Genomic DNA, 56,753 nt, shown 5'->3' on the forward strand with positions numbered 1-56,753 from the left:
CGAGCATGACCACGGCAACGGCCACGGTCATCAGCAGCACGAGCCAGCGCAGGGGGTGGCGCCCTCGCCGGCCTCGTTCGGCGGGGCGGGCGTCGGGCCGGGGCCGGGTCTCAACGGCCGCGGGTGCCGGTGGGGTCTGGGCCTTCATGTCAGCCCTCCTGGCGTTCGGAGCGGCGCTGCCACACGATGAGCAGGGCGGCGATGAGGAAGATGACCAGCGACATGAAGGTGGCGATCGCGGCGCCGTAGCCGACGCGGGACAGTTCGAAGAAGGCGCGGTACGCGTAATAGGACGGCACCACCGTCGAGTTCTCCGGGCCGCCTCCGGTGAGGATGAGGATGGGGGCGAACACCTTCAGCGCGCCCACGGTCGCGGTGAGCACCACGAAGAACACCTCGGGCCGGATCTGCGGCACCGTGATCGCGCGGAACCGCCGCAGCCAGCCGGCTCCGTCCAGTTCGGCCGCCTCGTAGAGTTCGGGGTCCACCCGCTGCAACGCGGCCATGAACACCACCACGGGGTAGCCGATCTGGAGCCAGACGAGCATGAGCATCACGGAGTACAGCGCCAGATGGGGATCACCGAGCCAGTCGGGTCCGGAGGTGATGCCGATCGAGCGGAGATAGGTGTTGATCGAGCCCTGTCGCGGGTCGAGGATGGTGCTCCAGATGAAGCCGGCGACCGCGATCGGCAGGATCTGCGGCAGGTAGTACGTCGCGCGCAGGAAGCTCGCGGCCCGGGCGCCGAAGGTCTTGCCGATGTAGTCGAAGAGCACCGCCGCGAGGACGACGCCGATCAGGGTCGGGACCACGACGATGGCGACGATCATGAACAGCGAGTTCCGGAACGAGTGCCAGAAGTCCGCGTCGTGCATCAGGTCCAGGTAGTTGCCGAAGCCGTACCAGTGCTTCGGCGCCATGCCTCCCTTCCACTGGTAGAGGCTGAGGACGATGTTCATCACGAACGGCGCGGCGACGACGACGGCGAAGCCGGCGGCGATGGGCACCAGATAGAGCCAGTACGAGCCGGATCTGCTGCGCCGTCTCCTGGGCAGACGCCGGTCGGGGACCAGTGCTGACATGGGGTGTCTCTCTTCTGCGGGGGACGTGCCGAGGTCACGCTGCCGGTCCCGGCACGCCCGGCGTCTACTGCTCGGTGGCGGTCTTCTTGCCGTCGTCGTAGAACTTTTGCAGCGCCGTCAGGTAGGCGTCCGCGGTCTCGCTCTTGTTGGACATGGCCTGCATGTGGTTCTGCATGAAGTCGAGGAAGCCGGGCACCGGGTAGTCGGGGTAGAAGGACATGGCGTTCCGCTTGACCAGGTCGTCGAACTGCTCCGTGTACCGGCGGGTCACCGGGTCCTTGATGGCCTGGGCGTCACCCGCCAGCGGCAGACCGCCCTGGTTGCCGATGTCGTTCTGGACCTGCGCGCTCAGCGTGATGTCGATCCAGTCGTAGGCGAGGTCCTTGTCGTTGGATTTCGCCGGCACCCCCCACAGATGTCCCGAGGAGCCCATGACCTGCTCGGCGCCCGGCAGCGTGAAGTACCCCCACGAGAAGTCCGCGTCCTTGCGGATACGGGAGAACTGGCTCTGGTTCCACAGGAGCATCGCGGCGTCGCCGCGCAGGAAGTTGACGATGGCCTGCTCGTAGGAGAGGCCGCCGAGTTTGTCGCCGACGTATCCCTTGTCGATCCAGTCCTGGAACGTCCGTGTCCCCTCCTTCCAGGGGCCCGAGCGGAAGTTCACGTCGCCCTTGAGGAACATGAAGTCGTCGATCTGCTGCCGGGACGCCGAGGCGGACACCAGCGAGTACCACAGCCACATCTGGTTGAAGCCCTGGCTGGTGTTGGCGGAACTGGAGATCGGCAGGTGACCCGCGGCCTTCAGCTTGTCCATGTCGGCCTCAAGCTCGGCCAGGGTCGTCGGCGGCTTGCTGATGCCGGCGTCCGCGAACATCTTCTTGTTGTAGTAGAAGGTCACGTATTCGCCGACGTTCGGGACGCCGTACCAGTCGCCGGACCCGGCGAGCCCGTTCTGGTCGTACTGGGCGAACGCGGCCATCGCGCCCGTCACCTTCTTGTCCCAGCCCCGTGCCTTCGCCTCGTCCGTCAACGGCTGCAGCAGGCCCTGGCCGGCGAGCTGACCGCCGTCCGCGTTGCCCTTGTTGAACTCGACCACGTCGGGGACGTTGTTTCCGGACAGCGTGATCTTCGCGTTCTGGCGCATCGCGTCGAAACTCGTCGTCTGGAACTTCACCGTCACGCCGGGGTGCCGCTTCTTGAAGATCGCCACCGCCTTCTGCCAGCCCTGGGCCTGCGCCGAGGTCTGGTCCTCGTACTGCAGGATCGTGAACGTCCCGTCGGACTTCTCGCTGGTGCCGCCCGAGCAGGCGGCGACGGCCAGGGCGATCGTGGTGGACAGACAGACGCTGAGGCAGCGCCGCGGAGTGGGTCGAGCTCTCATGTCGAAGCTCCCTCTCGACTCGTCATTGAACGGGGGTGCTGATGTGGGGCTGCCGTCGTCCGGGCAGGCTCGGCCCGCCGGAGCACCCGGTGGGATGGTGGTGTGGGCGCCGTCGGGGGCCGGGCGGGGTCAGACCGCGCGGGCTGCCCGGCGTGCCGTTAACTTCTTGGGCGGCCGGGCGCAGGGGGCCGCGACCGAGTCCCGGACGACCAAGGGGCAGGGGACGAGGTGGCCGGTCCGGCCCGCTTCCTCTTCTCCCCGCAGCCGGGCGATCGCCGTCTCCGCCGCGCGGACACCCATCTCGTAGTGCGGGAGTTGCACGGTCGTCAGCCCCGGGAACAGGTTCTCGGCGAAGTTCTGCTGGTTGTCGAAGCCGACGACGGACAGGTCCCCCGGGATGTGGAGCCCGAGTTCGGCCGCCGCCTGGTAGAAGCCGAGCGCGAGCCGGTCGGAGAAACAGAACACCGCCGTGGGCCGGTCACTGCGGGCGAGGAGCCGGCGAGCGGGTTCCCGCGCGGCGGACGCGTTGGGTTCGGGTGCCTCCACGACAAGCGACTCGTCGAGGCCGAGACCGGCCTCCGCCAGTGCCTTCTCATAGCCCTCGCGGCGCAGCGACTCGGCGATGGCGAAAGCCGGTGCGATGAGGTTGCAGAAGGCGATCCGCCGGTGCCCCGCCTCGATGAGATGCAGGGTCGCCGCCCGCGCGCCGGCCCGCTCGTCGGGCACGACCCAGTCGGCGTGTCCGCCGCGCGGCCGGCCGCCCAGGATCACCTGGGGCACGGGCCGGGGAAGCGACGGCAGATCGACCTCACGGTGGTAGTCGACGGCCACGATCAGCCCCTCGACGCTGCGTTGCAGCAGGGACCGCACCGCCGGACCTTCCATGTCCGGATTGCCGGCCATGTCGACGAGGAGGAGGACGTATCCCTCCTGCCACGCCTTGGACTGCGCGCCGGCCAGCATCTGCCCCGAGAAGGGAACGCTCGCGACACCGTCGGACAGCAGGCCAAGGGTGTGGGTCTGCCGCGTCCGCAGTCCCCTCGCGGCCAGGTTGGGCAGATACCCGAGTTCTTCGGTCGCCCGCCGGATGCGTTCGGCTGTTCTGACGCTCACGCGTCCTTCGTGCTGGTCGTTGAGCACGAGGGAGACGGCCGAGATGGAGACACCACAGCGCGTGGCGATGTCCCGCATCGTCACCATGTGCCATCCACCTCCCGCCGGTCGGCCAGTCGAGCGACCCCGACAGTAAGAACGTCAAACGTTTGACGCAAGGGTGGCGTCCATGGAGTTCTCGCGGTGGGTTCCCCGGGTCTGCCGGGACGATGGTGTACCGGGGGGCATCGGAGGCGCGGGTGGGCTTCCCGGGCGCCGCCGGGACGCGGGCGATGCCGGCAGCGGTGGCCTCGCCGCGGCCGGCGGCCCACCAGGGTGGCGGACCGTGCGGGGGAATGAGTGTGCCCCTCACCAGGCGCTGCGATCTGCGAGGGGCACACTCGGCATGGAGTGCCGGTCCAGGTCCGGGGAGATGCGGTGGGACCGACGCCTGGAAACGGCACCCAAGCCCAGGCTGATGTCAGCTCGCCGGGCCGTCGAATCGGGCGGGCCGGCCGGGTGACCGCCGTGCGACGGGTACGGGCATGATCCCCGCCGCGGCCCGCGGTCGCCGTGGCACAGTGGCGGTATGTGCGGCCGCTATGTCTCCACCCGCAGTCCGCAGGACCTGGTCCGCCTCTTCGGCGTCACCGACTGGCGCCCCGACGAGACACTGGCACCGAGCTGGAACATCGCCCCCACCGACGACGTCTACGCCGTCCTGGAACGCGCCCCTCGCCAGGGCGCCCCTCGCCAGGGCGGTGCCGGCCCGGTGCCGCGCAGGCAACTGCGGCCGCTGCGCTGGGGTCTGGTGCCGTCGTGGGCCGAGGACCCGAAGATCGGCTCCCGGATGATCAACGCGCGGGTCGAGACGGTGCACGCCAGGCCCGCCTACCGCCGTGCCTTCTTCCGGCACCGGTGCCTGCTCCCGGCGGACGGCTTCTACGAGTGGACCACGACCACGGACGCCGGCACCGGCCGGACCCGCAAGCAGCCGTACTTCATCCACCCCGCCGACGGCCAGGTGATGGCGCTGGCCGGCCTGTACGCGTACTGGCGCGATCCGCGGATCGAGAACGCCGACGACCCGGGCGCCTGGCTGATGACCTGCACCATCATCACCACCGAGGCCACCGACGCGGCCGGGCGGGTCCACCCGCGCATGCCGCTCGCCCTCGCCCCGGACCACTACGCCGCCTGGCTCGATCCCCGCCACGACGACCCGGCGGAGCTGCGAGCCCTGCTCACCCGGCCCGCGGACGGCGACCTCGACGCACGCCCCGTCTCCCCGGCCGTGAACAACACCCGCAACAACGACGCGCATCTCCTGGACGAGACCCCCGTCTAGGTCAGCTCAGTCCCGGCCTGCCGAACAGTTCCGCGTAGCTGGTCGGCAGCTGCGACAGCAGATGGTTGACCTGCCCGCCGGAGACCGCGTCGGCGACGGTGGACAGCACGGCGCTGGCGTCCCACTCCGCGGTCCGTGGCCGGGCGCCCGTGTGCTGGGCCACGCGCCGCAAGAACTCCTCAAGGCCGAGAGACGCGGGCGCCCGCCGTTCCCGGTGCAGCACGTCGTCCAGGGGAGCGGGAAGCTGAGCCGCCAGGTCGTCGGCCTCCTCGGGGGTGATCCGGGTCGCGAGCACATGCAGCACCGCGGTGCTGACCTGCTCCGCCTCCTTCCGGCTGCCGTACTCTCCGCGATCACGGACCTGAGCCAGAAATTCCTCCAGCTTCACGGTGCCCTCCTGCTGCTGGTCCGGCCGGGCTTGTGTCCCCCGCGCGCCCGCCGCCGCTCCGCGACGTCACCAGGAAGGCGCCGGCGCGCGGTTTCGCTCCGGGTGCCCGCCCGGCGGAACGGGAAACGGCCCTCGCGCACGGCATCAGCGGATCCCGCGCATACGGCTCGAAGCAGCGGAACGTCTCCAGGGCGTGCCCGACCCGGTCGGGATCGTGCTCGCGCAGATGGGCCGGCACGGCGTGCGGCGACTCCCTGCGTGGCCGTGCCCCGCGGCGGCCCTCCGCGCGCGCAGCGTGCGCGTGTGCTGACGCTCCGGCCGGGTACCCGCCCTGTCCGGGACGCTCCTTCGGGAGCGGCATCCCCTGGAAGCGGTGCCCCGCTGGGGGCACGGAGTCGAAGCGACAGGAGTCGGAGGCCGGAACGATGCCTGCCCCGGCACGATCCACCGCGGCGGACCCCCGGGAGCGCCGTCGCGCCGCAGCCTGGTCCGCACGCCCGCGCGGCCGGGCCCCGGAGAGCGGCGACGAGCCCGATCTGCTCGGCCAGTACCTGGCCCAGATCGCCGCCACCCCGCTGCTCGACGCGGCGGACGAGGTGCGGCTGGCCCAGCGCATCGACGCCGGTGTGCGGGCCGCCGAAGAACTGGCGCGCACCGAGAGCGGCGAGCACGGCGCCCTGGCGCCGCACCGGCGCCGCCAGATGGAGGCCGCCGTACGGGAGGGGCAGCACGCCAAGGACCACATGATCCGGGCCAACCTGCGGCTCGTGGTGTCGATCGCCAAACGGCACGCCCACCGGGGTGTGCCCCTGCTCGACGTGATCCAGGAGGGCAACCTCGGGCTGATACGGGCCGTGGAGAAGTTCGACCACACCAAGGGCTTCAAGTTCTCCACGTACGCCACCTGGTGGATCCGGCAGGCGATCGAACGGGGCGTGGCCCAGCACGCCCGTACGGTACGGCTGCCGATGCATGTCGTGGAGGAGTTGCACAAGCTCGCCAAGGTCGAACGGCAGCTCCAGTTGCGCCTGGATCACCAGCCGACGGTCGACGAGGTCGCCCGGGAGAGCGGGTTCAAGGAGGAGCGGGTCGCCTGGCTGCGGCGGGTCGGGCGGCAGACGCTCAGCCTGGACACACCCGTGGACGACACCGGGGAGACCGTGGTCGGCGACCTCATCCCCGCCACCGACGTGCTCCAGGCTCCCCAGGTCGCCGAGTACCGGGCGCTCGCCGAGGACCTCAGGGACGCCCTGGGCGCGCTGGCACCCCGCGAAGCCATGATCCTCAGCCTGCGGTACGGGCTGCACGACGGGCATCCGCGGACCCTGCAACAGGTGGCCGACCGGGTGGGACTGACCCGGGAACGCGTGCGCCAGCTGGAGAAGCAGTCACTGACCCGGCTGCGCGAGCCCGAGGCGGGCGAGCGTCTGCTGGACTGGGCCGGCTGACACCTGTGCCGGCCGGACGCCCCGGAGTTCCGTGGTCGTGCCGGTACGGTCCGGCCGTATGACCCCGCCCGTGCGGGGTACTCCGTGTCGTATGGCCGGTATCGAACTTCGCAGCGCAGCCTTCAGCGACCACACCATGATCCCGCGCCGTCACGCCCACGACGCGGACCATGTCTCACCGCCCCTGACCTGGTCCGGAGTACCGGAGGACACGGCGGAGCTGGCCCTGTTGTGCGAGGACCCGGACGCACCGTCCGGGACCTTCGTGCACTGGCTCGTCACCGGCATCGACCCGCGCGTCGGGGGCCTGGACGCCGGCGAGACGCCCCAGGGCGGTCAGCCGCACCGCAACGGCTTCGGGGAGCGCGGCTGGGGCGGCCCGCAGCCCCCGGTCGGCGACGACGCCCACCGGTACTTCTTCCGGCTCTACGCCCTCCCCGCACCGGTCTCGCTCCCCGACCGCGCCACCGCCGAGGAAGCCCACACCGCACTCGACGCGCAACAACTGGCCAGCGGCACCATCGTGGCGCTCTACCAGCGCTGACACGCCGTGACGCACCCGGGCGTGCCCAGCTCACCGGTCAGGCCGGGGTTGTGGGGTGTGCAGCGTCGAGGGTGACGGAGCGGTACGGCACCGGCCCGGCCGCTGCCTCGGGTGGGCGACGCGACCGGGCAGCGCGGCACGTCAGGATACGTGTCGGAAGACGGTGGCCGGCCCGACGGCGGCCGGGCCGAACTTCGCGCGGATGCGGTCCATGGCGGCCTCGGCGGCCAGACGTGCCTCCCTGGCGTCGTCCAGGCTGATCTGCTCGGCGACCTGATCGGCGTCGATGAGGTCCCCCGCTGTGAGGCCGAGCCCGGTCAGCCGTCCGCGTTGCAGACCGGCGGCGTCCATCAGCTGGTAGGCGGTCCCCCGCAGGTCCTCTTCGTGCGCCGAGGGCTCGGGCAGGCGACGGGTCTTGCGCCAACGGGTGTCGTCGGCGAAGCGCAGGGTGAGGGTCAGGGCGCGCGCGGCCTGGCCACGGCCGCGCAGCAACAGCCCGAGCTGGACGACCAGTTCGAGCAGGGCCGCGCGGACGACGGCGCCGTCGAGAGTGTGCCGGTCGAAGGTGTGCCGGGCGCTCGCGCTGGTGGGCAGGGCGCGCGGGACGACGGGGCGGGGGTCGATGCCGCGGGCCCGGTCCACGGCGAGCCGTCCGGCACGGCCGCCGAGCAGGCGCTGCACGGTGGCGGGCGGGAGCGCGGCCAGCGAACCGACGCTGTGGATGCCGTAGTCGCGGAGCGCGGACGCCTCGCGCCCGCCGATGCCGTACAGGGCCTCCACCGGCAGCGGGGCCAGCCAGGTGGTGGCCTCGTCGGGAGGAACGGCGAGCACGCCGCCGGGTCCGGTGATCTGTCCGGACGCGGTGGCGGCGACCGTGATGGACGGGCCGATGCCGACGCGGACGTCGAGGCCCAGACGAGCGATGGCGCGCACGCGCAGCATCTCCCCGAGCCGCCGTGCTTCGGCTTCGTGGTGGCGCAGCGCCCCCTTGAGTTCCACGAGGGCCGCGGCCGGGGGCAGCGCCTGCACCACGGGCGAGAGGTCCGCGAGCAGCTCCAGGACCCGCCGGTACGTCTCCTGCGGCAGCCGGTCCGGGCAGCGCACATGCATCACCGTCGGCTCGTGGCACGCAGGCGCCTCATCTGCCATCGCGTCCACCTCCCACACCCCATGATATCGAACGCAAATTCGATCACCGTGGACCCGCGACCGCCACGCCGCGCCTCCCGGCAGCACGCCCAAAGCTGTACGGATCCACAACCCCGCGCGCCGTCAAGGGCCGGCCCGGCGAGCATCGGCTCCGGGCTCGTGGTCACCCGGCTGCCGACCGTCCTCGCGCCGGCCGCCGTGCCGGCGACCGCGTACGCCGCGACCGCCGCGCTCCGCGTGAGCCTCCAGGTCTGGCTCATGATTGCCCAACGCCCGCGTGCCGGGGGCGCGTTCGGCTGTGCCGGTCAGCAGCGGGCAGCCGCGCTCGTGCGGCGATCATTTCTGTGCCGACGGCCTTGACAGCCGAGCCTCGTCCTCCATACTCCTGCGTGGATCTATGGCCGATATACCGATTGACGTTCGCTATATCGAACTAAGGGAGTGATGCACACCGCCCGCGGCGCCGCCGAGGAACCGCCCTCCCGCCGCCGCCCGGAGTACGCCCCGCACCCGCTCCGTACCGAAAGGTCAGGCCACATGACGCAACCTCAGCTGCCCAGACGCCACTTCCTGCGCACGGTCGGCGCCGCCGGGATCGCCGGTTCGGCCTTCGCCCTCACGGCGAACCCGGGCGCGGCACAGGCCGCCCCGCCCGCCCCCGAACCCGCACCGGGAACCACCGCAGGACCCGGGACCGAGGGCGCCCTCGTCCATCCCACGCTCAAGCGGCCGTTCGCCATGCCGGGCATCAAGGACCAGGAGTGGACCGGCGCATTGTTCGTCGGGGAGGGCGAGAGCCGGTTCGCGCTGCGCGTCGCGCTGCTCACCGCGCAGGGCGCACTGATCCGGGAGAAGATGACCAACTACCTGTGGCGCATAGGCCCCATGACGCCCGACGGCGCCTACAAGGAGGTCACGGTCAGCTCCGACGACCGCACGGTCATGCCGGCCCACCTGGAGGCGCTGCGCGAGGTCATCGCGCACCCGGACGAGTGGTCTGCGAGCGAGGTGGCCGACGCCACGGCGAAACGTGCGCGACTGGAGCAGAAGTACGCGCAGACACAGAGCGAGAAACGCACCCTGCGCGTCCGGTACGCGCGCACCGACGACGGCAGCGGCCTGGTCGGAGCCGTCACCGCGCTCGACGACGACACCACCGTCGTCCTCGAACTCGGCACGCCCTGGGGCGAGAAGGCCGCCTTCGCGCTGGACGGCCGAAGCGTGACGGGCAGCGGACCTGGACTGCTGGACGAGCAGCGCACCGGTCACATCCGGCTCGTGCCCGCACAACCCGCCGACAACGCCGGCTGTTACGCCTCGGTCGCCGACATGACGGCGGCCATGACCGGCGGCAGCGGCGCTGCGGGCACCGCGGTCGCCGCGCTCAAGTACCGGCTCGGCAAGGGCCGAACGCTCACGTTCGCCGCCCGCGTCGGTGACCGGCCGCAGGCGGCGGACGCGCCGAAGGCGCACGAGGTGGAGCGGCTGCTCGCCGCCCGCGAGGCGCGGGTCGGCGCCGGCCACCTCACCGGTTCGGGGCCGGTGGGGCGGTCCGCGGACGCGGTGCGTGACGCGCTGTCCCTCAACACGAACTACGACAAGGAGCACGGGCGCACCTTCGTCCTGTGGGGCTGGGGCGGCGGAGGCGGCCTGTTCACCGGCTGGGACTCGGCCTTCGACGCCGTGAACGCGGCCCTCGTCAGCCGCCCCCTCGCCGTCCAGCACGAGACCGGCGTCTTCGAGGCACCGGCGCCGCCCCACCAGGTTCCGCTGCGCGGCCCGCGCTACGACCAGCAGAACTCCGGGCCGATGCACGCGTACGCCGTGTGGCGGCTGTACACCAAGCTGGGCGAACGCTCGCTGCTTGAGCAGGCGTACCCCACCCTGGTCACCTTCCACGACCTGCTGCCGGAGTGGGACACCGACGGCGACGGGCTGCTGGAGAGCCCCTACTTCGGAGACCGCGTCGGCGGCCGGGGCAACCACCTCGGGCTCGACGACAGCCCCGTGTACGCCGCCTACCACCGGGTCCCCAAGCGAGGCGGCAGCGGTGACACCCGGGACAACACCGACCTCACCGACGTGGCGCTGAACTCCTACTACGCGCTGCTCGCCGAGACCCTGGCGAAGATGGCCCGGGTGCTCGGCAGACCGCGGGACGCCGCCCGGTTCGCGGCACGGCACGCGAGCATCCGGCACCTGCTCAACGACCGGCTGTGGCACCCCCAAAAGGGCCTGTATCTGAGCCGCTACCTCGACGGCACCTGGAACGAGGTGGTCACACCGACCGTCTTCTACCCGTTGTTCGCGGGCCTCGCCACGCCGGAACGCGCACGCGTCCTGGTCGAGGAACACCTGCTCGACCCACACGAGTTCTGGGGCGAGTACGTCGTCCCGAGCGTCGCGCGCAACGACCCCGCCTACTGCTCGGGCGGCCCGGTCCACCCCGGCTCGGAACACTTCCGCTTCTTCTCCCGCTACGGCGACGGCTCCGCCCCCGAGCAGTGGAAGGGTGCCGTGTGGCCGCCCATGAACGCGACCGTGTACGACGGCGTCAAGCGGTACGGCTTCGACGACGCCGCGGGCCGGTTCGCCGCCCGGAGCACCGCGATGTATCTGGAAGCCTGGGACAAGGAGGGCTGGTTCCCGGAGTCCTTCGATCCCGAACCCGGCCAGTCGGTCATGGGTTCCGCCGTCGACACCGCCTGGCGCACCTACTCCTGGTCCAACGCGATGGCGGTGCAGGGCCTGCACGAGCTGATCTCGGACAACCCCTGGGACGGCGACCCCGCGGCCCTCATGTTCGGCACGCTCTCCCTGCCGGGCACCAACACCGTCGCCAACGTGCGGCTGCGCGGCCACACCTACGCCGTCTCCGCGGGACCGGACCGGACCACGCTGGTCCGGGACGGCCGGACGCTGTTCCGGGCGACCGGCGCCCGCGTGGCCGTCCGCGACTTCGTGCTCCGCGGCTCACGGGCCTCCTTCGACGTGAACGCCGACGGGCCGGCGCGCGTCGAGGTGTGTGTGCCGGGCGGCCGTCCCCGGGTGCGGAAGGTGCCCGCCGGCCGCAGCCATGTCGACCTGTGAACGACCGTCCGCGACATGAGGGGAATCCCATGCCCACAACCGGAAGGCGGCCGGTCGGCCGACGACTGCTCCCCGGACGCGCAGGCCGGGCCGTGTGCGCCCTGCTGGTGTGCTGCCTGGCCCTCGTCGCCCCGTCCTCGGCACACGCCGACGCCGACGTGCCGGCCGTCCAGCACATCACCGTGGACGGCGCCGGCACCGGCCGTACGTTCGACGGGGTCGGCGCCATCAGCGGTGGCGGCGGCACCTCACGGCTGCTCGTCGACTACCCCGAGCCGCAGCGCGGCCAGATCCTCGACTACCTCTTCACACCCGGCTACGGCGCCTCGCTGCAGATCCTGAAGGTGGAGATCGGCTCGGACACCAACTCAAGCAACGGCGCCGAACCGAGCCACATGCGCACCCCGACCCGGGTCGACTGCGACCGGGGCTACGAGTGGTGGCTGATGGAGCAGGCCAGGAAACGCAATCCGCAGATCAGGTTCTACGGCCTTCAATGGGGCGCGCCGGGCTGGTTCGACGGCGGCTTCTGGTCCACGGACAACATCGACTACCTGATGCGGTGGCTCGGCTGCGCCCGGCAGCACCGCCTGCACATCGACTACCTCGGCGGCTGGAACGAGAAGGGCTGGGACGCCGCCTGGTACGGAAAGCTGAAGGACGCCCTCGTCCGCGGCGGTCACGGCGACGTCAAGGTGGTGGCCGCCGACAACGCCGGCTGGCAGGTCGCCACCGACATGAAGAACGACCCCGCCTTCGACGCGGCGACCGACGTCGTCGGCATCCACTACCCGTGCTCCGTCCTCCACTGCTCCAGTTCCAAGGACGCCCTCGCCCTGGACAAGCCGCTGTTCGCCAGCGAATCGGGATGGAACAACTACCTCACCGGCGCCACCCGGCTCGCCGCCGAGATGAACCACGAGTACGTCGACTCCCGTATCACGGCCTTCATCAACTGGCCCGCCGCGTACGCCTGGTACCCGACCGTGCAGATGCAGGGCAGCGGTCTGCTGCGCGCCGACGAGCCGTGGAGCGGCCACTACGAACTGGGCCCCACGCTCTGGACCATCGCCCAGACCGCGCAGTTCACCCGGCCCGGCTGGCGCTATGTCGATGCGGCCAGCGGGTATCTCGACGGGGGCGGCACCTATGTGACGCTGCGCTCCCCGGGACCGCGACCGGCCTACACGACGGTGTTCGAGACCACCGGCGCGACGGCCCCGCAGACCGTCGGCGTCACGCCCACCGGAGGTCTGCCGCGCGGCGTACTGCACCGCTGGTCGACCACCCTGGAGTCCACCGACCCCGCCGACTGGTTCGTGCGCGGCGCCGAGGTGGCTGCGGACAGGGCCGGCGGTCACCGCGTCACCTTGGAGCCGGGCACCGTCACCACGCTGACCACGCTGCCCGGCGGCAAGGGCAGGGCCGTCGAGCGGGCACCCGCCCCAGGGACGCAGGCATTGCCCTACCGCGACGGCTTCGACACCTACCGGACCGGCGCCACACCCCGCTATCTCTCCGACATGGAAGGCGCCTTCCAGGTCGCGCCCTGTTCCGCCGCGCCCGGGGCCGCCGCCGGCAGCCGCGGCGCCGGCGGGTGCCTGCGGCAGGCCGTCACGACGCGGCCGATCCACTGGGCGAGGGTGCCGAGCCCGCTCACCCTGGCCGGGGACAGCCGGTGGACCGACTACACCGTCTCGGCGAAGGCGCTGATCCGGCACACCGGCACGGCGTCGCTGCTCGGCCGGGTGGTGAACCAGCTCAACTCGTCCGGACCTGACCGTGTCAGCGTGTGGGAGGGCTACTACGTGAAGCTGTCGGACTCCGGCGCATGGTCACTCGAAGTCATCGCACCCGACAAGACCACCCGTGTGCTGGCCGACGGCACCCTGCCCTCCCCCGGTGCGGACACCTGGCACCGGCTGTCGCTCGGCTTCTCGGGAGAGACGGTCACGGCGGGCATCGACGGCGTCACGGTCGCCCGGGTCACCGACGGCACCTACGACCACGGCCAGGTCGGTCTCGCGCTCGACTCGTACACGACCTCCGAGTTCGACGCCCTGACCATCGCGCCGAACGGCCGCGTCCCCGCCCCGTCGCGTCCTGGGCAGGCTCCGCCCGCAGCCGGCAGCCCGCACCGGCCGTGACACCCCCGCGCCCCTGACCGTGTGAGCGCCCCCGGGGCCCGGGCGGTGCGGTCCGCCGGCCGGCTCGACGGCCACCCACCGGCACCCGACCGCACCGCCCGGCAGGGGTCACAGGTCCAGCACGGCGCGCAGGGCGTTGTCGACCTGCTCCTGCTGCTCCGGGCCGATGGTGCCGTGATACGTGCCCGTCTCGAAGCGGGAGACGGACAGCTGGAGGAGGTTCACGGCGACGGCGGAGGCGTCGACCGGGGTGCTCAGGTGCACGCTCATCGCCGTGTCGGGGTGCTGCGCGGGCGCGTGCAGCACCAGCACGACGGCAGCGCCGTATGCCTCGGCCAGTCCGTCGAGGCTGACGACGAGGACGGTGCGGTCCCCCTTGCCGGTGTCGACGTCCCAGACGTCGCCCTTGCGGATGGTCACAGGGCGTCGCCCTCGCCCGCCAGGTCCAGGGGCTCGACGGTGGCCAGCTTGCGTGCGGCGTCGAGCGTCATCTGCCGGCGCACGGCTCGCAGGATGTAGTCGTTGAGCGACGGGGCTCCGGCCGCGGCGTCGCGCAGCGGCTTGTCCATCGCGTCGGGAATCCGCAGGGTGATGGCAGTCATGACACCAAATTTAGCGTCACCCATGACGGCGCGGCAATCCAGGGTTCCGGTCGCGGGCGAGAACACCCGTCGCGGCCGAGATGCACCGCCGCGCGGGCCACTTGACAATGGTCTCGACCAGGCGGTCACGAGTCGCACACCCATCGGTCCGGTACGGGAAGGCGGTGGCGTCCGATGACGTACGTCGCTGTGAGTGCGCTGAGCCATCCGGGTCTGGTCCGCGACCGGAACGAGGACAGTCTGGCCGTCGGGCCGTGGACCCTGTGCGCCGGTGTCACCGAGACCCCGCAGACCCTGGTCTTCCCGCTCGGTACGCCGCTCGTCGTCGCCGTCGCGGACGGGCTCGGCGGCCAGCCCGGCGGCGAGGTGGCCAGCGGCCTGGTCGTCCGCCACCTCGCGTCGACCGGGCCCGCCCTGGACGACGAGGACCGGGTCCGCGAGGTGCTGCACACCTGTAACCGCGAGGTGTACGGGTCCGCGGGCGGCGACGGCGGCGGACCGGCCACGATGGGCACGACCGTGGCCGGCGCCGTGCTGCTGCCCCACTCGCTCCTGGCCTTCAACGTGGGTGACAGCCGGGTGTACGCCGCGCCCCAGGACGGACTGCTCCAGGTCAGCGTGGACGACAACCCGCCCCTCGCGCCGGGGCAGCGCACGACCCCCGTCGTGACCCAGGCCCTCGGCGGCGCCCCGACGTACCAGAGCATCACCCCGCATGTGACGACCGTCCCGCTGGCCCCCGGCGACCGATATCTGATCTGCACCGACGGCCTGACCGACGCCGTGCCGAACGACGTCCTCGACGATCTGCTGGGGGAGTACGACGACGGCCGGGCCGCCTTCGAACTGTGGAAGGCGGCCATCGCCGCCGGCGGCCCCGACAACATCACGCTCGCCCTGGCCCGCGTCGCGGAGCGCTGACCTCCCCGCGCTGTGCGTCCCGCGGCCCACGCACACCCGGCCAGAGCTGTCGACATGGCGCAAACGCGCCACAATGGAGGTGCGAAACCGTACTCGGATCCATCGAGGAGGTGGCTATGCCAGCCACCACAAGGAAGACGACGGCGACCCGCGCCCGTCCGAGCGCCGAGCCGACGGCACAGCAGACCACCGCCACGGACGGGAAACTGCACATGCACCGTCTGGATGTGCACGCGCCGGTCCGCATCCCCTACCTCACACCGGGGGATGTGGTGGCCAACACACAGGCCATGACCTCAAAGGTGCCGACCAGGGATCTCGTCTTCTACGGCGGCCTGGGCGCGCTCGCGGTGGCGGGCGCCCTCGAATGGCCCGTGGCCCTGGCCATCGGAGGCGCCACCGCAGTCCTGCGCGGCAGGAGAAGGGGTGAGGCCACGGAGCGTCAAGGCTAGTCGGACAACGACAAGCGTCGGCGCCTCAAGGGTCCGGCGCCGACGCGTCACGCCGCCTGGGGCACGACCGCCGTGCCGCGCGAGCGCGTGTATGTCGCCCAGAGGTCCAGTGCCAGGCGCACGACGATCGCCTCGACAACGGCCATGACGGCCTTGCCGAGCACACTCATGAGGAAACCGTTCATCGGTGTTGCTCTCCTGTTGGTGGGGGTGTGCGTCGAGTCTGTCCGTGCCCGTGCGACACGTACAGATCCTGGATGAGGCATTTCACCAACGGAAAGATGAACGTCCGGCAACGCCGCCCGCCGGGCACGGCCGGGACGTCGAGGAACAGGTCAGTGGCAACCAGAGAGCGTGGGTTCGGTGATCACACGAGTGCGGTTCCCCCACCGGCACCTGACGCCGCCCGCCAGGCCAGGTCCGCCGCATGAACCGCCCAAACCTCCGTCGCGGCAACCGCGACCGGCCGGCGGACGGTGGATCCTCTGGTGGGTCCTGATGACGCTGGCCCTCGTCCTGCTGCTCTCCCACGCCCGGTCCGGGCCGCACACGACGGCACTGTCCTACAGCGACTTCGTCGGCAAGGTCGGCGCCAGCCAGGTGCAGATGGTCGACGTGAACGACAAGGGCGCCGTCACCGGCACACTGAAGGACGGCACGAAGTTCACCACCCAGATCCCCACCGCGCTGGGCACCGGATCCCAGCTCCAGCAGCAGCTGACGTCCCATCACGTCAAGATCACCGCAAGCCAGAGCCGGGGCGGCGGCTCGTCGTGGTGGTCCGTGCTCTTCTCGTTCCTGCCGTTCGTGCTGCTGATCGGCTTCTTCGTGTGGATGGGGCGGCGGGCCGCGGGGTCGGTGACCGGGGGACTCAGCGCCATCGGACGCTCACGCGCGAAGATCATCGAGGCGGAACGGCCCACCACCGGTTTCGGCGACATCGCCGGGTACGACGGGGTCAAGCAGGAGATCAGCGAGATCGTCGACTTCCTGCGCAACCCCACCCGCTACAGTGCCGCGGGCGCGAAGGGACCCCGTGGCGTGATCATGGTGGGGCCGCCCGGTACCGGTAAGACGCTCTTCGCGCGGGCGGTCGCCGGCGAGGCGAACGTGCCGTTCCTGTCGGTGACCGGCTCCGCGTTCGTGGAGATGTTCGTCGGGGTCGGTGCCTCCCGGGTGCGTGACCTGTTCGGCGACGCCCGCAAACGTGCCCCGTCGATCATCTTCATCGACGAGATCGACGCGCTCGGATCGCGACGCGCCGACGGGGCGAGGATGGGCGGCAACGACGAGCGCGAGCAGACCCTCAACCAGTTGCTGTCCGAGATGGACGGCTTCGACGAGGCCAGCGGCATCGTGGTCCTCGCGGCCACCAACCGGCCCGACGCCCTCGACCCGGCCCTGCTGCGCCCCGGGCGCTTCGACCGGCAGGTCACCGTGCCGCTGCCCAACCAGTCGGAGCGGGCCGCGATCCTGGCCGTGCACGCCCGTGGCAAGACCCTGGCTCCGGACGTCGACCTGGACGCCGTCGCGCGCGCCACGCCCGGTTTCTCCGGCGCTGACCTCGCCAACCTGGTCAACGAGGGCGCCATCAACGCCGTACGGGACAATCGCACCCGGGTCGAGCCGCACGACCTGGACGCCGCCCGGGACCGTGTGCTGCTGGGGCGCCGGGAGTCCTCCAACGCCCTGCTGCCCGAGGAGCGCCGCTCGGTGGCCGTCCACGAGTCGGGCCATGCCCTGGTCGCGGCCCTGTGCGAACACGCCGACCCGGTGGCCAAGGTCACCATCCTGCCGGCGGGTGTCACCCTCGGTGTCACCGAGCAACTACCGGAAGCCGAGCGCCACTTGTACAGCGAGGGCTATCTGACCGACCTGCTCGCGGTGCGTCTGGGCGGGCGCGCGGCCGAACTCGTGGCCTTCGGCGAGGGGTCGACGGGAGCCGCCAACGACCTGGCCGGGGCCACCCAGATCGCCACCCGCATGGTGCGCGAGTTCGGCCTCTCCCCCGAACTCGGCCCGATCGGCTACGCCTCCTCCCGTCAGCGCTATCTCGGTGACACCACCGACGAGCCGGGCCGGCCGCCGTACTCGGAGCAGACCCAGCGCGTCGTCGACGAGGAGGTCGCCCGCCTCCTGCGCCAGGCCGAACAGCGCGCGATCACACTGCTGCGCGGCCACCGGCCCGCCCTTGACCGTCTGGCCGAACAGTTGGTCACGCACGAGACCGTGGACGGCTCCGTGGTCCTCGACGTCCTGCGCAGGGAACGCAGCCAGGCGGACGGAAGCGGAGACGCCCGCGCCGTCGACTCCCCCTCGCCCCCCGGGCGTCCCGACCCAGGGGTTCACACCCCGCCCCGGTGATCCCCGGCGATCGACGGCGTACGGAAGCGGTCGCCGCGCTCGCGGTGGGCATGAAGCCGGCGACCGGTGCCGGGGCAGAGGCGTGGCGGGGGTGTTGTGGGCGGCCTATGGCGTGGGGCGCGGCCATGGGCATCCAGGAGTCCACCCTGCGGGCGACGGTGGCGGACCTGGTCCCCTCCGGCCGGCGCGCGACCGCCTACGGCGTCTTCGCCGGTGTCGTCGGCGCCGCGAGCCTCGCGGGCGGCGCGCTGACCGGCGGCCTGTACGGCTACTCGATCCCTGTGCTGATCACCGCCGTCGTCGTCATTCAGGTCCTCGCCCTGGCCCTGCCTGCGGCCACCGCGGCGCACCGCACCTGAGCCGTGCCCGGTGGCACGACGGCGCCCGGGCCCTCACCGCCTCGGGTCGCCCCGCTGCCCGGCCGGCGAAGGCCGCGAGACCGCCTCGGCGGGGCCGGAGAGCCGGTAGGAGCGGACGACGGCGAGCAGGCTCACGGCCACGAGCGCCGCGCTCCACGGGGCCAGGTCGCGCAGCGGGTCCGGCGTGCCGCCCATCGCCCGCACGGCGCGCGGTGGCACCCGCCCCTTCGGGTCGTAGACGACGGACAGGGTGTCTCCGGGCCTGGTCGTCCGCCCGCAGCCGGGCCAGACGCGGACCGTGAACGGTACGCCGCGGGTGTCCGCCACCGTGCACAGGTAGCGGCGGTGCTCGCCGGCCGCCCGGCCGTCCTCGACCGAGGTCACCACCGCGGTCTGCACCCGCCCCCGCTTCGCGAGCACCACCTGCGCGGCGGCCTGCGGAGCCTGGAGGGCGAGGCATACGCCGAGCACCGCCGCGATACCGACGAGGGCCCGGCCGGCTCCCATGACGACCAGGTAGAGGACGAGGGCCGCGGCGCACACCAGGCCCGCCTCGCCGGCCGCGAGCGGGGGGCTGCCCGTCCAGGCGCCGCACAGCGTGGTGCCGACGATGGCCACGGCGCCCAGGACTCCGACGAGCAGCCCCTCCCCCACCAGCCACCGGGGCGGCAGCCCGACGAACTCGGCGGGTCCCCATACGGCGGTGCGCAGATGCACCATGACGTGGGGCTGGATGGCGGAAGGCCGATGCCTTCGGCGCACAGCTGTCACTCCTCCGCGTTCTCCCGGTCCGTCAGCGACCGCCCATGCTGCCACCGCGGCGGGACGGCCGCCGCGCCCGGGACCGGACACCTTCGCGTGCCGGGCGTTGCCGGAACCCGGCAACGGCCTTTCAGGGCCCGCCACTTCCCTCGCCTTGGGCAAAAATCTTCGAGGTGGGAGAGGAGACCGGGACGCGGTGCCACCACCCGGTGGCGGGACCGCGTTGCCGATACCCGGCAGCGTTGAATACCCTCCCCTGGGCCTGACGCCGTCAAGAACGCGTCAACAGGGTGGCGGACACAGCGGGAGGACGAGGGTGGCGCAGTCGGAGGCGGCCGCATACCTGCGCGGGTACGCCCGCATACTGGCCGACGTCTCCGCGACCGGACGCAGGCTCACCCGCGCGGAACTGGACGAGCGGCGCGCTCTCGGCGAGCAGGCCGCCGACGCCGGTCACAGCCTGCGGACCCTGGTGCGTGCGCACCTGGCGGCCACCCGGACCTGCTGGCCCGAGACCGCCGCGGCGGCCGGGGCCGGCCGGGTGCTGGCCGCGGTGGAACAGGCCGTGGACGCCTTCGCCGAGGGATACGAGCGGGCGCAGCGCATGGCCGTCCGTCAGGAGGAGGCGGCACGCCGGGAGTTCATCGACGACCTGCTGTACGGGCGCAGCGACCTGGGACGGCTCGCCGAACGGGCCGAACGCTTCGGTCTGCTCCTGTCCCGCGCGCACGCGGTCGCGGTGGCCGAAGGGCCCCATGCCTACGACGACACCGCCCCCGTCACCCGACGGATCGAGGCCGCCCTGATCGCCCGGTTCGGCGACCGGCGCATCCTGCTCGCCACGAAGAACGGGCAGTTGATCTGCATCGCGCCCGGTGACCAGGACGACGTTCTCGCCTACTTCGCCCGACAGGCCCACGCGGCGACGGACGGCAGCCGGGTGGCCATCGGGCGTGCGCAGCCCGGCGCGGGCGGTGTGGTGCACTCCTACGACGAGGCGCTGAACACCCTTGATCTCGCCCGGCGGCTGGGGCTTCAAGAGCCGGTGGTGCGGGCGGCCGATCTGCTGGTGTACCCGGTCCTCACCCGTGACCGGCAGGCGATGGCCGACCTGGTGCTCAGTGCGCTGGGGCCGCTGCGGAGCGCCCGTGGCGGTGCCGAGCCGCTGCTGCTGACGCTGGAGGCGTACTTCGATTCGGGGTGCACCGCGGCCGAGGCGGCGCGGCGGCTGTCGCTGAGCGTCCGTGCCGTCACCTACCGGCTGGACCGCATCCACCAGTTGACGGGAAGCGACCCGGCCGACCCGATGCACCGGTACACGCTGCAGACCGCCGTCATCGGCGCAAGGCTCCTGGGCTGGCCCAGCCGGGAGCTGTGAGCCCCGCCCCGCGGCCTCACGGGCGGCCCGCCAGGGCGTCCCGTGCCCGGTGCACGACGGCCGCGCGATGCGCTTGGCGCCGGTGAGACGTCCCCCCAACGCGGTCCCTGGCGTGCACGGTCCGGGCCGCGCTGCGAGGCTCTTGATCGAGCACGAAAGGCAGGACCCACCGCGGCGGCGGAAAGGCGGGAACGGCGTGTCGGACTTCTACGAACGCGTCTGGTCGCCGCCGTCCCGCGGCGAACGCCTGGCCGCCGCGCTGGACAAGCGGCTGCCGCTCAGCACGGCGGGACGGCGGTTCCTGCGCAAGGCGTTTCCGGATCACTGGTCGTTCCTGCTGGGCGAGATCGCGCTGTACAGCCTGCTCGTCCTGGTGCTCACCGGCGTGTTCCTGAGCTTCTTCTTCCACCCTGGCATGGCGGAGCAGACCTACACCGGTTCCTACGCGCCGTTGCACGGGGTGCGCACGTCCCAGGCGTACGCGTCGGTGCTGCACATCAGCTTCGACATCCGCGGCGGCCTGCTGCTGCGGCAGATCCACCACTGGGCGGCGCTGGTCTTCGTCGCGGCGATCGGGGTCCACCTGCTGCGGATCTTCTTCACGGGCGCGTTCCGGCGGCCGAGGGAGGGCAACTGGACCATCGGTGTGACGCTGTTCGGGCTGGCCCTGCTGGAGGGGTTCTGCGGCTACTCGCTCCCCGACGACCTGCTGTCCGGCACCGGTTTGCGCACGGCCCAGGGCATCATGCTGTCGATCCCGGTGGTCGGCACGTATCTGCAGTTCTTCGTCTTCGGCGGTCAGTTCCCCGGCCACGAGATCATCCCGCGCATGTATGTGTTCCACATCCTGCTGCTGCCCGGTCTGCTGCTCGCCCTGGTGGGCGTCCACCTGGGCTTCGTCGTCTACCACAAGCACACCCAGTGGGCGAAGCCCGGCCACAGCAACCACAACGTGGTCGGCAAGCCCCTGGTCCCCCAGTACACGGCGAAGTCGATCGGCCTGTTCTTCGTCCTGACGGGCGTGCTGGCCCTGATGAGTGCGCTGATGCAGATCAACCCGGTGTGGTCGTTCGGCCCCTACCGCGTCGACCACGTCTCCCTGGACGCGCAGCCGGACTGGTACGTGGGCTTTCTGGAGGGCGCGCTGCGGCTGATGCCGGCCGCGGAGAGGGACATCGCCGGTCACACCTTCGTGTGGGACGTGTTCCTGCCCGGCGTGGTCCTGCCCACGGCCCTGTTCGTCGTTCTGTACGCCTACCCCTTCTTCGAACGGTGGATCACGGGGCCCGCCCCGGAGCAGCACCTGTGCGACCGGCCGCGCGACCAGCCCACGCGCACCGCCTTGGGCGTCGCGGCGCTGTCCGGCTACGCCGTGCTGCTCATGGCGGGCGGCCAGGACGTCCTGTCGTACGTGTTCCACGTGCCGTTCGAGTTGCTGACCTATGGCCTGCGCACGCTGCTGTTCCTGCTGCCGTTCGCGGCCTACCACCTCACCAAGCGGGCCTGTCTCGGACTGCAGGCGGCCGACCGGCGGCGGCTGCTGGACGGCCGGGTGGCGCCCGAGGTGCGGCGCACCCCCGGCGGCTACGAGGCGGCGCGCGGCCCGCTGTCCCAGCAGGACGCGTACCGCATCCTCGTGCGGGACGAGCCGCGGCCCCGCGCGCACGGGACGGAGGTGTGGCGGTGGTTCCGCAGGCACCGCATCCGCAATGCGCTCAGCCGGTGGTTCTTCGGCAGGCGGGTGGTGCTGCCGGCCACCGAGGTCCAGCGGCGGCGCGTCGAGGTGGCCCGCGCCGCACCGGGCGAGGCCGAAGACGGCGGCGGGGACTGACGAGGTCCCGCCGTCCCACGGGCGTCGGATCATACGTCGGGGGTGGTGGCCGCGTGTACGGCCAGCGCGAGCGCCACTGCGAACAGCGGCACCGCGAGGGTCAGCAGCCACGCGCCGTAGACGAAGGTCAGGGCCACGAGCGCACAGCCGACCGCGACCACCGGGACCGCGGCGGCGCCCCGGTCCGGCACGCGGTAGCGCACCTGCTGATCGGGTCCGGAGCGGGTGGCGGCGAGCACGGCCAGCGCGGCCAGTTCCAGCAGGGCGACGACGCTGCCGTAGAGCCAGAACACCAGTGAACTCTCCCCGTAGACGCCGAGGACCGCCAGCAGGATGCCGTTGAGCGCTCCCCAGCCGGCCACCACCGCATACGGCAGCTGCCGTTTCACGGTCCGCTCGCCTCCCGCCCGCCCGGTGCCGGCGCTGTCCGGTCCGCCCGCCGCTCTCGCAGATCGAGGAGCGGGGCGAAGCTGGAGACGGGCGGCAGCGGCCGGTCGGCGCCGAAGTTGAGCCGGGGCGGGGGCGAGGTGGTGGCCCACTCCAGGGTGTGTGCCCGCCACGGGTCGTCGCCGGCCTTCCGCGCCCGGCCCAGGGTGATCGTGCGCAGCGTCCACAGCACGTTCACCGCGAACACGCTGACGCCGATGGCGAGGATGCCCGCCCCGCTGCTGGCGAGCAGGTTGAGCCAGGTGAAGCCGTCGAAGTCGGCGTAGGTCGCCACCCGACGCGGCATGCCGAAGTAGCCGAGCGCGAACATGGGCAGGAAGGTCACGTTGGTGCCGAGCACCAGCAGCCAGAAGTGCAGCCGGCCGAGGCGTTCGCTCAGCATCGCGCCGGTCACCTTCGGGAACCAGTAGTACACGGCGGCGAACAGGCCGAAGGCGCTGCCGGCGAACAGCACGTAGTGCAGATGGGCCACGATGAAGTAGCTGTCGGTGACGTGGTAGTCGATCACCGGCGTGCCGATCATGATGCCGGTCAGGCCGCCGATCAGGAACTGCGGGATGAAGGCCAGGGCGAACAGCATCGGGGTGGTGAAGCGCAGCCGGCCGCCGAGGATGGTGCCGATCATGGAGAAGTACTCCACGCCCGCGGGGACGAGCAGGGCGATGGACGTCAGCGAGTAGTAGTCGTTCGTGGCCTGTCCGGTGGCGAACATGTGGTGGCCCCACACACTCATCGACAGGGCGGCGAAGACCAGCAGCGACAGCGCGGTCCCCCGGTAGCCGAAGACGCGCCGGCCGGAGAAGACGGCCAGCACCTCCGAGGCGGCCGCCAGGTACGGGAAGAACATCACGTACACGACGGGGTGGCCGTAGAACCAGAACAGATGCTGATAGCCGATGTTCCAGGTGTTCGAGGCGAAGACGGAGGCGTCCGCGCGGCCCACGGCGAGCAGCGCGAGCGCCGCGAGCAGGGCGGGGAAGGCGCCGATCACCATGAGGCAGCTGGCGATCATCGACCAGCAGAAGACGGGCAGGCGGAGCATGGTCATGCCGCGGGCGCGTCGGCGCAGCACCGTCCACAGCACCGCCCAGGCCATGACGATGACGCCGGTGGTGGACAGGACGACACCCGCGATCCACAGGTCGGATCCGATGCTGGGCGAGTGCTCCTTGTCGGCGAGCGGCGGGTAGGAGAACCAGCCGCTCGCATGGGCGCCGCCTGAGGTGCCGAACCCGGAGAGCATGAGGACGGCGCCGAGCGCGAACAGCCAGTAGCCCAGCAGGGTGAGCCGGGGTGCGGCGATGCCGGGTGCGCCGATCTGCAGCGGCACGAGGTAGATGCCCATCCCGAGCGCGAACGGGGTGAACACCATGTAGATCATGCCGGAGCCATGGACGGTGAACAGCTGGTCGAAGGTGTCCGGGTCCACGATGTCCTGGTCGGGCAGGGCGAGCTGGCTGCGCATCAGCAGGGCGAGGACGCCCATGAGCAGGAACATGACCAGGCAGGTGCCGACGGTCAGCAGCCCGATGCGCTTGTGGTCGGTGGAGGTGACCCAGCCGAGCCAGCCGCCCGGTGCGACCGGCCGGCCACCCGTGTCCTCGGTGCCGGCCGCGGCAGGGGCGATCGTCATACGGCGGCCCCTGCCGGGGTGGCGATCGGCTGGCCGTGCAGATACCGGTCGTAGTCCTTCGGCGAGACGGCCTGGATCCAGAAGTCCATGCTGTAGTGGCGCTCGCCGCAGAACTCGGCGCACCGGCCCCGCCAGCGGCCCTCGTGATCGAGGGTGAGGGTGAAGGTGTTCACATGGTCGGGGAAGGTGTCCATCTTGTAGCGCAGGTCCGGGATCCACAGCGAGTGGATGACGTCCTTGGCGGACAGGCGCAGTTGCACCGGCCGGCTGGTGGGCACGACAAGCGTGGGCAGGTCCTTGCCCCGGCAGGTGCCGGTCACGCTGCGCTTGGCCGGCGACTCGGGATGGCTGAACTTCCAGCACCACTGGAAGCCCTGGACATCGACGCGTACGGGGGTGCGGTCCGGCGGCCGGTGCTCCTGGTGGTTGTGCCAGGCGGTCCAGGCGATCAGGAAGGCGGCGAAGGCGGTCAGGACACCGACGTAGTACTTTTCGAGGACGGGCCGATCGGATCTCCTTGAGACGGCGCTGTGCCGTCCGGCGCGCCGTCGGACGACCGCGTAGGCCACCAGGGCGAGCACCACCAGGAAGACCAGTGCGGCGACCGCCGACTCCACGGCGAAGACGGTGCCGAAGACATGGCGCTGGATCACCCTGTCGCCCATACGGTCGCTCCTGTCACACCTCACGGAACCACAGCCACCCGGACATTACGGGCAATGCGGGACGGCCCACGCCGGGACACACCAGCGGCGGCGGTGATCATGCCGGACCCCACCGCGCCGCGCGGCACGGCAGGGGTGGCCGGCGGGCGGGGAGTGCGGCCGGCCCAGGTCGTGCCGCAGGCCGGTGGCGGCGCGCGCCGGACGGCCGTGCGATCCGACCGAGTCCGGGCCGCAGGCGCTCGGCCGACGGCCGGTCGGCCGGCACACCACTAAAAGAGGAGCATCCACAGGGTGACCAGCAGGGTGAAGGCCGCGCAGGCGGCCAGCGCCGAGCCCACGCAGCGTCTGCGCAGGGTCCGATAGCGGTGCTCGTACTCGGCCCGCAGCGACCTGCACCGGGCCGCGACCCGTTCGAGGTCGTTCTTGGCGCGGCGCAGGTTGTCGGTGACGTAGTGCTGCTCGATCTCCGTGCGCTGCGCGGTGGTCAGCCACTCCATCGGCCGGACGAACTCGTGCGCGCGCTGCCTGGCCTCGGCGATCCTGGCCTGCCAGAGGAGATAACCCTCCACCTCGTTGGCGAACGTGCCGTCGCTTCCCTGTCTCGCCAGTTCGCTCACCGTCGTCCCCGCCCGTTCACTGGTACACACCGTGGGCTTCGGCCTCGGCCGTCGCGATGTCGGGATGGTGCAGGTCGAACGAGGGGGACTCGCTGCGGATCCGGGGCAGCGTCACGAAGTTGTGCCGCGGCGGCGGGCAGGAGGTCGCCCACTCCAGCGAGCGGCCGTAGCCCCACGGGTCGTCCACGTCGGCCGGCCGGCCGTACCTGGCCGTCTTCCACACGTTGTAGAGGAACGGCAGCATCGACAGTCCGAGGAGGAAGGATCCGATCGACGAGACCGTGTTCAGCGCGGTGAAGCCGTCGGCCGCCAGATAGTCGGCGTACCGGCGGGGCATGCCCTCGGCGCCCAGCCAGTGCTGGACGAGGAAGGTGGTGTGGAAGCCGATGAACAGCGTCCAGAAGGTCATTTTGCCGAGGCGTTCGTCGAGCATCTTGCCGGTCCACTTCGGCCACCAGAAATGGAAGCCGGCGAACATCGCGAAGACGACCGTACCGAACACCACGTAGTGGAAGTGGGCCACCACGAAGTACGAGTCGGAGACGTGGAAGTCCATCGGCGGCGACGCCAGGATGACACCGGTCAGACCGCCGAAGAGAAAGGTGACGAGGAATCCCGCCGCCCAGAGCATCGGTGTCTCGAAGGACACCGAGCCCTTCCACATGGTGCCGATCCAGTTGAAGAACTTCACCCCGGTCGGCACCGCGATCAGGAAGGACATGAAGGAGAAGAACGGCAGCAGCACACCGCCGGTGACGAACATGTGATGGGCCCATACGGTGATGGAGAGCCCGGCGATGGCGTTCGTGGCCGCGACCAGACCCATGTAGCCGAACATCGGCTTGCGGGAGAACACCGGGATCACCTCGCTGATGATGCCGAAGAACGGCAGCGCGATGATGTACACCTCCGGGTGGCCGAAGAACCAGAACAGATGCTGCCACAGCAGGGCGCCGCCGTTGGCGGAGTCGAAGACATGGGAGCCGAAGTGGCGGTCCGCCTCCGCGGCCAGCAGGGCGGCCGCGAGGACCGGGAAGGCGAAGAGGACCAGCACACCGGTCAGCAGCACGTTCCAGGTGAAGATCGGCATGCGGAACATGGTCATGCCCGGGGCACGCATGCAGATGATCGTGGTGATGAAGTTGACCGAGCCGAGGATGGTGCCGAAGCCGGAGAAGGCGAGCCCCATGAACCACAGGTCGCCGCCGATCCCGGGCGTGTACATGCCGTTGTGCAGCGGGGCGTAGGCGAACCAGCCGAAGGCGGCCGCGCCCTGCGGGGTGAGGAAGCCGGCGACCGCGATGAGCGAGCCGAACAGGTACAGCCAGTAGGCGAGCATGTTCAGCCGCGGGAAGGCCACGTCGGGCGCGCCGATCTGCAGCGGCATGATCCAGTTCGCGAAGCCGGCGAACAGCGGGGTGGCGAACATCAGCAGCATGATCGTGCCGTGCATCGTGAACGCCTGGTTGAACTGCTCCTTGGAGACGATCTGCAGGCCCGGTCGCGCCAGTTCGGCGCGCATGACGAGGGCCATCACCCCGCCGAGCAGGAAGAAGCCGAACGACGTCCCCAGGTACAGCGTGCCGATCGTCTTGTGGTCGGTGGTCGTCAGCCACTTCACCACGACGTTCCCGGGCTGTCTGCGCCTCACCGGCAGCTCACCGTGGTAGGTGTCGATCGGCCCCGGAGGCTCGTTGAGAATGCTCACAGGTTGTTGTCTCCCGGTGCGGGGATTGCGCTACGCCGTTGGCGTCTGTCGCCCGCCATTTTTGCGAGACGCAAAAAAGGCCGACGCCCGGACCGGATGACACGCCGACAAAGGATGACATGGGTACCTGAACGGCCCATAAAGCTGTATGGGCCGCCATCAGATGAAAATGAAGAAAAGTATGAGAATAACCGCCGCCACTACCAGCCACCAGACCCACAGGTGATGGCCGCGTTGCGGCCGGCCGTCAGGTCCGCCGCCACGCGGCCGGTCCTCCGCCAGCTCCGGTTCGTCGGGACGGTCCCTGGAATAGAAGTCGTCGCCGTCTGCCATGGGCTCATCCCTCCCTTCCGTCACCAGCGATCGAGTACCCGGCCAAGCGAAGCCGAAAAGACGCGTCCCGTTCCGCAAGCCGGGTCACCGCGTCCCCGCCCCTGTCGCCCGGCTCGAAACGCCACGATCCGGCGAGGCCGCAGCAGCCGCCTGGGCTCCACCGGTCACGCGGCCCGCGTGCCGTGGACCCGGTAGCGTTCGGCGTCGGGCCATTTGACCTCCAGGCCGTGCCCCGGCCGGCCGGTGTCGGGGCGCAGCGCGCCGCCGTCCGGCGCCAGGGTGCCGTCGAAGATCAGCTCTTCGAGTCGCACATGGTCGTGGAAGTACTCCAGGTGCCGCAGCCGGCGCACCGCGCAGAAGGCGTGCGCCGAGACGGCGGGCGCGCAGTGCGCCGACAGATCCAGATGGTGTGCCGCCGACAGACCGGCCGCCTCCAGGACGCCGGTGATCCCTCCGCAGCGGGTGACGTCGGCCTGGAGGCAGTCCACGGCCCGGCCTTCGACGAGGGCGGCGAAGTCCCGTGTCGTGTAGGCGTATTCGCCCGCCGCGATCTCCAGCAGTTCGGGCCCGCGCTCGCGCAGCAGACGCAGACCGTCCAGGTCGTCGGAGCTGACCGGCTCCTCGAACCACCGCACGTCCCACTCGTCGTGGAAGCGCCGGGCCCAGTACAGCGCCTGTTTGCGGCCGAGCGCTCCGTTGGCGTCGGTGAGGAGTTCCGGCTCGTCACCGATGGCCGTGCGCACCGCGCTCAGCCGCTGCGGGTCACGTTCGGGATGCCGGGAGGTCTTGAGTTTGACGCGCCCGATCCCCTGGTCGACCCAACCGGCCAGCTGGTCGGTGAGCCGGTCGAGGGGGTAGTTCGTGAACCCGCCGCTGCCGTACACCGGCACCCGGTCGTGGTACGCCGGGAGTACATGGATCAGCGGCAGGTCGAGCAGCCTGGCCTTGAGGTCCCACAGCGCCACGTCCACCGCGGACACCGCCATGGCGCCGACGCCGGGGCGGCCGGCGTTGCGGATGTGCCGTCCCATCCGCTGCCACAGGGCGGCGGGCGCCGTGGCGGTCCGGCCCCGCACCAGCGGTGCCAGCTCGGACTCGACGAACGAGGCGACCGACACATCGCCGTAGGTGTACCCGAGCCCGGTGCGACCGCCCGCGCCGACCTGGACCAGCACCATGGTCGTGGAGTCCCATTCCAGGGTGCCGTCCTGCTCCCGGCCGTCCGGCCCGTCGGTCGGCACCTCGAAGGCGTGCACGTCCACCGAGTCGATCCGGCAGCCGTGCCGCTCACGTCCCGCGGCGTCGTCGCTCATGTATGCCGTCCCGGCAGGTGTTCGGCCGCCTCGGCGAACTTGTGGCGTACGCCCTTGGCCGCGATGCCGACCCGCTCCGGGTCACGGACGGCCGCCTTGGCGGCCTTCTTGCCCTGGGCGAGCATGATGTGCGGCGGGATGGGCGCGATCTCGCTGTCGACCTTGAACTCCAGCACCACGGGCACATCCGAGGCGAGCGCCTCGTCCCATGCCTTGCCGACCTTCTTCGGCTTGTCGCAGCGGATGCCCTTCAGGCCCAGCATCTCGGCATATCTGGCGTAGGGGACGTCCGGGATGTCCTGGGAGCCCGGATACTTCGGGTCGCCGGCCATGGCGCGCTGCTCCCAGGTGACCTGGTTGAGGTCCTGGTTGTTGAACACGCAGAAGACGAACGGCGCCGGACCGGACAGCCGGTGCAGATACCGCTTGACGGTGATCATCTCGGCCATGCCGTTCATCTGGAACGCCCCGTCACCCACGAACGCGATCACCGGCCGGTCCGGGTGGGCGAACCGCGCGGCGATCGCGTACGGCGTCCCCGGACCCATCGTGGCCAGCGTGCCCGACAGCGACGCCCGCATGCCCCTGCGCAGCTTCAGATGCCGCGCCCACCAGTTCGTCCCCGACCCCGAATCCGCCGTCAGAATGCACCCCTCCGGCAGCCGCGACGACAGCTCAGCCGCCACGGCCTGCGGATTGATCAGGCCGCCGAAGTGCTGATCTGCGCGCTTGCGGCAGATCGCGTCCCACTCGCGGACGTCCTGCTCGATCCGCTCGCGCCAGCCGCGGTCCTGCTTGCGGGCAAGCAAGGGCACGAGGGCCTTGAGGGTTTCCTTGGCGTCGCCGACGAGATGGGCGTCCATGGGGTACCGGAGGCCGATCATGCGGCCGTCGATGTCGATCTCGACGCCCCGGGCCTGGCCCTCGTCGGGCAGCCACTCCGCGTACGGGAAGCTCGTGCCGACCATCAGCAGGGTGTCGCAGTCGCGGATCATGTCGTCGCTCGCCTTGCTGCCGAGCAGACCGATCGGGCCGGTCACGAACGGCAGGTCGTCGGGCAGCACCTCGCGGCCCAGCAGCGCCTTGGCGACGCCGGCGCCCAGCAGCTCCGCCGTCTCCACGACCTCGCTCTCCGCGTGCGCGGCCCCCTGGCCGACGATCATGGCGACCTTGGTGCCGGCGTTGAGGACGGCCGCGGCCTTGCGCAGCTCGTCCGGGTCAGGAAGCAGACGCGGTCGGCTCCAGCCGACGCTGGAGAAGACGGAGCCGTGCGCCTTCGGCGGCGACGGCTGCGCTTCCTCCTCCTGGATGTCCTCCGGGATGATCACGGTCGCGACGGACCGCATGGTCAGGGCGGTCTTGAAGGCCCGGTCGATGACGTGGCGCGCCTGACCGGGGTGCACGATCGTCTGGCAGTAGTCCGAGACGTCCGCGAAGAGCTGGGCGAGGGGGAGTTCCTGCTGGTAGCGGGCGCCGAGGGAGAGCCGTTTTTGCTGGCCGACCACGGCCACCACCGGCTGATGGTCCAGCTTGGCGTCGTACAGCCCGTTGAGCAGATGCACCGCACCCGGCCCCGAGGTCGCCGTACAACAGCCCACCTCACCGGTGAACTTCGCATGCGCGCAGGCCATGAACGCGGCCATCTCCTCATGACGCGTCTGGATGAACTCCGGGTTGCCCCGGGCGCGGTCGAAAGCGCCCAGCAGCCCGTTGATGCCGTCTCCGGGATAGCCGTAGACCCGCTCGATCCCCCATTCCTTCAGACGTTCCAGTACGTAGTCGGCCACCAGCGTCATGACGTGCTCCCTCGGATGCGCAGCTGTGCCCTGGGCATGGGGTGACCGGCAGCCGGGCCGGGTAAACGGCCCGCGCCCGCGCTCCCCCGTCCTGGCGAACACGTGGTCGGCCGGACGGCTCTGCCGGGCGAGGAGCCCGCCGCGTCGCGCCGCGGCCGGCGCACCGGTCGGCGTACCGGCAGTTTCCTGGCCCGGCCGCCGGGAAACCCCCCGTGTCATGGAGGAGAGAGCGGACCGGTACCAGGCGCCGAAAGGCGGTCTCTGCCCGCCGTGGGTCCTGCGGGGCTATGCGGTTCTCGCCGACGGCGAACGCGCCGCCGTGGTGGACCCGCGGGGGCGGATCGTCCGGTTGTGCGCACCCCGGTGGGACAGTGACGCGGTGTTCTCCTCGCTCGTCGGGGGCGGTGGGTACTTCGGGGTCGAACCGGAAGACCCCTGGCATGTCTGGGGCGGCTACTACGAGGACGGCACCCTGATCCGGGTGAGCCGCTGGCTGACCGCAGGCTCGGTGATCGAATGCCGCGACGCCCTGGCGATGCCGGCGTCCGCGGACCGCCTGGTGCTGCTGCGCCGGATGCGGGTGGAACGCGGCGAGGCGCGGCTGCGGCTCACCCTCGATCCACGCCCCGGATTCGGGGCCGAGCGCATGCGTGGCCCCCGGCTTGAGGGCGATGTGTGGACGGCGGAGGCGGGCGGGCTGCGTCTGCGGCTGGCCGGTGCGCACCGGGCCTCGTGGGATCCCGAGTCCGGCCTTGCCGGTGAGGTGCGCCTGCGCAAGGGCGAGGAGCACGACCTCGTCCTTGAGCTGTCGACGCGGGCCGGCGCGCCCCGGCCGGACCCGCAGCGGTGCTGGCAGCGGACGGAGCAGGCGTGGCGGCGGGCCGTGCCGGACTGCTCCGGCCTCGCCGCGCCGCGCGACGCCCGGCACGCCTACGCGGTGCTGCGCGGCCTGACCAGTTCCGCGGGGGGCATGGTCGCCGCCGCCACCACGTCGTTGCCGGAGCGCGCCAACACCGGCCGGAGCTACGACTACCGCTTCGCCTGGGTGCGCGACCAGTGCTACGCGGGCCTCGCCGTCGCCGCCCACGGCCCGCACGAACTCCTGGACACCGCCGTACGGTTCACCGCGGAACGCGTCCTCGCCGACGGCGAGCGGCTGCACCCGGCGTACACCGTCGACGGCGGACGGGTGCCGGACGAACGCAGAGTCGATTTCACCGGCTATCCCGGCGGCGGCGACCGCATCGGGAACAGGGCGGCCCGGCAGTTCCAGCTCGACGCGTTCGGGGAGGCGCTTCAGCTGTTCGCCGCCGCGGCGCACCATGACCGGCTCACGCCCGACGCGCACCGAGCGGTCACGGTCGCCCTCGACGCGGTGGAGCGCAACTGGAACCGGCCGGACGCGGGGCTGTGGGAACTCGACGAACGGTGGTGGACCCAGTCCCGGCTGAGTGTGGTCTGCGGGTTGCGGCGCCTGGCCGGGGTGCTGCCGGGCCGGACGGGCGAGCGCTGTGCCGAGACCGCCGGCCTCGTCTTCGCAAAGACCCGCCGCCGCTGTCTGCGGCCGGACGGACGGTGGCGCAGGGCCGCCGACGACGACGGGCCGGATGCCGCCCTGCTCACTCCCCTGGCCCGTGGCTGTCCGCCGGCCGACGATCCCAGCAACGCGCTGACCCGCCGGTTCATCGAGGAGCGGCTGGCCGAGGACGGCTATCTCTACCGCTTCGCCCACCCGGGCATCCCCCTCGGCGAGGCCGAAGGTGCCTTCCTGTTCTGCGGGTTCACCATGGCGCTTGCCGCCGACCGTCTCGGCGACCGGGTCGGCGCGCTGCGCTGGTTCGAACGGACCCGGGCGGCCTGCGGACCGCCCGGGCTGTTCGCGGAGGAGTACGACGTACGCCAGCCAGCTGCGCGGCAACCTGCCCCAGGCGTTCGTCCACGCGCTCCTGCTGGAGTGCGCGGTGCGCCTGAACGACGCCTCGGCGCTTGCGCTCTGAACGGCCCCCGCGCGGACCTCACCCGCGGGTGTGGTCCCCGCGGCCCGGAAGGTGCTCGGCGTACTCGGTGATCTTCTGCCGTACGCCCCTGGCCGCGACGCCGACCCGTTCCCGGTCGTGCAGCGCCGCCTTGGCGGCCTTCCTGGCGTGGGATTTCATGAGGTGCGGCGGGATGGGCGCGATCTCGCTGTCGACCTTGAACTCCAGCACCACGGGCACATCCGAGGCCAGTGCCTCGTCCCATGCGGCACCGACCCGTGCCGGGTCGTCGCAGACGATGCCCTTCAGGCCGAGCAGCCGGGCGTATGCCGCGTAGGGGACGTCCGGGATGTCCTGGGAGGCCGGATACTTCGGGTCGCCGGCCATGGCGCGCTGCTCCCAGGTGACCTGGTTGAGGTCCTGGTTGTTGAAGACGCAGAAGACGAACGGCGCCGGACCGGACAACCGGTGCAGATACCGCTTGACGGTGATCATCTCGGCCATGCCGTTCATCTGGAACGCCCCGTCACCCACGAACGCGATCACCGGCCGGTCCGGGTGGGCGAACCGCGCGGCGATCGCGTACGGCGTCCCCGGACCCATCGTGGCCAGCGTGCCCGACAGCGACGCCCGCATGCCCCTGCGCAGCTTCAGATGCCGCGCCCACCAGTTCGTCCCCGACCCCGAATCCGCCGTCAGAATGCACCCCTCCGGCAGCCGCGACGACAGCTCCGCCGCCACGGCCTGCGGATTGATCAGGCCCTCGAAGTGCTGACCGGCCCAGCGGTCGCACAGGTCGTTCCAGGCGCGGACGTCCTTCTCGATCCGCTCGCGCCACCGGCGGTCCTCCTTGCGACGCAGCAGCGGGATCAGCGCCTTGAGGGTTTCCCTGGCGTCGCCGACGAGATGGGCGTCCATGGGGTAGCGGATGCCGATCATGCGTCCGTCGATGTCGATCTCGACACCGCGTGCCTGGCCCTCGTCCGGCAGCCACTCCGCGTAGGGGAAGCTGCTGCCGATCACGAAGAGCGTGTCGCAGTTGCGGATCATGTCGTCGCTCGCCTTGCTGCCGAGCAGACCGATCGGGCCGGTCACGAACGGCAGGTCGTCGGGCAGCACCTCGCGGCCCAGCAGCGCCTTCGCGACCCCCGCCCCGAGCAGTTCGGCGACCTCGACGACCTCCCCCTCGGCCTCGGCGGCGCCCTGGCCCACCAGCATGGCGACCTTGCTGCCCTCGTTCAGGACGTCCGCGGCCCTGCGCAGTTCGCCCGGGTCGGGCAGGACCCGGGGCCGGCTCCAGCCGACGCTGGAGAAGACGGAGCCGTGCGCCTTCGGTGGCGACGGCTGCGCTTCCTCCTCCTGCACGTCGTTCGGGATGATGACGGTGGCGACGGAGCGGGTGGTGAGAGCCGTCTTGAAGGCCCGGTCGATCACATGCCGGGCCTGTCCCGGATGCACGACCATCTGGCAGAACTCCGAAACGTCGGCGAAGAGCCGCTCCAGATCCACCTCCTGCTGGTAGTGGGCGCCGAGGGAGAGCCGGTTCTGCTGGCCGACCACGGCGACCACCGGCTGATGGTCCAGCTTGGCGTCGTACAGCCCGTTGAGCAGATGCACCGCACCCGGCCCCGAGGTCGCCGTACAACAGCCCACCTCACCGGTGAACTTCGCATGCGCGCAGGCCATGAACGCGGCCATCTCCTCATGACGCGTCTGGATGAACTCCGGGTTGCCCCGGGCGCGGTCGAAAGCGCCCAGCAGCCCGTTGATGCCGTCTCCGGGATAGCCGTACACGCGCTGCACGCCCCACTCGGTCAGGCGGTGCAGCACGTAGTCGGCGACTTGGGTCATGGGTTCTCCTGAGCCGGGGGGTGCGGAGGGTCGAGGAGGGAGTTGCCTCGACGCGTCCGGCACAAACCCCGGGCATCGGCCGTACAGCCGCATCGGTTCGCCCTACCGGCTCTCGGCGCTCACGTCCCGGCCGGGCATGGCCGGGTGGCGGGCGAGTACGAAGACGCCGGCGACAACAGCGATCAGCCCCGCGACCTGCCAGGCCAGCGCGAGGCTTTCGGTGCGCAGGCGGTCGCCGAGGAAACCGACGCCGCAGGCGATACCCGCGAGCGGTTCGGCGGCCGTCAGGGCCGGCAGGGACATGCGCAGCGGCCCCGCCTCGAAGGCGCTCTGCACCAGCATGAGGCCGGTCACGGCCAGCGCGACCAGGGTGTACGGCACCCAGCTGACGAGCAGCGCGACCACACCCTCGCTGCCGATGATCCCGCTGGACATACGGGTCAGGGCGTCCTGCACGCCGTAGAGCATGCCGGCCGCGGCGGCCAGCAACGGCGGCTCCTCGAACAACGGCAGATGGCGTGCGGCACCGATCAGGATGAGGGCGATACCGATGACCAGGCCGATGACGGTCCATTGGCGGAAGGCCCCCGCCGCCGCCGCGCCGGCACTGGGCCGCCCGGCCAGGGTGAAGGCGATCACGCCTCCGCCGAGCAGCAGGACGCCCGCCCAGCCGGAGGCGCCGATCCGCTGACCGCTCAGCCGACGCGCCAGCGCGAAGGCGAACAGCAGATTGGTGACCAGCAGGGGTTCCACCCGGGACAGTTCACCCTTGGCGAGCGCGACGGCGCTCAGCAGCTGCCCGGCCACCATGCACCCGATCCCGCCGAGCCACACGCCGTTGTGAGCGAGATCCCACAGCAGCCGGAAACGCAGGACGTCGGCAGCGGGCGCCCGTTCGGCGGCGTGCTGCTGGAGCACGAAGCCGATGCCGAGCAGGCATGCGGCGGCCAGGGCGAAGACATAGACCATGGGAGCTACCCGTCTCACCGGACATCGCCACCGTATGTGCTCGGGCAGGACTCCGCAGTTCCACACCGCGACACCCTGTGTGCGGGCCGCCGCACACGGTGTCGGCGGCCCGCTCCGCCGGGACCCGCACGGGCGCGCGCACCGCGGCGGAACCGATCAGGCCGGGTGTGCGTCAGCGGGGCGGCTCGCGGGTACCCGCGAGCGCTGAGACCGCAGCAAGGAGGCATCATGCGAACCCTGACGAAGCCCGCCGCGCTGCACGTGCCGGCCGGGCCGCTGCTGGCCGCGAAGGCCACGGCCAAGGCGGCGGACACCACACCGGCCTGGTCACTGCGGGTGGCCCGCGCCATGGGCGCGGAAAGCGTCGTCGACGTGCTCACCCGGCAGCACCGGCAGATCAGACTGGGCTTTCTGCGGGCCGCGCTGCCCGGTCCGTGGCGGCGCCGGAACTTCGAGCGGCTGATGCGCCTGCTCGCCGTGCACGAGGCGGCCGAAGAGGCCCATGTCCACCCCGTCGCCCGCCGCGTCCTGCGGCACGGTCGCGAGCTGGCCGCCCGCCGCCGCGACGAGGAGAGGGAGGCCAAACAGCTGCTGGTCGCGCTGTGGCGGACGGGCCCCGACGGCGCCGGCTATCTGCGGCAGCTGAACGAGGTACGGCGTGCGGTGTCGCGGCACGCCGCCCGTGAGGAGCGCGAGGAGTTCAAGGCGCTGCGCAAGGCCGTCAGCCCGGCCCGGCTCAGCATGCTGGGCGCCGAGGTCAAGCTCGCCCAGGTCTACGCCCCGACCAGGCCGCACCGCTGGGTCAACAACGAGGCCACGAACAAGCTGGCCGCGCCGGTACTCGGCCCCGTCGACCGGGCGCTCGACGCCCTTCAGCACCGCAGGGCCTCCTGACCCCCAGGGCAGCGCCGCCGCTGTGGTCGGCGGCAGGCAGGACAGCCGGTCGCCCCCGCCCCCGCCCGGTGTTAGGAAGGAACCATGGGACGGCTCTCCAGCCTGTTCGGGCGGCCGGGGGACAGCGCCGGCACTGGGACCTCACCGCCTGCCCCGGGGCGGCGCCGCCGCGCTTCACTGAGCGTGCGCAGTGTCGCGGGTCAGATCTTCGTACTCCAGCTGGTGATCCTGATCCCGTTCGGCCTGGCGGCCGTCGTGGCGCTGCTGCTCCAGGCGCGTTCGGCGAGCCTTCACGAGGCACAGAGCCGGTCCCTCGTCGCCGCGGAGACCTTCGCGCACGCGCCGGGAACGCTCGCCGCCATGAAGTCGGACCAGCCGAGCGCGCTGCTGCAGCCGCGCGCCGAGCAGGTCCGACGGGCCTCAGGAGTCGACTACGTCGTCGCGTTCAGCCCGGCCGGCTACAAGTGGACCAGTGTCTTTCCGCAGATGCTCGGCAAGCATGTGGTCGGCGACTACCACAAGGCACTCGGCGGACAGACGTACTCCTCCACGTACACCACGCCCCTGGGGCCGGCCGTGAACACCACCGTTCCCGTGGTCGACACCGACCACAAGGTCGTCGGTCTTGTCTCGGTGGGCATCACGGTCAAGAACGCGCATGCCAAGGTCACCCGGGAACTGCCCCTCGTGCTCGGTTCGGCCGGCGGCGCCATGGTGCTGGTGACCGCCGGGTCGGCGCTGGTGAGCCGACGGCTGCGGCGGCAGACACACGGCCTGGAGCCGGCCGAGTTGCGGCGGATGTACGACCACCACAACGCGGTGCTGCACGCCGCGCGCGAGGGTGTGCTCATCGTCGGGGACGACGGGCGGCTGCTGCTGGCCAACGACGAGGCGCGGCGGCTGCTGCGGCTGCCCGGGGACGCCGAGCAGCGCCCCCTTACGGACCTCGGTCTGGAGGCGGACATCGCCGAGCTGCTGATCTCCGGCCGGACGGCTTCCGACGAGGTGCACAGGGTGGGCGAGCGCCTGTTGTCGGTCAACGTGAGACCGACCGCACCCCATGGCGCCCCGGCCGGCAGCGTGGTCACCCTGCGTGACACGACGGAGCTGCGGGCCGTGTCCGGCAAGGCGGCCGCCGCGGAACGGCGTCTGCGGATGCTCTACGACGCCATGACCAAGATCGGCACCACCCTTGATGTGGCACGGACCGCCGAGGAGCTGACGCGGTTCGCGGTCCCCCGGTTCGCCGACATCGCCACCGTCGACCTGGTCGCCTCCATCCTTGAGGGCGGGGAACCCGCGGGTGCGACGATGCGCCGCACGGCCGCCACCGGCGCCGAGGGCGATCAGCTCCTGTACGAGGTCGGCAGGCTGGTCGACTTCGTTCCCGCCAGTCCTCAGGGGATCGCCTTCGCGACCGAGGAACCCGCGCTCATGAACGGCCCCTCGGCGAGCTGGTGGGAGCAGGACCCGGTCGCCGCCCGCTGGGTCGTCGAGCACGGGATCCACTCGGTGATCGTGATCCCGGTGCGCGCACGGGGCGTCCTCATGGGGGTGGCCGGTTTCTGGCGTTCCCGGACGCCCGAACCGTTCGAGCAGGAGGATGTGTCGATCGCGGAGGAACTGGTCGCCCGGGCGGCCGTGGCCATCGACAACGCCCGCCGGTACACCCGCGAGCACACCATGGCCGTGACGTTGCAGCGCAGCCTGCTGCCGCAGGGCATACCCGAGCAGTCCGCCCTGGACGTGGCGCACCGCTATCTGCCCGCCCGGGCGGGAGTGGGCGGGGACTGGTTCGACGTCATCCCACTGCCCGGTGCCCGGGTGGCGCTGGTCGTCGGAGACGTCGTCGGCCACGGACTGCACGCCGCCGCCACGATGGGCCGGCTGCGCACCGCGGTGCTCAACTTCTCCGCCCTCGACCTCCTCCCGGACGATCTGCTGGTGCACATGGACGAGCTGATCAGCCGCATCGACTCCGAGGAGGCGGGGGGCGGCGGCGCGAGCATCACCGGCGCCACCTGCCTGTACGCCATCTACGACCCGGTCACCGGACGGGTGACCATCGCCCGGGCCGGCCATCCCGGGCCGGCCGTCGTGCGGCCCGACGGAACCGTCTTGTTCCCCGACGTCCCCGCCTCCCCTCCGCTGGGCGCCGGCGGGGGACTTCCCGTGGAGACGGCGGAGATCCCGCTGCCCGAGGGGTCCCGGATGGTGCTCTTCACCGATGGGCTGCTGACCGGAGCCGACCGCGACATCGGCACCGGTCTGAAGGCGCTGCGCGACGCCCTCGCCTCGGGTGCCGACCGCAGCCCCGAGGAGACCTGCGACGACGTCCTCGGCTCGGCGCTGCCCGACAGCCCGCACGACGATGTCGCCCTGCTGGTGGCCCGCACCCGGCTGTTCGCCCGGGACCGGGTCGCCGAGTGGGGCGTCACCTCCGATCCCGCGGCGGTGGCCCCGATCCGCGCCGACTGCGGCCGCATCCTGGACGCCTGGGGACTGGAGGAGATCGGATACGCCACCGAACTGATCCTCAGCGAGCTGATCACCAACGCGATCCGCTACGGCAGCCAGCCCATCCGGGTGCGCATGCTGCGCGAGCGCACCCTGATCTGCGAGGTCTCCGACGGCAGCAGCACCTCCCCGCATCTGCGGCGGGCGGCCACCACCGATGAGGGCGGTCGCGGGCTGTTCCTCGTCGCCCAGTTCGCCGAGCGCTGGGGCACCCGCTACACCGCACGGGGCAAGGTGATCTGGGCCGAGCAGTCCCTCCACGGCGGCCTGCGGGAACAGGGATCCGGCCTCGCCGACCGGCTCCTGAGCCAGTGGGACGACGCCGGCCTGTGACCGCGGCCGCCCGCGCCGCGCAATCCGAGGTTGAATGGGGGCCGGGGAGGCCGCGAAACCGGAAGTGATCGATGTGTCATCTGAGCGCCACCCCGAGCTGCTGGGGCGTCTCGATACCGAGCTGGGCCGGATCGAGGAGCAGTTGCGTGCCCTGGCCGCCGCCAAGGAACGGATCCAGGGCCTGCTGGACGCGGTGGTGGCGATCACCCGGGAGGTGGAGCTGCCGGCGGTGCTGCGCCGGATCGTGACCACCGCCATGGAACTGGTCGGCGCCCAGTACGGGGCGCTGGGAGTGCTCGACGAGTCCGGCGAGGCGTTCGGGCGGTTCGTCGCCGTCGGGCTGTCGGACACGGAGCACGCCAACCTGGCCGAGGTGGGGCTGCCCCATGGCCTCGGGGTGCTCGGGGAGGCGATCCGTCACCCCGAGCCGCTACGGGTCGACCGCCTCCCCGACCACCCGGCGTCGGCCGGTTTCCCGCCCGGGCTCCCCGCAGCGCGCACCCTGCTCGGTGTCGCCGTCGACGTCCGCGGCAAGGTCTACGGCGGTCTGTATCTGTCCGAGCGACGCGACGGACGTCCCTTCGACGTCCACGACGAGAACATCGTCGTCGCCCTGGCCAGCGCCGCCGGCATCGCCATCGACAACGTCCGCCTCTTCGAGCAGGTCCGCGCCGGATCCGAGCAGTTCCAGCGGCTGTTGCTGCCGACCCTGCCCGAGCTGTGCCCGTTCGAGGCCGCGGCGATCTACCGGCCCGCCGCCGAGCCCAACCGGCTCGGCGGGGACTGGTACGACGCGATCCTGCTGCCCGACGGTGCGGTGGCGGTCGTCATCGGCGACGTGGTCGGCCACGATCTGCAGGCCGCGGCCGCCATGGCCTCCACCCGGAACATGCTGCGCGCCCTGCTGTTCGAGCGGTGCACTCCGCCCAGCGCGTGCCTGGCCCAGCTCGACCGCACGCTGGAGTCCATCACCGACAACCCGGTCACCACCATCAGCCTGGCCCGCATCGAACCCGCGGGGTCCGCCTGGCGGCTGCACTGGAGCAGCGCAGGGCACATCCCGCCGCTGCTGATCGGACCCGGCCGGCGGGCGGAATACCTGTTCGCCGAACCCGGGCTGCCGCTCAACGTGAACAGCGCGCAGCCCCGCCCCGACCACCTCCACGCCCTGCCGCCGGGCGCCACCCTGGTCTTCTTCACCGACGGGCTGATCGAACACCCCGGTCACCCCGTCGACGAAAGCATGGCCGAGCTGGCGGCGCTGGCCCGCGCCCACGCCGAGCTGCCCCTGCGGGACTTCGTGCGGACGCTGGCCGACCACCACCCCAGCGACGGGCACGACGACATGGCGATCCTCGCCCTGCGCACCCCCGCGGCCCCGCGGCCCTGACGGGCGCCTGCGGCAGCATCGCGGGTACTCGCGCAGTTCCCCGCGCCCCCAGGGGGCGACAGGTCCGCTGTCGTGTGCGGGAGCGTCGTGGGTGCTCGCGCAGTTCCCCGCGCCCCTGACGGGCGACAGGTCCGCGGCCGTGTGCGGGAGCGTCGTGGCTTGTCGCGCAGTTCCCCGCGCCCCTGGGGGGCGGCAGGTGCGCTGTCGTGTGCGGGAGCGTGGTGGCTTGTCGTGGAGTTTCCCGCGCCGTCGGCGGGCGCTGCCCCGTACGCCTGCACGACGTTCCGGGGCGAGCGGGGCGGTGGTGTGTCCGGGGGGATCGGCGGATGATGAACTACGGGGCCGGACGGAGGAAGTGACCTCCCGATGAGCGTCGCATCCCGTGACGTGCTCCGGCGCTGTGGCATCACCGCGCTGGAGATCTGCGCGGTCGCCGCGCTGTATTACGCCTCGGGCAGGCTGGGTCTGCTCCAGCAGCTCGTGCGCGGCCAGGTCACGCCCCTGTGGCCGCCGACGGGCATCGCGCTGGCCGGGCTGCTCCTCGTCGGACTGCGGGTCTGGCCGGGGATCGCACTCGGCGCGTTCCTGATCAACATCGCGCTCGGCCCTTCGCTGCCCGCCGTGCTCGCGATCACGGCGGGCAACACGCTCGCGCCCCTGTGCTCGTACGCGCTGCTTGGTCGGGCCGGATTCAGCACCGGCATGAACCGCTTGCGGGACGTGCTCGGGCTGATCTTCCTGGGCGCGTTCACCGGCATGCTCATCAGCGCGACGGTCGGCAGTTGCACGCTGCACCTCGCGGGCGCGCTGCCCGACGACCGGTTCTGGCTGACGTGGTGGGTCTGGTGGACCGGTGACGCGATGGGGGTCCTCATGGTCGCCCCGGTCCTGTTCATCCTCCGCTCGGCGCGCCGGCCGAAGAACGTGCCGCGGTCCCGGTGGGTGGAGGTCTCCCTGCTCGTCGTGGCCACCGCCGCCGTCGCCGTCCTCGAAGCGTCTCCCGCACCGCTGGTCTTCCTCGCCTTCCCGGTGCTCATCTGGGCCGCGTTCCGCTTCCAGCGCAGCGGGGCAGCGCCGTGCGCCCTGGCCGTGTCGACCTTCGCGATCCTCGCCGCCACCCGCAGAACGGGGCCGTTCGTCGGGCACAGTCTGCTCGTCAACATGATCGCTCTGCAGGCGTTCAACGGTGCCGCCGCGCTGACCGCGCTGCTGCTTGCCGCGGCGATCACCGAGCGCAACCAGGCCCACGAGAAGATCGAGCAGGCGTGCACGCGTCTCGCCGAGCTGGCGGCAAGGACCGCGCCCGATGTCGGCGGGCCCCGGACGCTCGGGCACGGCGGCCGGGACGGCCGCGGCGACCACGGCGGGACGACGGCGCCGGACGGACCCGATCACCCGACCACGGCATCGCCTGAGGGGCCGCGCCACTGAAGGCGCTGCGCAGGGCCGTGGTGCCTCAGAGCGTGTGGAAGGACGGGTCGTACGGCTCGCCGAGCACGGCCCGCCCCACGGTGGCCAGGACGTGATCGCCGACGTCATGGAGCTGATACAGCGTCAGGTCGCGCAGGATCCGCTCCACCGGGCTGGGGCGGACCAGACTGCGGGCCCCGCACACCTGGATGACGTGGTGCACGGTCTCCCGGCTCGTCCGCGCGATCAGATGCCAGGCCCTGTCCCCGGCGATCCGGGCCTCGTCGAGCCTGCCCTCGTCCCACAGACCGGCCACATGGCGCAGCCAGAGGCGGGCGGTCTCCACATCGATCGCCATGCTGCCCACACGTTGCTGCACATAGGGGTCCTTGCTCTTGCCCTGCCGTTTCAGATACCCGAGCCCGTACTCGTAGGCGCCGAGGGCACCGCCGAGGAAGCTGGCCGCGTAATGCGGGACGAAGGCGGTCTGCCATTGCCCCTCGAAGTAGCCGCCGGGACCGCCGATGAGATGGTCGCGCGGTACGAAGGTGTCGTTGAAGCGCACCGCGTGGCTGACCGTCGCGCGCATGCCGACCGGGTCCCACCAGGAGGCGTCCACGGTCACGGACGGGTCGGACAGGTCGCAGGCGAGCAGCAGGAGCCGCCCGTGGACGTCCCGGGTCCCGCGGGCCGCGCCCGGGGAGTCGGGATCGACGAGCAGGATCGCCCACTGCGCTCCGGTGGCACTGGTGGCGAACGCCTTGCCGCCCTGGAGGATCCAGCCGTCGTGGACGGGGACCAGCGTGGTGCCGAAGCTTCGCCTCTCCCCCGGCTTCGGGGCCTGCGGCTCACCGCTCCAGGCGGCCCATTTCTCGCCGCGGTCCACCACGCCGGCGAACCAGCGCCGCTTCTGCTCGGGGTCGGCCAGCGCGTCGATGAGGACCAGTGCGTTGGCGTGCCCCTCCCAGCAACGGGCCAGCGACAGATCGGCCTTGGCCAGCGCGGTGGTCATCTCCCACAGGGGCAGGGTGTGGCGCCGGCGGGGACCGTAGCCGAGGCCCCCGTACTCCCGGGGCACGGTGACGCCCAGGAGTCCGCTGGCGAACAGGTCGTCGAAGTCCTCGGCGGGGAAGACGGCCTTGCGGTCGTACTCCTCGGCGCGGGCCGCGAATCTGTCCGCGGCGAGCTTCGCCGCGGTGGCGAGAACAGCCTGGTCGTCTCCGATCGCCGCGTCGCGGACCGTGACGGCGGCTCGGGACAGGTCGTCGGTCATGTCGGGGTCGGCCCTTCCAGGCGGTAGAAGTGGGCGCGGTACATCACGTTCGGCAGCCGCGCACGGGCGGGGTGGACGGTGTGCACGTCGATGGTCAGCAGGCCGCGGTTGAGATAGCCGGCGAGAACGACCTGCCGGGAGCCGAGCGGGCCCTCGGCGAGGAAGGCGACGGCTTCGGACGCCTCGATGTCGTCGGCCAGCGGCACCGCGGGCAGGACGGCACCGGTGACGGGTGCGGTTCCCGGTTCAGGTGTGGCTTGTGAGGTCCGCGGATCGCCTCGTTCGGTGATCCGCAGCATGAGCCGGCCGCCGTCGACCGCGGCACCGACCAGGTCGATGCCGCCGGCCGTGGTGTCGAAGTTGACCCAGTCGCCCACCAGCGGCGCCGGATCGACCGGGTGCGCCGTCATGCCCGCGCCTCCGTCCGGTGGAAGAACGAGCGGGCCCAGTGGTCGGCGCCCGCGCTGTCGCCGCTGAACACGGTGGCCGTGGTCGTCACCAGGATGCCCGTCTTGTGGTAGGCGCACAGGACGGTGCGCAGCGCGCCCTTGTCGTAGACGACGCGGAACGCCCAGGCGACCGACGGCGTGCCCGGCGCGGTGTACAGGACCGCCGGTGCCGCACCCCAGTCGCCCGGCCGCGGGCCGCCGGCCCCGAAGGACCGCACGTACACGTTTTCGTCCTGTCGCATCACGCTCAGCAGGCGGGCGCCCTTCGCGGTGTGCCGGTCGGTGTTGACCCATTGCCCCAGCAGCGCCGACACATCCGGTGTGCCGGGCGGGCGGGGTGCGGGCCCTTCGGACGGGGCTGTCGGACGGGTGGTCATGGTGTCTCCCGGCTCGTGCGGTGTGTCGGTGCCGGTCCCCCCGACGCGGTGCCGCCGTGGGCGGCGGCCCGCTCGGCGAAGGAGCGGCACAGGGAGCGCAGCGGCGGCGTCTCGGGCATCCGGTGGCCCGTCATCAGCCGGAACTGCTCGCGTACTTCGACGGACAGGACCTGCCAGCCGTCGATGTCGAGCAGACCGCGGGCACGGCTTGCGCGGGTGAGCGCGGTCGGCGGATCGCGGTAGGCCATCTCCAGCACCACCGCGTCCCCGTCGGCCGCGGCGACCGGGAACGGCTCCCGCTCCACCTGGGGTGTGGCATGGGTGAGCAGGTCGTAGCCGGCCGGCGAGAAACGGGACAGCGGTACGTAGGGAAGTCCGAGCCGCGCGGAGGCTTCCCGGCCGTGCGCCGCCCCGCGGTTGACCAGGGTCACCCTGGCTCCGGCCGCACGCAGGGCCCAGGCGACCGCCCGTCCGGCGCCGCCGCAGCCGACGACGGCGGCCTCGCTGCCGCTCGGATCGACTCCGTGCAGGGCGAGGGCCCGCAGGGCACCGACGGCGTCGGTGGTGGCCGCCCGCCAGCGCCCGGCGTCGAGCCACAGCAGATTGGCCGCGCCACTGCCCGACGCCTCCGCGTCGGCGACGTCGGCCGCCTGCAGCGCGCTCTCCTTGTGCGGGGCGGTCACGGTCAAACCGTGCAGGGGCAGCCCGCCCAGCGCGCCGAAGTCGCTGCCCCATTGCCAGAAGTGGGGGAATCTGTCCACCTGGAAGGGCAGGTAGAGCGCGGGCAGCCGCAGTTCCCGCAGCGCCGCGTTGTGCAGCCGGGGCGACAGCGATCTGCCCGGGGCGCGCCCGGCGATGCCGAGCAGGACGCTGAGCGGGGCCAAGGCGGGCAGACCGTAGTCGGCCCGGAGCCGGTCCACGCTCGGCATGCCGTCGGCCCCCGGCGCACCGACCCGGCCGTGGACGACAGGCGCCCCGAGCCACGGGGCCAGCACCCGGGTCCACAGGCCGGCGGGACCCGACGCGAACGCCGTGACGTCGGTGCGTCGGAGCCCGGCGAGCAGCAGCGGGGCGGCGGAGCCGTACTGTGCGCCCGACCGGGGCACGAGGAGATACAGCGCCGCCGGCACGGCGGACATCGCGGCGAACCGCTCCCGGAGTCTGCGGGCCGCCTCCCGCAGCCCCACGCCCTCGGCCCTGCCCGCGCCCTCGGAAGCGTGCCAGGACAGACGCCGCTGCCGGGCCGGGATGGCCGCCAGCAGCTCCGGGCACACGTCGTCCATCGCCTCAAGATCGACCAGTTCGTAGTGGTCGGCCGCGCGCAGCAGCCGGGTGCGCCGTTCCACCGTGCCGGCGGCCGAACGCCCGCCCTGCCCCGCGGAGCGCAGGCTGTAGGTCAGCTGCCCCGCGAAGTGCCGACGGAGCAGGGACGGATCGGGGTCGCCGACCAGATCGGCGCGGACCTCCAGCTCGTCCGCCACCGCGGCCAGGCCGCGCAGCGCTCGGGGGGCGAGGTCTTCCGGTTCGGCGGCCACCGCGACCAGCCGGGCCCGACGCCCGTGGGGGGTCGCGTATCCGCTCGTCACTCGCGCCACTGGACGTACTCCTCCAGACCGGCTCGCCGCGGGACGAACCGATTGACCGGGGCTGTCTCGTCCGCGTAACCGACAGCCATAGTGCATACGACGAGCCGGTCCGCAGAGATTCCCAGATTCGCCCGGAGCACGTCTGCGTAACCGGCGACACTGAACTGCGGACAGCTGCTGAGCCCCCTGGCCACCAGTCCGAGCATGACGTTCTGCAGGAAGAGGCCCAGCTCCAGGAAGGTGCCCTGCACCGCGTTCCGGGGCAGATGGCAGACCAGGGCGGTGGGAGCCCCGTAGAAGCGCAGGTTGTCACGCAGGTGCGCCCGGGCGGCTGCGCGGTCCGGGAGGGTGTGCCCCTTGGCGGACAGCACCCCGGTCACGGCCTGTTCGGCGCGTCGCTCGGCGGCCTCGTCGAGCGACGCCGGCCGGCTGGTGCAGTCGGGGCGGGGCGGGTCACCACGGTCGAACGCCTCGCACAGGGCGTCCACCAGCGTCTTGAGGCTGCCGCCGGTCACCACCGTCACCTGCCACATCTGGGTGTTGCGGCTCGACGGCGCGTGAGCGGCGGCGAGAAACACCTCCACCAGGTCGTCCCTGGGCACCGCCCGGTCCACGAAGGCCCGCTTGCAGTGCCGGGAGGTGATCAGGGACAGGCCGTCGCGGAGCCCGTGGGTCATCCCTGCCTCACCCCCGTCCCGATGTGACACCGCGGGGGCCGTAGGACTCGGCGAGCTCGCGCAGGCGGAGGTGGACGGAGCGCTGGATGTGCCGCGCGCACCGCCGGTACGCCTCCGGGGACTGCCCGTCCGGATCGGGTATGTCACCGTACGGGTCCAGCCGGAGGGTACGGCCCTCGGCCTCGGGCGCCAGGGCGATCACCCTGTCCCGGTGGGCTCCGGTCATGCAGTAGATGACGGAGCTGACCAGGCACAGCTCCGAGGTGACGGGCCGGGCGCGGTGACGGCGGGGGTTTCCCCGGCCGGGCACCCGTCGCAGACCCAGGTCGGCGAGCGCGGTGCGGGCACCGACGGCCATCGGACGTGCGGGCAGCGGGGTGGCGACACCCGCGCTGGAGAATCGGAAGACGTGGACGAGGCCCGCCTCCGCGGCCTGGGCCCACGCGATGACCTCCGCCATGGGCGAGCGGGAGGTGTTTCCACCGCACACGAACAGCACCCGGCAGGCCGCGCCGGTGCCGCGGGTTCGCCACCACAGGGCGGCCGACGGCCGGGCCAGGGCCGCGGCCGCGGCGACGCCGAACGCGAGCGCGATGAGCTGACTGCTCCCCGGAGCGGCGAGTCCGGCAAGCCATGCGAGCGCGTAGGAGCCGACCAGGCCGGACATCAGGCTGGCGAACGCCCACGCCGGCACACCCCAGGTGTATTCGCGCCGGTCGAGGTAGATCAGCGAGGCGAAGACGAACAGCACCTCGTAGGCCACGCCTGTCCCCGCCGCCGCCGACGCGGCGGGTGTCGTGAGGAACGTGGTGAAACCCGCGGCCAGCTGTGGCTGCCCGGCCAGCGCCCCGGCGCCCAGCAGCACGGCCAGCCAGACCGGTGCCGCGGCATGTTCCTCCACGAAGAAGCGCCGGTCCGTTGCGACGACACCGTTCTTGGCGACGTGGCTCATGATGTCGAACCGGCCGAGGTAGCCGACCAGATAGACGAGGACGCTCAGCACGGCGGCAAGCGTGAGGTGGTAGCTGTTCACATCACCGAGAGCGACGGAGACCGCGATCAGGCTGAGGACCAGCCCCAGCCAGGAGTGCTTCATGACCGGGCGGCCGCCGGACACGTCGATCAACGGGGAGAGGATGAGGACCCCGCCCCGCATCAGCAGCAGCATGAAGAGGATGGAGACACCGGCGAAGGTGTAGTTCATCGTGGTGGCACCGATGATGAGCGACGTGAAGAAGCCGGCCGCCAGCGTCTCCCGTCCCGCCACCGGAATCCGGCGCCCGCCGATCCCGATGCGGCGCATGTGCCGCCACCGGCCCGTCACGCACAGGAACAGCACCATGGCGACGAGCTGCCCGAGGACGGCCGCGGGCAGCATCTCGAAGCCGCTGACCGGCTGGGACGACAGCGGGGTCACCCCGCTGGCGAGCGCCTTCACCAGCATGGCGTAGGGAACATACGCTACGAAGTATCCAAAGGTGAGCCAGCCCATGTGCATCCCATCACCGGTCGAACATCAGGGGTTCGAACACCGCAGGTCCGGGATGTCGAGGGTCTTGGAAGATACGAGCCTCGACTGTTCAGTCAGATACGCCTTCGAAAAATGCTACCGCCGACGGCCGTGCCCAACCATCGCGCCGCACAGCGTCGGGACGGCTCCACCAGGCCCGTCCGCGAGGGCGCGAAAAAAAGTCCGGACGGTGATGTCGAGATCCCCCGACCGGCTCCGTCCCAGGGGTGAACGCGGCCACAATGGGTCGCACCAGCACCGAGGAGACACACGATGGCCAAGTACCTGCTGCTCAAGCACTACCGCGGCGCTCCGGCAGCGGTCAACGACGTACCGATGGACCAGTGGACGCCGCAGGAGATCTCGGCGCACGTGCGGTACATGCAGGACTTCGCGGCCCGGCTCGAATCGACCGGCGAGTACGTCGACGGTCAGGCGCTCGCCCCGGAGGGTACGTTCGTCCGGTACGACGGTGAGGGGCGCCCGCCGGTCACCGACGGCCCGTTCGCCGAGACCAAGGACCTCATCGCCGGCTGGATGGTGATCGACGTCGACAGCTATGAGCGGGCCGTCGAGCTGGCCGGGGAGCTGTCGGCCGCGCCCGGTGCCGGTGGGAAGCCGATCCACGAGTGGCTGGAGCTGCGCCCGTTCCTGGCCGCGCCGCCCACCGTCCCGGAGTGCCATCTGTGATGGACGAGGCCCTGCTGAGGAGCCTCACGCCGAGCGTGCTCACCATCCTCGTCCGCCGCGGAGCCGACTTCGCGGCGGCCGAGGACGCCGTGCAGGACGCGCTGATCGAGGCGGTCCGGGTATGGCCGGACGACCCGCCGCGGGACCCGAAGGGCTGGCTGGTCACCGTGGCCTGGCGCCGGTTCCTCGACGCGATCAGGGCGGACGCCGCACGCCGCCGGCGTGAGGACGTCGTCGAGGAGCAGCCGCCGCCCGGCCCCGCCCCCGCGGTGGACGACACGCTCCAGCTGTACTTCCTGTGTGCCCACCCGTCGCTGACGGCGTCGTCCGCGGTCGCGCTCACGCTGCGGGCCGTCGGCGGGCTGACCACCCGCCAGATCGCCGCGGCCTACCTGGTGCCCGAGGCGACGATGGCGCAGCGCATCAGCCGGGCCAAGCGCACCGTCTCCGGTGTGCGGTTCGACCGGCCCGGCGATGTCGCCACCGTCCTGCGCGTCCTGTATCTGGTCTTCAACGAGGGTTACTCCGGCGACGTCGACCTCGCCGCCGAGGCCATCCGGCTCACCCGGCAGCTCGCGGAGGCGATCGACCACCCCGAGGTGGCCGGGCTGCTCGCCCTCATGCTGCTCCACCACGCCCGGCGGGCCACCCGGACCGCGCCGGACGGCAGCCTGGTCCCGCTCGCCGAGCAGGACCGCGGCCGGTGGGACACCGCGTCGATCGCCGAGGGCGTCGGGATCCTGCAGGCGGCGCTCGCCCGTGACCGGCTGGGCGAGTTCCAGGCCCAGGCCGCCATCGCGGCGCTGCACGCGGACGCGCCCACCGCGGAGGAGACCGACTGGGTGCAGATCGTCGAGTGGTACGACGAACTCGTGGGCCTGACCGACAGCCCGGTCGTCCGGCTCAACCGGGCCGTCGCCGTCGGCGAGGCCGACGGGCCGCGCGCGGGCCTGGCGGCGCTCGCGGCCCTGGACCCCGCGCTGCCCCGCCATGCGGCGGTGGCGGCGCACCTCCACGAGCGCGACGGCGACCTGGCGACGGCGGCACGGCTGTACGCCGAGGCGGCCCGCACGGCACCCAACCTGGCCGAGCGCGACCATCTGACCCGCCAGGCCGCCCGGCTCAACTCCCGCCGGCACTCCTGACGGCTCGCGCCGCCCAGGGTGAGCCCGGTTCTGACCATCCCCGTCGAGGAGAGCGCGACATGACCACGGTGACGGACATCGATGCCCGCGGTATGCGGCACTGCGAGACGACGGCGCTGGGCGTGCTGTTGCGGCATCAGGGACTCGATCTGTCCGAGCCCATGCTCTTCGGTCTCGGTTCCGGGCTGTCCTTCGTCTACTGGGACAGCAAGAACATGGACTTCCCCTTCCTCGGGGGGCGGGTCAGACCCTTCGAGCTCACCAGAAACCTGGCCGGTGCGCTCGGGCTGGAACTCGTGGTCCAGGAGACCACCTCCCCGCGCAGGGCCTGGCAGAACGTGGTGGCCCCGATCGCCGCCGGCCACCCCGTCGGGCTGCAACTCGACAGCTACTACCTGGACTACTTCACCTCGAAGGTGCACTTCGGCGGTCATGTCGTCGCCCTGTACGGCTACGACGAACGTGACGCCCATCTCGTGGACACCGACCAGCAGGGCGGGGCCGTGTCCACGAGTCTGACCAGCCTCGCCCAGGCCAGGGCGGCGCGCGGCCCGATGACCGCCAGACACCGGTCCTTCACCCTGACCGCGGCGGGCAACCTGCCCTGCCCACGGGACCGCATCGTTGCCGCCATCACCGCCTGCGCCGACGCCTTCCTCGACCCGCCCATCGCCAACCTCGGCCACCGAGGCGTCGAGAAGGCCGGAAAACTGGTCCGCACATGGTTCCGACGGACCGACGACCCGCGGCGGGACCTGCCGCGGACCGCCCACCTGATGGAGCGGGCCGGCACCGGCGGCGCCCTGTTCCGCAACCTTTACCGCGACTTCCTCGCCGAATGCACGGGCCACCTCGACAGCGGCCATCTGCGCACCGGGCACGGCCTCTACGCCGAGGCGGCCACCTTGTGGACGCAGGTCGCGGCACTGATCGCCGAGGCCGGGGAGTCGGGCGAGGCGCGACACCTCGACCAGGCCGGCACCCTCCTCGGCGACCTTTCCCGCATCGAGCGGGAGGCCATGCGGGCGCTGAGCCGTCTGGGCACCGAGTAACCAGGGCTCCACGCCCCGGCCTGACGGACGACCGGGCGCGGCCGGACCGGCGCGCGGCGACCGTGAACCTGAGCCGTCCAGCCGGCCTTGCGGGGACCTTCGGCCCTGTGAGCGACGTGTGCCGCCGTCCGACGGTGGTAGCGAGTGGGTGAACGGGCCAGTGATGTGCTGGAGGGCGACACATGAGCACACCGGATTCGCCGTACACGTCCGGTCCGCCACCGCCGCGTGGACCCCGGGCGGCTCGGGGGGCGAACCCGCTCACACGCGCGTCCGACAGGCTCGAACGCTGGTTCTGCCGGGTCCTGATGGTTCTCCTCGTCCTCGGCGTGCCCGTGGCCGCGTTCAGCGCGGGACAGGCGGCGTACGAGGCGTCGATGCGCACCGTGACGGCGCAGACGGCCCAGCGGCACGAGGTCGCGACCCGCCTGGCGTCGAGCGTCCAGGGCGATCCGACGACGGGGAGGCAGCCCGCGCTCGTCCGCTGGACCGGCCCCGACGGCACGGCGAGGGCGGGAACCGCGCTCGTGGAGTCCGGAACACCAAAGGGCGCCACCGTGCGGGTGTGGGTGGACCGGGACGGACGGATCACCGGCCCGCCGATGACCACGCTCGCCGCGAAGTCCAACGGCTGGTTCGTGGGCGGCGTGGCGGGAGCCGGTGTGGCCGCCGGTTGCTCCGCGGCGCGGGCGGCCCTGCGTGTGGCCCTTGACCGGCGCAGGTATGCGCAGTGGGACGCCGAATGGGACCTGGTGGAACCCCTGTGGTCCGCGCGTTTTCGCAAGTGACCGGCGGGGCCCACGGCGGGCGGGGCCATGCGCCGTTCCGCCGGCCCCCGGCCCCCGGCCCCCGGCCCCCGGGGCCATCCTGGCCGACTGTCCCGGGTGACACCGGGGACGTAAGCTGCTGGTGTCCGCAAGAGCACCCGAGCGAGAGCGTGGTGCCATGCTGCCGGATCGTTCCCAGATTCTCACGGGTCCGCTGGAGCATGTGACGGTTGCCCACCGTGCGACGTCACCGCGGCCGGCCGACGTGATGGCGGACGCCGTGCGGGCCGATCAGCTCGGCACATGTGTCCGCCTCGCGCTGGACGACCCGTCCGCCCTGCGGCACTTGCAGGACGCGGTGGCGGAACTGCGCGACGCCCCGCACCTGGCATGGGTGCTCGTACGTGTGGTGCGGACCGCCATGGACCTGGTGGCCGCCGACTTCGGGAACGTCCAGGTCGTGGACCCCTGCGACGGCTCGCTGGTCCTGGTCACCCAGTGCGGCTTCGGGCCCCGGTTCCTCGACCACTTCGCTGTGGTGCACGACGACCACTGCGTGTGCGGTCAAGCCGCCCGGCGGGGCGCCCAGGAGGTCGTGGCCGATGTCCGCGCCGCCCCTGACATGGCGCGGCACGAAGGGATCTTCCGGGCCGCCGGGGTACGGGCCGTTCAGTCCACACCGCTGGTCGACTGCGCGGGGCGCCTGGTCGGCATGGTCTCGACACACATGTCGGAGCCCGGACAGCCGTCCGAGCACGACCTCCAGATCATGCGGCTCTACGGCCTCCTCGCGGGTGAGTTGATCGGCCGGCAGCTGCGCGGGCCCCATGTCGACGGGGTGCCCACGGGCCTACGGGACGAGGGGACACCCGTCGCCCGGTGCGATCCCGACCGGGCGCCGACGGACCCGCTCATGAGCCGCATCCTGTCCGACTCGATCAACCGGATCTTCTCGGCAGGACTGAGCCTCGCCGGTGCCCTGCCCCGTATCACCGACGACTTCGCGGCCGAGCGCGTCCGGGCCGGCATCGAAGAACTGGACAGGATGATCCGCTCGATGCAGCGGGCCGCGGTCGACCTCGGCGCGCACGGCGAGCACCGGGAATCCGCCACCCGGCAGCCGGCCGGGCGCCTTCGCCGCCCGTGCGACGAGACCGACACCCCGGCACACCGGGCCTGACCACTCCACCACCACGGCTCGGCCGGCCAAGTACCCGCCGCCACCAGCGGTTTGGCGGCGCCTTCCCGCAGCGGCGACCGCCCGGTCAGCCCGTCGCGCATGAGGGAGACACGAGGGGGACATGAGGGACATACAAGGGGGAGGAGGTGAGACACATGGCTCCACGCGTTCGCGTCCGCGGAGGTGAGCCGCATGACCGTGCCCGTACGACACGGGCGCGGCAGCCCGCCGGAGCGGGCCGGGCCGCATCCGCGCGGCCACAAGGGGTGCGGCAGGACGGCACGACGCGTGCCGGGCCGGGGCAGCCGCCGTACGGTCATCGCGGCATACCGCACACCGGCGATCTGCGGGTCGAGGCATGGGCGCCGACCCGCGAGGAGTGCATCGCGCAGGCGGTGCGCGGCATGGTCGGCAGCTTCGCCGAACTGCCCGCGCACGCGTCGGGCACCGTACGGGAGTGTGTGGTGTCGGCCGAGGACGACGACCGGCTCCTGGCCGGGGTGCTCGAAGAGATCATCTACCGCATGGACGCCGCTGACGAGCTGCCGTCGGACGTCGCGGTGACGCCGGGGCCGGGCGGAGTGCGGATGCGGTGCACGATGTGCGGCAGTTCGACGGCCACACAGACCGGGGCCGTACCCAAGGCCGTGGCCCTGCACGGGCTGGCGCTGGCCCAGGACTCGCACGGGTGGGTCTGCCGGGTGACCCTGGATGTGTGACGCCCGCCCGGCTCCCGCGCCGGAACGGCTCGCCGAGGAGGCCGATGCGCCATGGACATCCGGCTGACGGCGGAGGGACCCTGGCGGTTCCGGATCGAACGGACCGGCGCCATGCGGGTGCCCGGAGCCGTCCTCGCGCCGCACGAGCTGCTGCCCGACGAGCCCGGTGACCAGGCCCTCGCCCAAGTCGCCCACGTCGCCACGCTCCCGGGCATCGTCCGCGCCTCGTACGCCATGCCCGACATCCACTGGGGCTACGGCTTCCCGATCGGCGGTGTGGCCGCGACCGACGTCGACCGCGGCGGAGTCGTCTCGCCGGGCGGCGTGGGCTTCGACATCTCCTGCGGGGTGCGCCTGCTCACCGCGCACGTGGACCGCTCCGCGCTGCTGCGCAGACTGCCCGCCCTGATGGACCGTCTGGACGCGCTGATCCCGCGCGGGCTCGGGCACGGCGGCCTGTGGCACCTGACGGGCCGGGCCCAGCTGCACGAGGTCCTGCGCGGCGGGGCCCGCTACGCGGTCGAGCAGGGCCATGGCGTAGCGCGCGACCTGGAGCGCTGCGAGGACGGCGGAGCCGTCGGCGACGCCGATGCCGCCCGGATCGGCGAACGCGCGCTGGACCGCGGTGCCCGGCAGGTCGGCAGTCTGGGGTCGGCCAACCACTTCCTGGAGATCCAGGCGGTCGACACCGTCCACGACGAGAGGTGTGCGCGGGCTTTCGGCCTGCGTACCGGCCTGGTGTGCGTCATGATCCACTGTGGTTCGCGGGGCCTGGGGCACCAGATCTGCGCCGACCACGTGCGGGCCATGGACGGCGTGATGCGGCGGTACGGCATCGACGTGCCCGACCCGCAGCTCGCCTGCGCGCCCGTCGACTCGCCCGAGGGCCGCGCCTATCTCGCGGCGATGGCCGCCGCCGCGAACTACGCCCGCGCCAACCGGCAGTTGCTGGCCGACGCCGCACGCGGCGCCTTCCGCGAGGCCACCGGTGCGGGCCTGGACCTGCTCTACGACGTCTCGCACAACCTCGCCAGGCTGGAACGCCCCACCGGCGACGGCGGCAGCGGTCCCCTGCTGTGCGTCCACCGCAAGGGCGCCACCCGGGCCCTGCCGCCCGGCCACCCGGAGCTGCCAAAGGCGCTGCGCCCCTTCGGCCAACCGGTGTTCGTGCCCGGCACGATGGGCACCGCCTCGTACGTCATGACCGGCATCACCGGCAACCGAGCCTTCGACTCCTGCTGCCACGGCGCCGGCCGCGTCTGGAGCCGACATCGCGCCCACCGCGAGATGTCCGGCCGAAGGCTGCGCCAGGAGCTGGCCGACGCGCGGGTCGCGGTGCGTCCCGCCTCCTGGCGCAGCGTCACCGAGGAGGCACCGCAGGCGTACAAGGACGTCGATGCCGTGGTCCGGGCGAGCGAACACAACGACTTGGGGCGCCTCGTGGCACGCCTGGTGCCGCTGGGCGTCCTCAAGGGATGAAGGGCCCCGTGGGGGAAGCCGAGAGGAGGGCGAAGGCCATGGTAGGGACGTCATGGACGACGACGGGCGTGTTCACGGGGCGGGGCGGTGCCCGCACCGACGAGACGGGGATCGTCACCGGGGATCTGACCGTGCGCACGACCTGGGACGGCAAGCTGGCCGAGGTGCGGGTCCAGTACAGCGGCACGTCCCGCTGGTTCACCCTGGCCGGAAGCCCGCTGCCCTGTCCTTCCCGGCAGGAGAGCCGCCATCTGCACCAGGCGGTGGTGAACGCCGTGCGGGCCGGCGGCGGCGCCACCGTGCCCCGGCGCGACGAGCAGTGGGCACGCCCGTGACCACGGGCGGCGGCCCACCGCCGTGCCCTCGGCGGAGGCCCGTTCCGGCGCCGGAGGCGGGCCAGGTCCAGTGAAGTCCGCTGCGGTTCGACCGCGCCCCGAAGGGGCGCGGGGCTGTATTGATATGCGGCTCCGCCGCGCGGGCACGACCAGCCACGACGGTGCCGCGGACAACCGACGGCATGTCGCGGCATGTCCAGCGGAGCGCTCAGTAGCGCAGCAGCACGCCCACGCCCTCCCGTAGCCGCAGTTCCCGCTCGGGCACCACGACCAGTTCGGCGCCCGTACCGACGAGGGCGCGGGCCAGGGCCGCGTCGGCCCGCTCCTCGCCGGGCTCCCGTGTCCCGTAGGCGCGCAGCTCGTCTTCGGTGAGGGCGAGTTGGCCCGGTTCCGGGCCGATCCACAGCCGCAGCGGCGACTCCGGGTGGTTGTTGAGGAAGAGGGCCTTGACCCGGCCGCGTTGCAGGGCGGACACGGCGGCGGCAAGTCCTTCCGTGGCCGCTCCGCCATGGGCGCGCGCGGCGAGGAAGGCACCGAGCAGCGCCCGGTCGCGGGCGGCCATGCGCCCGCGGAAGAGGTCGTCGAGCTGCCGCTCCAGCAGCGCCCGCCCGGGCTGGGAGGCGCCCACGCCGCCCACCGTGACGACCTGCTCGCGCAGGGTGGGCGGAAGTCGCCGGACGAGGATGCCGCGTGCCCAGACGTCGCCCGCGACGACCACCGTCTCGATGTCGACGCGACGTGCGTGGCCCTCCAGTTCCCGGCCCACCTCCGCGGCGGCGTTCAGCCAGTCGGTCACCGGGATCTCCTCGTGGAGACGGTGTCCGGGCGTGACCCGGGTCAGCGGCCAGGTGCCGGCCTCGGCGTCGATGCGTACGGTGCCGGCGGCGTCCGTGGCGTGCCGGGCGGTGTAGTGCACGGACACGGCCAGGTACGGGATGCCGGGCGCGTGCTGGACGATCAGCGGCATGGTGTCCGGCAGGGTCCCGAAGTGCGCGGTGTCCCGAGCGGGTGGAGCGGGCAGTTCGTCCGACAGGACCAGGTGCCCGTGCGCGGTGAACACCGCCTGCCCGTGGGTGCCGGGGACCTCCGTGTCAGCGCCGACCGTGTCGGCCACCGCGATGACGGAGTCCCGGTCCGCTCCCTCGGCCGTCAGGGCGTCCCGAAGGTGCCGTCGGCGCAGCTCTATGGCGGCATCGGGGTCGTCGACGGCGGCATCGCGGGAGGTGTCCACATAGACGGACGCGAAAGGGCCCGGCTGCTGGTAGAGGGGTTCGAGGAAGGAAAGTCTCATGGTCACTCCCGAGGGGGCTCTCGGCACCGCATG

50 protein-coding genes and 1 pseudogene (1 of these 51 running past the window's edge) are annotated in these 56,753 nt (G+C 72.0%); 24 read left to right on the plus strand and 27 right to left on the minus strand.

What is annotated here, in order from left to right:
• The 4 genes from AC27LF_RS10780 to AC27LF_RS10795 form a co-directional block, all read right to left on the minus strand.
• Window positions 1-31 carry the start of a carbohydrate ABC transporter permease gene (locus AC27LF_RS10780; RefSeq protein ID WP_479662801.1) on the minus strand. 758 nt of this gene lie to the left of the window's left edge, so 31 of the gene's 789 nt are visible here — the first part of the coding sequence; the start codon lies at window positions 29-31; the stop codon falls past the left edge of the window.
• A gap of 118 nt (window positions 32-149) precedes the next feature.
• Window positions 150-1,082 carry a carbohydrate ABC transporter permease gene (locus AC27LF_RS10785; protein ID WP_479662764.1) on the minus strand — a complete coding sequence of 311 codons (933 nt, stop codon included), beginning with the start codon at window positions 1,080-1,082 and terminating at the stop codon, window positions 150-152.
• A gap of 64 nt (window positions 1,083-1,146) precedes the next feature.
• Window positions 1,147-2,463 carry an ABC transporter substrate-binding protein gene (locus AC27LF_RS10790; protein ID WP_479662765.1) on the minus strand — a complete coding sequence of 439 codons (1,317 nt, stop codon included), beginning with the start codon at window positions 2,461-2,463 and terminating at the stop codon, window positions 1,147-1,149.
• A gap of 129 nt (window positions 2,464-2,592) precedes the next feature.
• Entirely contained in the window at window positions 2,593-3,663 is a 1,071-nt protein-coding gene (locus tag AC27LF_RS10795) for a LacI family DNA-binding transcriptional regulator (protein ID WP_479662766.1), read from the minus strand.
• Window positions 3,664-4,144: 481 nt separating this feature from the next.
• On the opposite strand from AC27LF_RS10795, the gene AC27LF_RS10800 reads away from it, so the two are divergent.
• Window positions 4,145-4,903, plus strand: coding sequence for an SOS response-associated peptidase (locus tag AC27LF_RS10800; RefSeq protein WP_479662767.1), 759 nt, complete (start codon window positions 4,145-4,147; stop codon window positions 4,901-4,903).
• 1 nt (window position 4,904) lies between these two features.
• Here AC27LF_RS10800 and AC27LF_RS10805 read toward each other — a convergent pair whose 3' ends face one another.
• Window positions 4,905-5,291, minus strand: a complete 387-nt coding sequence (locus AC27LF_RS10805) for a DUF2267 domain-containing protein (protein ID WP_479662768.1) — start codon at window positions 5,289-5,291, stop codon at window positions 4,905-4,907.
• Between the two features lie 425 nt (window positions 5,292-5,716).
• Here AC27LF_RS10805 and AC27LF_RS10810 point away from each other — a divergent pair, with 425 nt between their 5' ends.
• Both AC27LF_RS10810 and AC27LF_RS10815 read left to right on the plus strand, forming a co-directional pair.
• Window positions 5,717-6,739, plus strand: coding sequence for a sigma-70 family RNA polymerase sigma factor (locus AC27LF_RS10810; RefSeq protein WP_479662769.1), 1,023 nt, complete (start codon window positions 5,717-5,719; stop codon window positions 6,737-6,739).
• 91 nt (window positions 6,740-6,830) lie between these two features.
• Complete coding sequence (locus AC27LF_RS10815) at window positions 6,831-7,283, plus strand: YbhB/YbcL family Raf kinase inhibitor-like protein (protein ID WP_479662770.1); 453 nt, start codon at window positions 6,831-6,833, stop codon at window positions 7,281-7,283.
• A 141-nt stretch (window positions 7,284-7,424) separates the two neighbouring features.
• Here AC27LF_RS10815 and AC27LF_RS10820 read toward each other — a convergent pair whose 3' ends face one another.
• Window positions 7,425-8,432: a DNA polymerase Y family protein gene (locus AC27LF_RS10820; protein ID WP_479662771.1), complete on the minus strand. Its 1,008-nt coding sequence runs from the start codon at window positions 8,430-8,432 to the stop codon at window positions 7,425-7,427.
• 537 nt (window positions 8,433-8,969) lie between these two features.
• Here AC27LF_RS10820 and AC27LF_RS10825 point away from each other — a divergent pair.
• Together AC27LF_RS10825 and AC27LF_RS10830 are read left to right on the plus strand one after the other, a co-directional pair.
• Window positions 8,970-11,522: an MGH1-like glycoside hydrolase domain-containing protein gene (locus tag AC27LF_RS10825; protein WP_479662772.1), complete on the plus strand. Its 2,553-nt coding sequence runs from the start codon at window positions 8,970-8,972 to the stop codon at window positions 11,520-11,522.
• A 29-nt stretch (window positions 11,523-11,551) separates the two neighbouring features.
• On the plus strand, window positions 11,552-13,669 hold the full coding sequence (locus AC27LF_RS10830; protein ID WP_479662773.1) for a glycoside hydrolase family 30 protein: 2,118 nt from the start codon (window positions 11,552-11,554) through the stop codon (window positions 13,667-13,669).
• 108 nt (window positions 13,670-13,777) lie between these two features.
• Here the strand turns inward: AC27LF_RS10830 and AC27LF_RS10835 are convergent, their stop codons facing one another.
• A complete protein-coding gene (locus AC27LF_RS10835; RefSeq protein ID WP_479662774.1) occupies window positions 13,778-14,089 on the minus strand; it encodes a type II toxin-antitoxin system PemK/MazF family toxin in 312 nt (103 codons plus the stop codon).
• Complete coding sequence (locus tag AC27LF_RS10840; RefSeq protein WP_479662775.1) at window positions 14,086-14,271, minus strand: hypothetical protein; 186 nt, start codon at window positions 14,269-14,271, stop codon at window positions 14,086-14,088. The genes AC27LF_RS10835 and AC27LF_RS10840 overlap by 4 nt, the downstream gene beginning before the upstream one ends.
• A 174-nt stretch (window positions 14,272-14,445) precedes the next feature.
• On the opposite strand from AC27LF_RS10840, the gene AC27LF_RS10845 reads away from it, so the two are divergent.
• Window positions 14,446-15,192, plus strand: coding sequence for a PP2C family protein-serine/threonine phosphatase (locus AC27LF_RS10845; RefSeq protein ID WP_479662776.1), 747 nt, complete (start codon window positions 14,446-14,448; stop codon window positions 15,190-15,192).
• A gap of 116 nt (window positions 15,193-15,308) precedes the next feature.
• Window positions 15,309-15,644 carry a hypothetical protein gene (locus AC27LF_RS10850; RefSeq protein ID WP_479662777.1) on the plus strand — a complete coding sequence of 112 codons (336 nt, stop codon included), beginning with the start codon at window positions 15,309-15,311 and terminating at the stop codon, window positions 15,642-15,644.
• 47 nt (window positions 15,645-15,691) lie between these two features.
• Here the strand turns inward: AC27LF_RS10850 and AC27LF_RS10855 are convergent, their stop codons facing one another.
• Window positions 15,692-15,829, minus strand: a complete 138-nt coding sequence (locus AC27LF_RS10855; protein ID WP_479662778.1) for a hypothetical protein — start codon at window positions 15,827-15,829, stop codon at window positions 15,692-15,694.
• 190 nt (window positions 15,830-16,019) lie between these two features.
• Here AC27LF_RS10855 and ftsH point away from each other — a divergent pair, with 190 nt between their 5' ends.
• Both ftsH and AC27LF_RS10865 read left to right on the plus strand, forming a co-directional pair.
• A complete protein-coding gene (gene ftsH, locus AC27LF_RS10860; RefSeq protein WP_479662802.1) occupies window positions 16,020-18,008 on the plus strand; it encodes an ATP-dependent zinc metalloprotease FtsH in 1,989 nt (662 codons plus the stop codon).
• Between the two features lie 125 nt (window positions 18,009-18,133).
• A complete protein-coding gene (locus AC27LF_RS10865) occupies window positions 18,134-18,367 on the plus strand; it encodes a hypothetical protein (RefSeq protein ID WP_487227792.1) in 234 nt (77 codons plus the stop codon).
• Window positions 18,368-18,400: 33 nt separating this feature from the next.
• On the opposite strand, the gene AC27LF_RS10870 is transcribed toward AC27LF_RS10865, so the two are convergent.
• Window positions 18,401-19,087 (minus strand): hypothetical protein, encoded by a 687-nt coding sequence (locus tag AC27LF_RS10870; RefSeq protein ID WP_479662780.1) that lies wholly within the window; start codon window positions 19,085-19,087, stop codon window positions 18,401-18,403.
• 358 nt (window positions 19,088-19,445) lie between these two features.
• Between AC27LF_RS10870 and AC27LF_RS10875 the strand changes: the two genes are divergently transcribed.
• Entirely contained in the window at window positions 19,446-20,507 is a 1,062-nt protein-coding gene (locus tag AC27LF_RS10875) for a PucR family transcriptional regulator (RefSeq protein ID WP_479662781.1), read from the plus strand.
• 196 nt (window positions 20,508-20,703) lie between these two features.
• Window positions 20,704-22,338 carry a cytochrome bc1 complex cytochrome b subunit gene (gene qcrB, locus AC27LF_RS10880; RefSeq protein WP_479662782.1) on the plus strand — a complete coding sequence of 545 codons (1,635 nt, stop codon included), beginning with the start codon at window positions 20,704-20,706 and terminating at the stop codon, window positions 22,336-22,338.
• Window positions 22,339-22,367: 29 nt separating this feature from the next.
• On the opposite strand, the gene AC27LF_RS10885 is transcribed toward qcrB, so the two are convergent.
• The 8 genes from AC27LF_RS10885 to AC27LF_RS10920 form a co-directional block, all read right to left on the minus strand.
• Window positions 22,368-22,727: a hypothetical protein gene (locus AC27LF_RS10885; protein WP_479662783.1), complete on the minus strand. Its 360-nt coding sequence runs from the start codon at window positions 22,725-22,727 to the stop codon at window positions 22,368-22,370.
• Window positions 22,724-24,418, minus strand: a complete 1,695-nt coding sequence (locus AC27LF_RS10890; protein ID WP_479662784.1) for a cytochrome c oxidase subunit I — start codon at window positions 24,416-24,418, stop codon at window positions 22,724-22,726. The genes AC27LF_RS10885 and AC27LF_RS10890 overlap by 4 nt, the downstream gene beginning before the upstream one ends.
• Complete coding sequence (locus AC27LF_RS10895) at window positions 24,415-25,083, minus strand: cytochrome c oxidase subunit II (protein WP_479662785.1); 669 nt, start codon at window positions 25,081-25,083, stop codon at window positions 24,415-24,417. Before AC27LF_RS10895 ends, AC27LF_RS10890 begins: the two co-directional genes overlap by 4 nt.
• A 269-nt stretch (window positions 25,084-25,352) precedes the next feature.
• Window positions 25,353-25,700: a cytochrome C oxidase subunit I gene (locus tag AC27LF_RS10900; protein ID WP_479662786.1), complete on the minus strand. Its 348-nt coding sequence runs from the start codon at window positions 25,698-25,700 to the stop codon at window positions 25,353-25,355.
• A gap of 16 nt (window positions 25,701-25,716) precedes the next feature.
• Window positions 25,717-27,408 (minus strand): aa3-type cytochrome oxidase subunit I, encoded by a 1,692-nt coding sequence (gene ctaD, locus AC27LF_RS10905; RefSeq protein ID WP_479662787.1) that lies wholly within the window; start codon window positions 27,406-27,408, stop codon window positions 25,717-25,719.
• Between the two features lie 159 nt (window positions 27,409-27,567).
• The gene (locus AC27LF_RS10910; RefSeq protein ID WP_479662788.1) at window positions 27,568-27,741 is read right to left on the minus strand and encodes a hypothetical protein; all 174 of its coding nucleotides are present in this window, start codon (window positions 27,739-27,741) and stop codon (window positions 27,568-27,570) included.
• 164 nt (window positions 27,742-27,905) lie between these two features.
• Window positions 27,906-29,054 (minus strand): enolase C-terminal domain-like protein, encoded by a 1,149-nt coding sequence (locus AC27LF_RS10915; RefSeq protein WP_479662789.1) that lies wholly within the window; start codon window positions 29,052-29,054, stop codon window positions 27,906-27,908.
• Complete coding sequence (locus tag AC27LF_RS10920) at window positions 29,051-30,850, minus strand: thiamine pyrophosphate-requiring protein (protein ID WP_487227791.1); 1,800 nt, start codon at window positions 30,848-30,850, stop codon at window positions 29,051-29,053. The genes AC27LF_RS10915 and AC27LF_RS10920 overlap by 4 nt, the downstream gene beginning before the upstream one ends.
• A 217-nt stretch (window positions 30,851-31,067) precedes the next feature.
• Here AC27LF_RS10920 and AC27LF_RS10925 point away from each other — a divergent pair.
• A pseudogene (locus tag AC27LF_RS10925) lies at window positions 31,068-32,847 on the plus strand (glycoside hydrolase family 15 protein).
• Window positions 32,848-32,865: 18 nt separating this feature from the next.
• Here the strand turns inward: AC27LF_RS10925 and AC27LF_RS10930 are convergent.
• Both AC27LF_RS10930 and AC27LF_RS10935 read right to left on the minus strand, forming a co-directional pair.
• Window positions 32,866-34,677, minus strand: coding sequence for a thiamine pyrophosphate-requiring protein (locus AC27LF_RS10930; RefSeq protein ID WP_487227790.1), 1,812 nt, complete (start codon window positions 34,675-34,677; stop codon window positions 32,866-32,868).
• Window positions 34,678-34,779: 102 nt separating this feature from the next.
• Window positions 34,780-35,646 (minus strand): DMT family transporter, encoded by an 867-nt coding sequence (locus tag AC27LF_RS10935; RefSeq protein ID WP_479664791.1) that lies wholly within the window; start codon window positions 35,644-35,646, stop codon window positions 34,780-34,782.
• Between the two features lie 228 nt (window positions 35,647-35,874).
• Between AC27LF_RS10935 and AC27LF_RS10940 the strand changes: the two genes are divergently transcribed.
• The 4 genes from AC27LF_RS10940 (at window position 35,875) to AC27LF_RS10955 (ending at window position 42,211) form a co-directional block, all read left to right on the plus strand.
• Window positions 35,875-36,540 carry a hemerythrin domain-containing protein gene (locus tag AC27LF_RS10940; RefSeq protein ID WP_479664790.1) on the plus strand — a complete coding sequence of 222 codons (666 nt, stop codon included), beginning with the start codon at window positions 35,875-35,877 and terminating at the stop codon, window positions 36,538-36,540.
• Window positions 36,541-36,624: 84 nt separating this feature from the next.
• A complete protein-coding gene (locus AC27LF_RS10945) occupies window positions 36,625-39,390 on the plus strand; it encodes a SpoIIE family protein phosphatase (RefSeq protein WP_479664789.1) in 2,766 nt (921 codons plus the stop codon).
• 73 nt (window positions 39,391-39,463) lie between these two features.
• Complete coding sequence (locus tag AC27LF_RS10950; RefSeq protein WP_479664788.1) at window positions 39,464-40,780, plus strand: PP2C family protein-serine/threonine phosphatase; 1,317 nt, start codon at window positions 39,464-39,466, stop codon at window positions 40,778-40,780.
• 366 nt (window positions 40,781-41,146) lie between these two features.
• Complete coding sequence (locus tag AC27LF_RS10955) at window positions 41,147-42,211, plus strand: MASE1 domain-containing protein (RefSeq protein ID WP_479664787.1); 1,065 nt, start codon at window positions 41,147-41,149, stop codon at window positions 42,209-42,211.
• Between the two features lie 25 nt (window positions 42,212-42,236).
• Here AC27LF_RS10955 and AC27LF_RS10960 read toward each other — a convergent pair whose 3' ends face one another.
• Genes AC27LF_RS10960 through AC27LF_RS10985 form a run of 6 tightly spaced genes read right to left on the minus strand, consistent with a single transcriptional unit; the run spans window position 42,237 to window position 47,996 of the window.
• A complete protein-coding gene (locus AC27LF_RS10960) occupies window positions 42,237-43,463 on the minus strand; it encodes an acyl-CoA dehydrogenase family protein (RefSeq protein ID WP_479664786.1) in 1,227 nt (408 codons plus the stop codon).
• Window positions 43,460-43,873, minus strand: a complete 414-nt coding sequence (locus AC27LF_RS10965; RefSeq protein ID WP_479664785.1) for a hypothetical protein — start codon at window positions 43,871-43,873, stop codon at window positions 43,460-43,462. Before AC27LF_RS10965 ends, AC27LF_RS10960 begins: the two co-directional genes overlap by 4 nt.
• Window positions 43,870-44,289 (minus strand): hypothetical protein, encoded by a 420-nt coding sequence (locus tag AC27LF_RS10970; RefSeq protein WP_479664784.1) that lies wholly within the window; start codon window positions 44,287-44,289, stop codon window positions 43,870-43,872. Before AC27LF_RS10970 ends, AC27LF_RS10965 begins: the two co-directional genes overlap by 4 nt.
• Entirely contained in the window at window positions 44,286-45,884 is a 1,599-nt protein-coding gene (locus tag AC27LF_RS10975) for a hypothetical protein (protein WP_479664783.1), read from the minus strand. The genes AC27LF_RS10970 and AC27LF_RS10975 overlap by 4 nt, the downstream gene beginning before the upstream one ends.
• Window positions 45,872-46,552: a nitroreductase gene (locus AC27LF_RS10980; protein ID WP_479664782.1), complete on the minus strand. Its 681-nt coding sequence runs from the start codon at window positions 46,550-46,552 to the stop codon at window positions 45,872-45,874. The genes AC27LF_RS10975 and AC27LF_RS10980 overlap by 13 nt, the downstream gene beginning before the upstream one ends.
• A gap of 7 nt (window positions 46,553-46,559) precedes the next feature.
• Window positions 46,560-47,996, minus strand: coding sequence for an arsenate reductase/protein-tyrosine-phosphatase family protein (locus AC27LF_RS10985; protein ID WP_479664781.1), 1,437 nt, complete (start codon window positions 47,994-47,996; stop codon window positions 46,560-46,562).
• Between the two features lie 339 nt (window positions 47,997-48,335).
• Here AC27LF_RS10985 and AC27LF_RS10990 point away from each other — a divergent pair, with 339 nt between their 5' ends.
• From AC27LF_RS10990 to AC27LF_RS11025, 8 genes are all read left to right on the plus strand, one after another.
• Window positions 48,336-48,752, plus strand: coding sequence for a YciI family protein (locus tag AC27LF_RS10990; RefSeq protein ID WP_479664780.1), 417 nt, complete (start codon window positions 48,336-48,338; stop codon window positions 48,750-48,752).
• Entirely contained in the window at window positions 48,752-49,897 is a 1,146-nt protein-coding gene (locus tag AC27LF_RS10995) for an RNA polymerase sigma factor (protein WP_479664792.1), read from the plus strand. Before AC27LF_RS10990 ends, AC27LF_RS10995 begins: the two co-directional genes overlap by 1 nt.
• 59 nt (window positions 49,898-49,956) lie before the next feature.
• Window positions 49,957-50,949: a BtrH N-terminal domain-containing protein gene (locus tag AC27LF_RS11000; RefSeq protein WP_479664779.1), complete on the plus strand. Its 993-nt coding sequence runs from the start codon at window positions 49,957-49,959 to the stop codon at window positions 50,947-50,949.
• A 182-nt stretch (window positions 50,950-51,131) separates the two neighbouring features.
• On the plus strand, window positions 51,132-51,737 hold the full coding sequence (locus AC27LF_RS11005) for an Rv1733c family protein (protein ID WP_479664778.1): 606 nt from the start codon (window positions 51,132-51,134) through the stop codon (window positions 51,735-51,737).
• A gap of 157 nt (window positions 51,738-51,894) precedes the next feature.
• Window positions 51,895-52,896: a GAF domain-containing protein gene (locus AC27LF_RS11010; RefSeq protein WP_479664777.1), complete on the plus strand. Its 1,002-nt coding sequence runs from the start codon at window positions 51,895-51,897 to the stop codon at window positions 52,894-52,896.
• Between the two features lie 155 nt (window positions 52,897-53,051).
• The gene (locus AC27LF_RS11015) at window positions 53,052-53,615 is read left to right on the plus strand and encodes an archease (protein WP_479664776.1); all 564 of its coding nucleotides are present in this window, start codon (window positions 53,052-53,054) and stop codon (window positions 53,613-53,615) included.
• 51 nt (window positions 53,616-53,666) lie between these two features.
• Window positions 53,667-55,094, plus strand: a complete 1,428-nt coding sequence (locus AC27LF_RS11020) for an RtcB family protein (protein WP_479664775.1) — start codon at window positions 53,667-53,669, stop codon at window positions 55,092-55,094.
• Window positions 55,095-55,132: 38 nt separating this feature from the next.
• A complete protein-coding gene (locus tag AC27LF_RS11025; protein WP_479664774.1) occupies window positions 55,133-55,429 on the plus strand; it encodes a hypothetical protein in 297 nt (98 codons plus the stop codon).
• Window positions 55,430-55,637: 208 nt separating this feature from the next.
• Here the strand turns inward: AC27LF_RS11025 and AC27LF_RS11030 are convergent, their stop codons facing one another.
• Complete coding sequence (locus AC27LF_RS11030) at window positions 55,638-56,720, minus strand: baeRF2 domain-containing protein (protein ID WP_479664773.1); 1,083 nt, start codon at window positions 56,718-56,720, stop codon at window positions 55,638-55,640.
• Window positions 56,721-56,753: the final 33 nt, after the last annotated feature.

Source organism: Streptomyces diversicolor, assembly GCF_057537855.1.

What these genes read in the sequence shown, in the direction of transcription:
- AC27LF_RS10785 (WP_479662764.1), bottom strand. Translation starts at nt 1,082, where the DNA reads ATGTCAGCACTGGTCCCCGACCGGCGTCTGCCCAGGAGACGGCGCAGC.
- AC27LF_RS10790 (WP_479662765.1), bottom strand. Translation starts at nt 2,463, where the DNA reads ATGAGAGCTCGACCCACTCCGCGGCGCTGCCTCAGCGTCTGTCTGTCC.
- AC27LF_RS10795 (WP_479662766.1), bottom strand. Translation starts at nt 3,663, where the DNA reads ATGGTGACGATGCGGGACATCGCCACGCGCTGTGGTGTCTCCATCTCG.
- AC27LF_RS10800 (WP_479662767.1), top strand. Translation starts at nt 4,145, where the DNA reads ATGTGCGGCCGCTATGTCTCCACCCGCAGTCCGCAGGACCTGGTCCGC.
- AC27LF_RS10810 (WP_479662769.1), top strand. Translation starts at nt 5,717, where the DNA reads ATGCCTGCCCCGGCACGATCCACCGCGGCGGACCCCCGGGAGCGCCGT.
- AC27LF_RS10815 (WP_479662770.1), top strand. Translation starts at nt 6,831, where the DNA reads ATGGCCGGTATCGAACTTCGCAGCGCAGCCTTCAGCGACCACACCATG.
- AC27LF_RS10820 (WP_479662771.1), bottom strand. Translation starts at nt 8,432, where the DNA reads ATGGCAGATGAGGCGCCTGCGTGCCACGAGCCGACGGTGATGCATGTG.
- AC27LF_RS10825 (WP_479662772.1), top strand. Translation starts at nt 8,970, where the DNA reads ATGACGCAACCTCAGCTGCCCAGACGCCACTTCCTGCGCACGGTCGGC.
- AC27LF_RS10830 (WP_479662773.1), top strand. Translation starts at nt 11,552, where the DNA reads ATGCCCACAACCGGAAGGCGGCCGGTCGGCCGACGACTGCTCCCCGGA.
- AC27LF_RS10840 (WP_479662775.1), bottom strand. Translation starts at nt 14,271, where the DNA reads ATGACTGCCATCACCCTGCGGATTCCCGACGCGATGGACAAGCCGCTG.
- AC27LF_RS10845 (WP_479662776.1), top strand. Translation starts at nt 14,446, where the DNA reads ATGACGTACGTCGCTGTGAGTGCGCTGAGCCATCCGGGTCTGGTCCGC.
- AC27LF_RS10850 (WP_479662777.1), top strand. Translation starts at nt 15,309, where the DNA reads ATGCCAGCCACCACAAGGAAGACGACGGCGACCCGCGCCCGTCCGAGC.
- AC27LF_RS10855 (WP_479662778.1), bottom strand. Translation starts at nt 15,829, where the DNA reads ATGAACGGTTTCCTCATGAGTGTGCTCGGCAAGGCCGTCATGGCCGTT.
- AC27LF_RS10865 (WP_487227792.1), top strand. Translation starts at nt 18,134, where the DNA reads ATGGGCATCCAGGAGTCCACCCTGCGGGCGACGGTGGCGGACCTGGTC.
- AC27LF_RS10870 (WP_479662780.1), bottom strand. Translation starts at nt 19,087, where the DNA reads ATGGTGCATCTGCGCACCGCCGTATGGGGACCCGCCGAGTTCGTCGGG.
- AC27LF_RS10890 (WP_479662784.1), bottom strand. Translation starts at nt 24,418, where the DNA reads ATGACGATCGCCCCTGCCGCGGCCGGCACCGAGGACACGGGTGGCCGG.
- AC27LF_RS10895 (WP_479662785.1), bottom strand. Translation starts at nt 25,083, where the DNA reads ATGGGCGACAGGGTGATCCAGCGCCATGTCTTCGGCACCGTCTTCGCC.
- AC27LF_RS10910 (WP_479662788.1), bottom strand. Translation starts at nt 27,741, where the DNA reads ATGGCAGACGGCGACGACTTCTATTCCAGGGACCGTCCCGACGAACCG.
- AC27LF_RS10915 (WP_479662789.1), bottom strand. Translation starts at nt 29,054, where the DNA reads ATGAGCGACGACGCCGCGGGACGTGAGCGGCACGGCTGCCGGATCGAC.
- AC27LF_RS10920 (WP_487227791.1), bottom strand. Translation starts at nt 30,850, where the DNA reads ATGACGCTGGTGGCCGACTACGTACTGGAACGTCTGAAGGAATGGGGG.
- AC27LF_RS10930 (WP_487227790.1), bottom strand. Translation starts at nt 34,677, where the DNA reads ATGACCCAAGTCGCCGACTACGTGCTGCACCGCCTGACCGAGTGGGGC.
- AC27LF_RS10935 (WP_479664791.1), bottom strand. Translation starts at nt 35,646, where the DNA reads ATGGTCTATGTCTTCGCCCTGGCCGCCGCATGCCTGCTCGGCATCGGC.
- AC27LF_RS10940 (WP_479664790.1), top strand. Translation starts at nt 35,875, where the DNA reads ATGCGAACCCTGACGAAGCCCGCCGCGCTGCACGTGCCGGCCGGGCCG.
- AC27LF_RS10945 (WP_479664789.1), top strand. Translation starts at nt 36,625, where the DNA reads ATGGGACGGCTCTCCAGCCTGTTCGGGCGGCCGGGGGACAGCGCCGGC.
- AC27LF_RS10955 (WP_479664787.1), top strand. Translation starts at nt 41,147, where the DNA reads ATGAGCGTCGCATCCCGTGACGTGCTCCGGCGCTGTGGCATCACCGCG.
- AC27LF_RS10960 (WP_479664786.1), bottom strand. Translation starts at nt 43,463, where the DNA reads ATGACCGACGACCTGTCCCGAGCCGCCGTCACGGTCCGCGACGCGGCG.
- AC27LF_RS10965 (WP_479664785.1), bottom strand. Translation starts at nt 43,873, where the DNA reads ATGACGGCGCACCCGGTCGATCCGGCGCCGCTGGTGGGCGACTGGGTC.
- AC27LF_RS10970 (WP_479664784.1), bottom strand. Translation starts at nt 44,289, where the DNA reads ATGACCACCCGTCCGACAGCCCCGTCCGAAGGGCCCGCACCCCGCCCG.
- AC27LF_RS10980 (WP_479664782.1), bottom strand. Translation starts at nt 46,552, where the DNA reads ATGACCCACGGGCTCCGCGACGGCCTGTCCCTGATCACCTCCCGGCAC.
- AC27LF_RS10985 (WP_479664781.1), bottom strand. Translation starts at nt 47,996, where the DNA reads ATGCTGGTGAAGGCGCTCGCCAGCGGGGTGACCCCGCTGTCGTCCCAG.
- AC27LF_RS10990 (WP_479664780.1), top strand. Translation starts at nt 48,336, where the DNA reads ATGGCCAAGTACCTGCTGCTCAAGCACTACCGCGGCGCTCCGGCAGCG.
- AC27LF_RS10995 (WP_479664792.1), top strand. Translation starts at nt 48,752, where the DNA reads ATGGACGAGGCCCTGCTGAGGAGCCTCACGCCGAGCGTGCTCACCATC.
- AC27LF_RS11000 (WP_479664779.1), top strand. Translation starts at nt 49,957, where the DNA reads ATGACCACGGTGACGGACATCGATGCCCGCGGTATGCGGCACTGCGAG.
- AC27LF_RS11005 (WP_479664778.1), top strand. Translation starts at nt 51,132, where the DNA reads ATGAGCACACCGGATTCGCCGTACACGTCCGGTCCGCCACCGCCGCGT.
- AC27LF_RS11010 (WP_479664777.1), top strand. Translation starts at nt 51,895, where the DNA reads ATGCTGCCGGATCGTTCCCAGATTCTCACGGGTCCGCTGGAGCATGTG.
- AC27LF_RS11015 (WP_479664776.1), top strand. Translation starts at nt 53,052, where the DNA reads ATGGCTCCACGCGTTCGCGTCCGCGGAGGTGAGCCGCATGACCGTGCC.
- AC27LF_RS11020 (WP_479664775.1), top strand. Translation starts at nt 53,667, where the DNA reads ATGGACATCCGGCTGACGGCGGAGGGACCCTGGCGGTTCCGGATCGAA.
- AC27LF_RS11025 (WP_479664774.1), top strand. Translation starts at nt 55,133, where the DNA reads ATGGTAGGGACGTCATGGACGACGACGGGCGTGTTCACGGGGCGGGGC.
- AC27LF_RS11030 (WP_479664773.1), bottom strand. Translation starts at nt 56,720, where the DNA reads ATGAGACTTTCCTTCCTCGAACCCCTCTACCAGCAGCCGGGCCCTTTC.